55 protein-coding genes, 2 tRNA genes, 1 pseudogene and 1 riboswitch (2 of these 59 running past the window's edge) are annotated in these 54,652 nt (G+C 70.6%); of the genes and pseudogenes, 28 read left to right on the forward strand and 30 right to left on the reverse strand.

Features of this window, described 5'->3' with window-relative positions:
• Window positions 1-709 carry the 5' portion of a class I SAM-dependent methyltransferase gene (locus ACIGYR_RS19685; protein WP_399597827.1) on the reverse strand. Its footprint begins 50 nt before the window's first position, so only the first 709 of its 759 coding nucleotides appear in the window; it begins with the start codon at window positions 707-709; its stop codon lies beyond the left edge, outside the window.
• A gap of 98 nt (window positions 710-807) precedes the next feature.
• Between ACIGYR_RS19685 and ACIGYR_RS19690 the strand changes: the two genes are divergently transcribed.
• The gene (locus ACIGYR_RS19690; RefSeq protein WP_399597825.1) at window positions 808-1,437 is read left to right on the forward strand and encodes a CGNR zinc finger domain-containing protein; all 630 of its coding nucleotides are present in this window, start codon (window positions 808-810) and stop codon (window positions 1,435-1,437) included.
• On the opposite strand, the gene sodX is transcribed toward ACIGYR_RS19690, so the two are convergent.
• Entirely contained in the window at window positions 1,341-1,775 is a 435-nt protein-coding gene (gene sodX, locus ACIGYR_RS19695) for a nickel-type superoxide dismutase maturation protease (protein ID WP_391840678.1), read from the reverse strand. The genes ACIGYR_RS19690 and sodX overlap by 97 nt on opposite strands.
• 144 nt (window positions 1,776-1,919) lie before the next feature.
• On the opposite strand from sodX, the gene sodN reads away from it, so the two are divergent.
• Window positions 1,920-2,315 (forward strand): superoxide dismutase, Ni, encoded by a 396-nt coding sequence (gene sodN / locus ACIGYR_RS19700; RefSeq protein ID WP_201822975.1) that lies wholly within the window; start codon window positions 1,920-1,922, stop codon window positions 2,313-2,315.
• Between the two features lie 150 nt (window positions 2,316-2,465).
• Here the strand turns inward: sodN and ACIGYR_RS19705 are convergent.
• Window positions 2,466-2,656: pseudogene (locus ACIGYR_RS19705) on the reverse strand (inorganic phosphate transporter); the annotation flags it as partial.
• Window positions 2,657-2,759: 103 nt separating this feature from the next.
• Here ACIGYR_RS19705 and ACIGYR_RS19710 point away from each other — a divergent pair.
• From ACIGYR_RS19710 to ACIGYR_RS19720, 3 genes are all read left to right on the forward strand, one after another.
• Complete coding sequence (locus tag ACIGYR_RS19710) at window positions 2,760-3,161, forward strand: helix-turn-helix transcriptional regulator (RefSeq protein ID WP_391840677.1); 402 nt, start codon at window positions 2,760-2,762, stop codon at window positions 3,159-3,161.
• A 34-nt stretch (window positions 3,162-3,195) separates the two neighbouring features.
• Window positions 3,196-3,612 (forward strand): VOC family protein, encoded by a 417-nt coding sequence (locus ACIGYR_RS19715; RefSeq protein ID WP_399597821.1) that lies wholly within the window; start codon window positions 3,196-3,198, stop codon window positions 3,610-3,612.
• Between the two features lie 67 nt (window positions 3,613-3,679).
• A complete protein-coding gene (locus ACIGYR_RS19720; RefSeq protein ID WP_399597818.1) occupies window positions 3,680-4,438 on the forward strand; it encodes a VOC family protein in 759 nt (252 codons plus the stop codon).
• A 10-nt stretch (window positions 4,439-4,448) separates the two neighbouring features.
• On the opposite strand, the gene ACIGYR_RS19725 is transcribed toward ACIGYR_RS19720, so the two are convergent.
• From ACIGYR_RS19725 to ACIGYR_RS19745, 5 genes are all read right to left on the reverse strand, one after another.
• Window positions 4,449-4,781 (reverse strand): DUF952 domain-containing protein, encoded by a 333-nt coding sequence (locus ACIGYR_RS19725; protein ID WP_391840671.1) that lies wholly within the window; start codon window positions 4,779-4,781, stop codon window positions 4,449-4,451.
• A gap of 9 nt (window positions 4,782-4,790) precedes the next feature.
• Complete coding sequence (locus ACIGYR_RS19730; RefSeq protein WP_399597815.1) at window positions 4,791-5,081, reverse strand: hypothetical protein; 291 nt, start codon at window positions 5,079-5,081, stop codon at window positions 4,791-4,793.
• A gap of 26 nt (window positions 5,082-5,107) precedes the next feature.
• Entirely contained in the window at window positions 5,108-5,692 is a 585-nt protein-coding gene (locus ACIGYR_RS19735) for a dihydrofolate reductase family protein (protein WP_399597812.1), read from the reverse strand.
• Between the two features lie 254 nt (window positions 5,693-5,946).
• Window positions 5,947-7,089 (reverse strand): family 2 encapsulin nanocompartment cargo protein polyprenyl transferase, encoded by a 1,143-nt coding sequence (locus ACIGYR_RS19740; RefSeq protein ID WP_399597809.1) that lies wholly within the window; start codon window positions 7,087-7,089, stop codon window positions 5,947-5,949.
• Between the two features lie 112 nt (window positions 7,090-7,201).
• On the reverse strand, window positions 7,202-8,608 hold the full coding sequence (locus ACIGYR_RS19745; RefSeq protein WP_391840663.1) for a family 2B encapsulin nanocompartment shell protein: 1,407 nt from the start codon (window positions 8,606-8,608) through the stop codon (window positions 7,202-7,204).
• A 298-nt stretch (window positions 8,609-8,906) separates the two neighbouring features.
• Here ACIGYR_RS19745 and ACIGYR_RS19750 point away from each other — a divergent pair, with 298 nt between their 5' ends.
• A complete protein-coding gene (locus ACIGYR_RS19750; protein ID WP_399597806.1) occupies window positions 8,907-9,500 on the forward strand; it encodes an N-acetylmuramoyl-L-alanine amidase in 594 nt (197 codons plus the stop codon).
• Between the two features lie 113 nt (window positions 9,501-9,613).
• Window positions 9,614-10,546: a 1-aminocyclopropane-1-carboxylate deaminase/D-cysteine desulfhydrase gene (locus tag ACIGYR_RS19755; protein ID WP_399597802.1), complete on the forward strand. Its 933-nt coding sequence runs from the start codon at window positions 9,614-9,616 to the stop codon at window positions 10,544-10,546.
• On the opposite strand, the gene ACIGYR_RS19760 is transcribed toward ACIGYR_RS19755, so the two are convergent.
• Window positions 10,530-12,113, reverse strand: coding sequence for a Na+/H+ antiporter (locus ACIGYR_RS19760; RefSeq protein WP_399597800.1), 1,584 nt, complete (start codon window positions 12,111-12,113; stop codon window positions 10,530-10,532). The two genes, ACIGYR_RS19755 and ACIGYR_RS19760, sit on opposite strands and share 17 nt — an antisense overlap.
• A 60-nt stretch (window positions 12,114-12,173) precedes the next feature.
• On the opposite strand from ACIGYR_RS19760, the gene ACIGYR_RS19765 reads away from it, so the two are divergent.
• From ACIGYR_RS19765 to ACIGYR_RS19775, 3 genes are all read left to right on the forward strand, one after another.
• Window positions 12,174-12,434, forward strand: coding sequence for a UBP-type zinc finger domain-containing protein (locus ACIGYR_RS19765; RefSeq protein ID WP_391840655.1), 261 nt, complete (start codon window positions 12,174-12,176; stop codon window positions 12,432-12,434).
• A 298-nt stretch (window positions 12,435-12,732) separates the two neighbouring features.
• A complete protein-coding gene (locus ACIGYR_RS19770; RefSeq protein ID WP_391840653.1) occupies window positions 12,733-13,149 on the forward strand; it encodes an anti-sigma regulatory factor in 417 nt (138 codons plus the stop codon).
• 17 nt (window positions 13,150-13,166) lie between these two features.
• Entirely contained in the window at window positions 13,167-14,315 is a 1,149-nt protein-coding gene (locus ACIGYR_RS19775; protein WP_391840651.1) for an RNA polymerase sigma factor SigF, read from the forward strand.
• 115 nt (window positions 14,316-14,430) lie between these two features.
• On the opposite strand, the gene ACIGYR_RS19780 is transcribed toward ACIGYR_RS19775, so the two are convergent.
• On the reverse strand, window positions 14,431-14,883 hold the full coding sequence (locus ACIGYR_RS19780) for a hypothetical protein (protein ID WP_399597797.1): 453 nt from the start codon (window positions 14,881-14,883) through the stop codon (window positions 14,431-14,433).
• 133 nt (window positions 14,884-15,016) lie between these two features.
• On the opposite strand from ACIGYR_RS19780, the gene ACIGYR_RS19785 reads away from it, so the two are divergent.
• Both ACIGYR_RS19785 and ACIGYR_RS19790 read left to right on the forward strand, forming a co-directional pair.
• Window positions 15,017-15,985 (forward strand): diacylglycerol/lipid kinase family protein, encoded by a 969-nt coding sequence (locus ACIGYR_RS19785; protein WP_399597794.1) that lies wholly within the window; start codon window positions 15,017-15,019, stop codon window positions 15,983-15,985.
• Window positions 15,986-16,306: 321 nt separating this feature from the next.
• On the forward strand, window positions 16,307-16,564 hold the full coding sequence (locus ACIGYR_RS19790) for a WhiB family transcriptional regulator (protein ID WP_003992873.1): 258 nt from the start codon (window positions 16,307-16,309) through the stop codon (window positions 16,562-16,564).
• 216 nt (window positions 16,565-16,780) lie between these two features.
• On the opposite strand, the gene ACIGYR_RS19795 is transcribed toward ACIGYR_RS19790, so the two are convergent.
• Together ACIGYR_RS19795 and ACIGYR_RS19800 are read right to left on the reverse strand one after the other, a co-directional pair.
• The gene (locus tag ACIGYR_RS19795) at window positions 16,781-18,256 is read right to left on the reverse strand and encodes a sensor histidine kinase (protein WP_391840645.1); all 1,476 of its coding nucleotides are present in this window, start codon (window positions 18,254-18,256) and stop codon (window positions 16,781-16,783) included.
• A 322-nt stretch (window positions 18,257-18,578) separates the two neighbouring features.
• A complete protein-coding gene (locus ACIGYR_RS19800) occupies window positions 18,579-19,208 on the reverse strand; it encodes a TetR/AcrR family transcriptional regulator (protein WP_399597792.1) in 630 nt (209 codons plus the stop codon).
• 93 nt (window positions 19,209-19,301) lie between these two features.
• On the opposite strand from ACIGYR_RS19800, the gene ACIGYR_RS19805 reads away from it, so the two are divergent.
• From ACIGYR_RS19805 to ACIGYR_RS19835, 7 genes are all read left to right on the forward strand, one after another.
• Window positions 19,302-20,054: an SDR family oxidoreductase gene (locus ACIGYR_RS19805; protein ID WP_399597789.1), complete on the forward strand. Its 753-nt coding sequence runs from the start codon at window positions 19,302-19,304 to the stop codon at window positions 20,052-20,054.
• A gap of 164 nt (window positions 20,055-20,218) precedes the next feature.
• Window positions 20,219-21,004 (forward strand): glucosamine-6-phosphate deaminase, encoded by a 786-nt coding sequence (nagB, locus tag ACIGYR_RS19810; RefSeq protein WP_399597786.1) that lies wholly within the window; start codon window positions 20,219-20,221, stop codon window positions 21,002-21,004.
• A 267-nt stretch (window positions 21,005-21,271) separates the two neighbouring features.
• Complete coding sequence (locus tag ACIGYR_RS19815) at window positions 21,272-22,033, forward strand: GntR family transcriptional regulator (protein WP_391840637.1); 762 nt, start codon at window positions 21,272-21,274, stop codon at window positions 22,031-22,033.
• 123 nt (window positions 22,034-22,156) lie between these two features.
• Window positions 22,157-22,420, forward strand: coding sequence for a DUF3311 domain-containing protein (locus tag ACIGYR_RS19820; RefSeq protein ID WP_391840635.1), 264 nt, complete (start codon window positions 22,157-22,159; stop codon window positions 22,418-22,420).
• Entirely contained in the window at window positions 22,417-24,045 is a 1,629-nt protein-coding gene (mctP, locus tag ACIGYR_RS19825; RefSeq protein ID WP_399597783.1) for a monocarboxylate uptake permease MctP, read from the forward strand. The genes ACIGYR_RS19820 and mctP overlap by 4 nt, the downstream gene beginning before the upstream one ends.
• A 180-nt stretch (window positions 24,046-24,225) precedes the next feature.
• A riboswitch (cobalamin riboswitch) is annotated at window positions 24,226-24,303 on the forward strand.
• Between the two features lie 145 nt (window positions 24,304-24,448).
• Complete coding sequence (locus tag ACIGYR_RS19830; RefSeq protein WP_391840631.1) at window positions 24,449-26,806, forward strand: ribonucleoside-diphosphate reductase subunit alpha; 2,358 nt, start codon at window positions 24,449-24,451, stop codon at window positions 26,804-26,806.
• 56 nt (window positions 26,807-26,862) lie between these two features.
• Window positions 26,863-27,873 (forward strand): ribonucleotide-diphosphate reductase subunit beta, encoded by a 1,011-nt coding sequence (locus ACIGYR_RS19835; protein WP_391840629.1) that lies wholly within the window; start codon window positions 26,863-26,865, stop codon window positions 27,871-27,873.
• 132 nt (window positions 27,874-28,005) lie between these two features.
• Here ACIGYR_RS19835 and ACIGYR_RS19840 read toward each other — a convergent pair whose 3' ends face one another.
• Window positions 28,006-28,233 (reverse strand): hypothetical protein, encoded by a 228-nt coding sequence (locus ACIGYR_RS19840; RefSeq protein ID WP_399597780.1) that lies wholly within the window; start codon window positions 28,231-28,233, stop codon window positions 28,006-28,008.
• Between the two features lie 93 nt (window positions 28,234-28,326).
• Here ACIGYR_RS19840 and ACIGYR_RS19845 point away from each other — a divergent pair, with 93 nt between their 5' ends.
• Entirely contained in the window at window positions 28,327-29,289 is a 963-nt protein-coding gene (locus ACIGYR_RS19845; protein ID WP_399597778.1) for a GlxA family transcriptional regulator, read from the forward strand.
• Window positions 29,290-29,311: 22 nt separating this feature from the next.
• Here ACIGYR_RS19845 and ACIGYR_RS19850 read toward each other — a convergent pair whose 3' ends face one another.
• From ACIGYR_RS19850 to ACIGYR_RS19895, 10 genes are all read right to left on the reverse strand, one after another.
• Complete coding sequence (locus ACIGYR_RS19850; RefSeq protein ID WP_399597776.1) at window positions 29,312-30,682, reverse strand: cytochrome P450; 1,371 nt, start codon at window positions 30,680-30,682, stop codon at window positions 29,312-29,314.
• Window positions 30,679-31,764 carry an epi-isozizaene synthase gene (cyc1, locus tag ACIGYR_RS19855; RefSeq protein ID WP_399597773.1) on the reverse strand — a complete coding sequence of 362 codons (1,086 nt, stop codon included), beginning with the start codon at window positions 31,762-31,764 and terminating at the stop codon, window positions 30,679-30,681. Before cyc1 ends, ACIGYR_RS19850 begins: the two co-directional genes overlap by 4 nt.
• A gap of 289 nt (window positions 31,765-32,053) precedes the next feature.
• The gene (gene def / locus ACIGYR_RS19860; protein ID WP_399597771.1) at window positions 32,054-32,704 is read right to left on the reverse strand and encodes a peptide deformylase; all 651 of its coding nucleotides are present in this window, start codon (window positions 32,702-32,704) and stop codon (window positions 32,054-32,056) included.
• 126 nt (window positions 32,705-32,830) lie between these two features.
• Window positions 32,831-33,811 (reverse strand): tetratricopeptide repeat protein, encoded by a 981-nt coding sequence (locus tag ACIGYR_RS19865; protein ID WP_391840619.1) that lies wholly within the window; start codon window positions 33,809-33,811, stop codon window positions 32,831-32,833.
• 100 nt (window positions 33,812-33,911) lie between these two features.
• A complete protein-coding gene (locus ACIGYR_RS19870; RefSeq protein ID WP_399597768.1) occupies window positions 33,912-35,192 on the reverse strand; it encodes an HD-GYP domain-containing protein in 1,281 nt (426 codons plus the stop codon).
• Window positions 35,189-36,493, reverse strand: a complete 1,305-nt coding sequence (locus ACIGYR_RS19875; protein ID WP_399597767.1) for an HD-GYP domain-containing protein — start codon at window positions 36,491-36,493, stop codon at window positions 35,189-35,191. Before ACIGYR_RS19875 ends, ACIGYR_RS19870 begins: the two co-directional genes overlap by 4 nt.
• A gap of 121 nt (window positions 36,494-36,614) precedes the next feature.
• Window positions 36,615-36,926 carry a mycothiol system anti-sigma-R factor gene (gene rsrA / locus ACIGYR_RS19880; RefSeq protein WP_391840613.1) on the reverse strand — a complete coding sequence of 104 codons (312 nt, stop codon included), beginning with the start codon at window positions 36,924-36,926 and terminating at the stop codon, window positions 36,615-36,617.
• On the reverse strand, window positions 36,923-37,618 hold the full coding sequence (locus ACIGYR_RS19885; protein ID WP_391840611.1) for a sigma-70 family RNA polymerase sigma factor: 696 nt from the start codon (window positions 37,616-37,618) through the stop codon (window positions 36,923-36,925). The genes rsrA and ACIGYR_RS19885 overlap by 4 nt, the downstream gene beginning before the upstream one ends.
• A gap of 307 nt (window positions 37,619-37,925) precedes the next feature.
• The gene (locus ACIGYR_RS19890; protein WP_391840609.1) at window positions 37,926-38,555 is read right to left on the reverse strand and encodes an alpha/beta family hydrolase; all 630 of its coding nucleotides are present in this window, start codon (window positions 38,553-38,555) and stop codon (window positions 37,926-37,928) included.
• 1 nt (window position 38,556) lies between these two features.
• Window positions 38,557-39,372, reverse strand: a complete 816-nt coding sequence (locus ACIGYR_RS19895; protein WP_391840607.1) for an SOS response-associated peptidase — start codon at window positions 39,370-39,372, stop codon at window positions 38,557-38,559.
• 104 nt (window positions 39,373-39,476) lie between these two features.
• Here ACIGYR_RS19895 and ACIGYR_RS19900 point away from each other — a divergent pair, with 104 nt between their 5' ends.
• The 4 genes from ACIGYR_RS19900 to ACIGYR_RS19915 all read left to right on the forward strand — a co-directional run bounded on the left by ACIGYR_RS19900 (window position 39,477) and on the right by ACIGYR_RS19915 (window position 42,974).
• Window positions 39,477-40,199 carry a M50 family metallopeptidase gene (locus tag ACIGYR_RS19900; protein ID WP_399597762.1) on the forward strand — a complete coding sequence of 241 codons (723 nt, stop codon included), beginning with the start codon at window positions 39,477-39,479 and terminating at the stop codon, window positions 40,197-40,199.
• Window positions 40,200-40,227: 28 nt separating this feature from the next.
• Window positions 40,228-41,544 carry a 3-phosphoshikimate 1-carboxyvinyltransferase gene (gene aroA / locus ACIGYR_RS19905; protein WP_399597760.1) on the forward strand — a complete coding sequence of 439 codons (1,317 nt, stop codon included), beginning with the start codon at window positions 40,228-40,230 and terminating at the stop codon, window positions 41,542-41,544.
• Window positions 41,545-41,554: 10 nt separating this feature from the next.
• Window positions 41,555-42,565: a ribosome small subunit-dependent GTPase A gene (gene rsgA, locus ACIGYR_RS19910; protein ID WP_391840601.1), complete on the forward strand. Its 1,011-nt coding sequence runs from the start codon at window positions 41,555-41,557 to the stop codon at window positions 42,563-42,565.
• A gap of 85 nt (window positions 42,566-42,650) precedes the next feature.
• Window positions 42,651-42,974 carry a multidrug efflux SMR transporter gene (locus ACIGYR_RS19915; RefSeq protein ID WP_161298578.1) on the forward strand — a complete coding sequence of 108 codons (324 nt, stop codon included), beginning with the start codon at window positions 42,651-42,653 and terminating at the stop codon, window positions 42,972-42,974.
• Here ACIGYR_RS19915 and ACIGYR_RS19920 read toward each other — a convergent pair.
• Window positions 42,971-43,624, reverse strand: coding sequence for a TetR/AcrR family transcriptional regulator (locus ACIGYR_RS19920; protein WP_399597756.1), 654 nt, complete (start codon window positions 43,622-43,624; stop codon window positions 42,971-42,973). The two genes, ACIGYR_RS19915 and ACIGYR_RS19920, sit on opposite strands and share 4 nt — an antisense overlap.
• 134 nt (window positions 43,625-43,758) lie before the next feature.
• Here ACIGYR_RS19920 and hisN point away from each other — a divergent pair, with 134 nt between their 5' ends.
• Window positions 43,759-44,595, forward strand: a complete 837-nt coding sequence (gene hisN / locus ACIGYR_RS19925) for a histidinol-phosphatase (protein WP_399597754.1) — start codon at window positions 43,759-43,761, stop codon at window positions 44,593-44,595.
• Window positions 44,596-44,767: 172 nt separating this feature from the next.
• A complete protein-coding gene (locus ACIGYR_RS19930; protein WP_391840595.1) occupies window positions 44,768-45,163 on the forward strand; it encodes a cyclic nucleotide-binding/CBS domain-containing protein in 396 nt (131 codons plus the stop codon).
• A gap of 206 nt (window positions 45,164-45,369) precedes the next feature.
• Here ACIGYR_RS19930 and ACIGYR_RS19935 read toward each other — a convergent pair whose 3' ends face one another.
• A complete protein-coding gene (locus tag ACIGYR_RS19935) occupies window positions 45,370-46,824 on the reverse strand; it encodes a catalase (protein ID WP_399597750.1) in 1,455 nt (484 codons plus the stop codon).
• Between the two features lie 145 nt (window positions 46,825-46,969).
• On the opposite strand from ACIGYR_RS19935, the gene ACIGYR_RS19940 reads away from it, so the two are divergent.
• Window positions 46,970-47,386 carry a Fur family transcriptional regulator gene (locus ACIGYR_RS19940; protein WP_399597747.1) on the forward strand — a complete coding sequence of 139 codons (417 nt, stop codon included), beginning with the start codon at window positions 46,970-46,972 and terminating at the stop codon, window positions 47,384-47,386.
• Window positions 47,387-47,516: 130 nt separating this feature from the next.
• On the opposite strand, the gene ACIGYR_RS19945 is transcribed toward ACIGYR_RS19940, so the two are convergent.
• From ACIGYR_RS19945 to ACIGYR_RS19960, 4 genes are all read right to left on the reverse strand, one after another.
• A tRNA-Met gene (locus ACIGYR_RS19945) sits at window positions 47,517-47,590 on the reverse strand.
• A 496-nt stretch (window positions 47,591-48,086) separates the two neighbouring features.
• Window positions 48,087-49,898 (reverse strand): tetratricopeptide repeat protein, encoded by a 1,812-nt coding sequence (locus ACIGYR_RS19950; RefSeq protein ID WP_399597745.1) that lies wholly within the window; start codon window positions 49,896-49,898, stop codon window positions 48,087-48,089.
• A 204-nt stretch (window positions 49,899-50,102) separates the two neighbouring features.
• Window positions 50,103-50,176: transfer RNA gene (locus ACIGYR_RS19955), tRNA-Met, on the reverse strand.
• Window positions 50,177-50,249: 73 nt separating this feature from the next.
• Window positions 50,250-53,132, reverse strand: a complete 2,883-nt coding sequence (locus tag ACIGYR_RS19960; RefSeq protein ID WP_399598637.1) for a UPF0182 family protein — start codon at window positions 53,130-53,132, stop codon at window positions 50,250-50,252.
• A gap of 164 nt (window positions 53,133-53,296) precedes the next feature.
• On the opposite strand from ACIGYR_RS19960, the gene ACIGYR_RS19965 reads away from it, so the two are divergent.
• On the forward strand, window positions 53,297-53,839 hold the full coding sequence (locus tag ACIGYR_RS19965) for a PPA1309 family protein (protein WP_399597743.1): 543 nt from the start codon (window positions 53,297-53,299) through the stop codon (window positions 53,837-53,839).
• Window positions 53,840-53,912: 73 nt separating this feature from the next.
• On the opposite strand, the gene ACIGYR_RS19970 is transcribed toward ACIGYR_RS19965, so the two are convergent.
• A protein-coding gene (locus ACIGYR_RS19970; RefSeq protein WP_399597740.1) for a PDZ domain-containing protein crosses the window boundary here: on the reverse strand, window positions 53,913-54,652 show its 3' portion. It continues 358 nt past the right edge of the window; the window shows 740 of its 1,098 coding nt (coding positions 359-1,098); the start codon falls outside the window, past its right edge — the gene reads right to left on this strand; it ends in the stop codon at window positions 53,913-53,915.

The following is a 54,652-nucleotide window of genomic DNA, read 5'->3' on the forward strand; positions in this document are numbered from 1 at the left end:
GCGCCTCGCCGAAGCCCCGCGCGCGCAGCACGCGCGCGTGCCAGGCCGCGGACGGCGTCTCGCCGTCCGCGTGGGCGCCGTAGATCTCGAAGCGGCGGGCGGTGGGCGCGGCGAGGACGGGGTCCTTGGCCGCCAGCGCCCACCACTCGGTCCAGTCCAGGGCACCGTCGCGCGTGGCCTGATCCATGCGGGTGTGCCGCAGGCTCCTCTCGGCCGCGTTGATCCGGGGCGTGGCGTCGTCGATCATGTGGTCGGCATTCATGAAGACGCCGCCGTACCGCACGAGTTCGGCGACCTGGCCGTAGAGAGCATCGAGGGCGTCCGTGCGCAGCCAGTGGAGGGCCGTGGCGGTGAGGACCGCGTCGTACGTGTCGTACGGCAGCCGCGCGGCCCAGTCCGGGTCCTTGAGGTCGGCCTCGACGAGGGTGACGCGGTCGTCGCCGTCGAAGGTGCCCCGGGCGATGGTGAGCAGGGCGGGGTCGAGGTCGACACCGGTGCTGGTGGCGTCCGGCAGGCGGGCGAGCAGCCGGGCGGTGATGCTGCCGGTGCCGCAGGCGAGGTCGAGGACGCGCGGCGCCGGCCCGGCGATGGCCTCGACCATGTCGAGCATGATCCGGAACCGCTCCTCGCGGTCCGGCATGTACCACTCCTGCTGCCGGTCCCAGCTCTCCTGCCACGCCTGCCAGTCGGTTCCCGCCGTGGTGGTCATGTAATCCCCTCTCCAGCCTGCGCGTAATACCCTGGAAGCGCAGGCAGCTGTTACTTCTCCGCGCTCACGAAGATAGAACGCCTCCGTAAGGACTACAAGTGGAACTGGCCTATTACTCGGATTACGCCGTCCGACTCGTCAACAGCGAGGAGCCGTCCCGGGGCAAGGACGCCCTGACCACGGTCGAGGCCGTCCGCGACCTCTTCGGCGTCAACGCGTCGGCCGCCCGCCGCGCCACCGACGCCGATGTCACCCGCTTCCGCTCGGTCCGGGCGCGGCTGCGCGGAGTCTTCGAGGCCGCCGACAAGGGCGACGAGACCCTGGCCGTGGACCTGCTGAACTCACTCCTGCTGGAGTTCCCGGTCAGCCCGCAGATCTCCGGGCACGACTTCCGCGACGACGACGGCCGTCCCCTGTGGCACATGCACCTGGCCGACCACCCGTCCAACGCCACCGCCGGCTACGCGGCCATCGCGGCGATGGGCCTCGCCTTCCACCTCACCGAGTACGGCGTCGACCGCCTCGGCCTGTGCCAGGCGCCCCCGTGCCGCAACGCCTACCTGGACACCTCCACCAACCGCTCCCGGCGCTACTGCTCGGACCGCTGCGCCACCCGCGCCAACGTCGCCGCCTACCGGGCCCGCAAGCGCTTGGAGGCCGACCGGTCCGGCAGCAGCGGCCTGGCCGCCGAGAGCGCCCAGCGCAGCAGCGCGACCGGCGAACGCTGACCGGCCCGCACCGGCCGGAGCCGGAACCACGCCTTGCCGAGGATCAGCTCCTCGGGCACCACCCCGTAGTCCGTGCTGTCCCCGCCCGCGTACGGGTTGTCCCCGAGCACCCACCAGCCGCCGTCGCGCCGCTCCACGGCCCGCTTGACCACCAGCAGGTCCTGCTGGAAGGGATGGCGCAGGACCACCACGTCACCGGGCCTGATCACACCCCGGTACCGCACCAGCAGCTGATCCCCGTGGAGCAGCGTTGGCGTCATGGACGCGCCTGTGACCTCCGCCAGTCCGAAGGGCGCCACGACCCTCCCCCGCTCGGTCTCCTGTGACAGTTCCGGCATCCCGGCACCTCCCCGGTCCGTTCCTCCACCAGTCTCAGTCTCACCCTGGACTTTTGTCCTAAGCCCTAGGGGGCAGCCGAGAAATCGACTTCCGCAGGGAGTAATGTCGCACCTGAGAAGACGATCACGAGGAAGGAATGCTCCATGCTTTCCCGCCTGTTTGCCCCCAAGGTCAAGGTCAGCGCCCACTGCGACCTGCCCTGCGGCGTGTACGACCCGGCCCAGGCCCGCATCGAGGCGGAGTCAGTGAAGGCCGTCCAGGAGAAGATGGCCGGAAACGACGACCCGCACTTCCAGGCGCGCGCCACCGTCATCAAGGAGCAGCGCGCGGAGCTCGCCAAGCACCACGTCTCCGTCCTGTGGAGCGACTACTTCAAGCCCCCGCACTTCGAGAAGTACCCGGAGCTGCACCAGCTGGTCAACGACACCCTGAAGGCCCTCTCGGCCGCCAAGGCGTCCACCGACCCGGCGACGGGCCAGAAGGCTCTGGACTACATCGAGCAGATCGCCAAGATCTTCTGGGAGACCAAGCAGGCCTGACCACCCGGTCGTCCGCCTGGCTCTGCCCGCACCCGGTCCGCAGGCCGCCACCCACGGCGGCCATCGCGGGCCGGGTGCGGTCGTTCTCCGCCGGCCGCGCGCACGGAGATCGTCCACCGCGTGTACGGGGAGATCGTCCACCGCGCGCACGGCCACCTCGGTGGACAGGAACGCGCCGACGATGTTGAGGACCCCGCTGATCAGGACCGCGGTCCTGGGTTTGAGCGCGCCGGTCGCGATGGAGGTGGCCATCGCGTTCGCGGTGTCGTGGAACCCGTTCGTGAAGTCGAACGCCAGTGCCGTGACGATGACGACCGCACGAGGAACGTGATGTGGTCCATCTCCCCAGGCAAGCAAGGGCAGACCAATACCCGGGTAATGGGAGGCGAACGCTCCGTCGAACTCGGGGAACCCCGCTGTGCGGTGCTGTGCGAAGCTGAGCAGATGACCGCCCTGGAGGACCTGCGACGGCTGCGGCGCGTACGGGACCGCATGGACCGCGAGTACGCCGAGCCGCTCGACATGACCGCCCTGGCCCGTGACGCCCTGATGTCCCCGGGCCACTTCCAGCGCAGCTTCCGCAAGGCGTTCGGCGAGACGCCGTACAGCTATCTGATGACCCGCCGGATCGAGCGGGCCAAGGCGCTGCTGCGCCGGGGCGATCTCACCGTGACCGAGGTGTGCCTCGCCGTGGGCTGTACCTCGCTCGGTTCCTTCAGCTCCCGGTTCACCGAGCTGGTCGGCGAGACACCGAGCGCCTACCGCGCCCGCGACCACGAGGAGAGCGCGGTGATCCCGTCCTGTGTGGCCCGCAGGCTGACCCGGCCGCGCCGTCGTCCGTACTGAGGCGGGGCGCGCCCGTCGGTTCTAGGGTGTGTTCATGGACGTGAAACTCGCGCAGTGTTTCATCGCGGTGGACGATCACGACAAGGCCATCGCCTTCTACCGCGATGTACTCGGTCTGGAGATCCGCAATGACGTGGGCTTCGAGGGGATGCGCTGGGTGACCCTCGGCTCGCCGCTGCAGCCGGACGTGGCGATCGTCCTGGAGCCGCCGGACGCGAGCCCGGACGCCTCCCCGGCGGACAAGCAGGCCCTCAACGAACTGCTGGCCAAGGGCCTGCTGCGCGGGGTCATCTTCACCACCCCCGACTGCGACGCGCTGTACGAGCGGGTGCGCGAGTCCGGCGCCGACGTCCTCCAGGAGCCGACGGACCAGCCCTACGGGGTGCGCGACTGCGCCTTCCGGGACCCGGCGGGCAACCAGTTGCGCTTCATCGAACGCTCCGCGGGCTGAACTCCCCCGCGCCCGCCGCCCTTCGGGTTCCGGCCGGGTCCGTCCGCAGGCTGCCTACACTCCCCGCATGATGATCCGCTGGACGTACGTCTTCGCCGACCGGCCCGCCGGCCGCCTCGCCGATGCATGCGGCTTCTGGACGGCCGTGACCGGCACCCGGCTGTCCGGATTCCGTGGTGACGACGACGAGTTCGTCACGCTGCTGCCCGCGGGGACGGACCCGAGCGTGAAGCTGCAGGGCGTCGCCGAGGGGGACGGCGGCGCCCACATCGACCTGTGCACCGAGGACGTACGGGAGCTGACCGCGCTCGCCCGCCGGCTCGGCGCCGCCCTGGTGGCGGACCACGGCGACTGGGCCGTACTGCGTTCACCCGCGGGCCAGTTGTTCTGCACGGTGCCCTGGCACGGGGAGGCGGTACGGCCACCGGTGGTCTCCGGCAGCCGCCTGGACCAGGTGTGCCTGGACATCCCGCCGTCCCGGTACGACACCGAGTGCGCCTTCTGGGCCGGGCTGACCGGGTGGGGACAACGGGCCGGATCGCGGCCGGAGTTCACCGTGCTGCTGCCACCGGCGGGCCTCCCGGCCCGGCTGCTGCTGCAGCGGCTCGGCGAGGAGCGCCCGGCCTCCGCTCACCTGGACCTGGCCTGCGCCGACATCACCGCCGTCCGAGCGCGGCACGAGGAGCTGGGTGCCGTCCTGGTGGGCGAGGGCGCCCACTGGACGGTGATGCGCGACCCGGCCGGCGGCACGTACTGCCTGACCCGCCGCGATCCGGCGACGGGCGGACTGCCGGACGGCGGCGGCCGGGACGGCGACGCCCGGTAGGCGCCCCGCCTCACCCCCAGGGCTCGACGTCCACCACGGCCTCGACCGGTACGGGGCCGTACACGTGCGGGAACTCCTCCCCACCCGGTTCAGCGGCCTCGTACCGCACCGGCACCCCGACCCGGGCCGGGTCCACCACCAGGACGACCAACTCGTCCGGGCCGTCGTGGCCGCCGTAGAGGAAGTCGGCGATGCGAGGGAGCTGCTCACGGGTGGAGAAGTGGATGAAGCCCTCCTCCTGGAGGGTGCGGCCCCGGGTGGACCACTCGTAGGCGCCGCGCTCGCGCGCCGCCTCCCACAGGGAACGCTCGGTGATGTGCAGGATGTACGGCAGTTTCGGCATGCGCCCACGCTACGGCGTTCCCCCGGGCCGCCCGGACGCCCGTTCGGCGCTGTTCTGCGTACCGGGCGCCGACGGGTCCTCCGCGCCGCCGCCCTCCGGCCGGGCCCGCACATCGACGGACCGATCGGGGACCGCGGCCGGCCGGGCGGAGGCTGCCGGCCGGGCGGCGTCCGCGCAGTCAGGGTTGCGGCACGGGCCCGGGCCCCAGAGAGGCACCCAGGCGCCCAGGGTCTTGTGCCGCTTGACGACCGTTTCGACCGGCTGTCCGCAGACGGGACAGACGGGTTCCTCGCTGCCCATGCCCCCAGGGTAGAGCGGCGACGGCCTCAGCGCTTCCTGCCGTACGTCCGCACCAGGACGCCGTTGCCGAAGGTACGCAGGGAGTCCAGAGTGAACTCCTCCAGGTCCAGACCGGTGCCGAACATCGGCATGCCCTTGCCGTAGACGAAGGGGTAGGTCTTGATGACGAGTTCGTCGATCTCGTCGAACAGCGCTCCGGCGAGCCGGGAACCACCGCACAGATAGATGTCCAGTCCGCCGTCCTCCGCCTTCAGCGCCCGGACCCGGCCGGTCAGGTCGTCGGCGATGATCTCGACGTTCGGGTCGGGCGAGGCACCGAGGCCACGGGAGGCGACGTACTCGCGCAGGTGGCCGTAGGGGCTGGTGATGCCCTCCCGCAGGGCCAGCTCATAGCTGGCACGGCCCTGGACGACCGTGTCGAAGCGCTTGTTCTCCAGGTGGTCGATGCCCAGCGCCTTGCGGCCGGCGGTGGACAGGGTCTCCGCCAGTTCCGTCGCGAGGAAGTGCGCGTACTCCTCGTCCAGGAAGCGGAACATCGCGGAGGCGTCGCCATGCTCGTCGCCGATGAATCCGTCGAGCGAACAGGCGACAACGTACGAAAGCTTGCGCAAACCGGTCTCTTTTCGCTGGAGGTGGGGAACGACCGGAGCGGTCCGCCCCGATACCGCTCCGGTTGTAGTGGTTCATTTGTAGTACTCCATCCGTCGTGGTGCAAGGGGTATTCGTGAATGGCCCGGACACAGCCGCGGCCCCGCACTCCGTGGTGTGCGGGGACCGCATGGCCGGAGTCCCCGTACCTCGCGGTGTCAGGAGCCGCACGGGCCAGGGGACTCCGGGTTCTTCACGACCACCGGACCGGCGGCCCTCAGCTGGTCCGGCGGGTGACGAACTCGGCGAGCGCCAGCAGACCGCCGGCCGCCTCGGGATCGGGGACCGCGCGGGCCAGCTCCTGCACGGCCAGGGCCATCCGGTCGGCCGCCTCGGCCTGTGCCCAGTCCCGGCCGCCGGCCCGCTCCACCGCCAGTGCCGTACGCGCGATCTCCCCCGCCTCCGCCTCCTCCTCGAGGTACGGCTTGCCGTACAGCGCGGCCAGTTCGGCCGCCGCCGGGGTGCCCGAGGTGAGCGCCGCCACCACCGGCAGGGACTTCTTGCGTGCGGCGAGATCCGCCCCGGCCGGCTTACCGGTGTGCCGCGGGTCTCCCCATATGCCGATGACGTCGTCGATCAGCTGGAAGGCGAGCCCCGCCTGGCGGCCGAAGCCGTCCAGCGCGGCCACCTCCGCCTCGCTCGCGCCCGCGTACAGCCCGCCGACCGCGCAGGCACAGCCCAGCAGTGCGCCGGTCTTGGCCTCGGCCATGGCGAGCACCTCGTCCAGGGTGACCGACTCCGGCGCGCGCCGCTCCAGGTCGGTGTCCAGGTGCTGTCCCTCGCACAGCTCGACGACACAGGCCGCGAGCCGGGACGCGGCCGGGACGGAGGCCGGGTGCGGGTCCTCGGCGAGCAGCCGGAGGGCCAGCGCCTGGATGGCGTCCCCGGCGAGGATCGCGTCGGCGTCCCCGAACACGGTCCAGGCGGTCGGCCGGTGCCTGCGGGTGGTGTCCCGGTCCATCACGTCGTCATGCAACAACGTGAAGTTGTGGACCAGTTCGACCGCCACCGCCGCCCGGACCGCCACCGCCCGCGCCGCCGGGCCGCCGAGCGCGGTGGCGGCCGCCAGCACGAGCGCCGGCCTGATCGCCTTGCCCGCGTTGCCCGTCGCCGGCGTGCCGTCGGCGTGCTGCCAGCCGAAGTGGTAGAGCCCTACCCGGCGCATGGAACCGGGCAGCGACTCCACGGCCGCACGCAGTTCCGGGTCGACCAGGGCCCGGGTGCGCTCCAGTTGGGCAGCCGCCTCCTGCCCGTCGGGCGGACCGGCGGCGTCCCCGGTCTGCTCCCGAGGCCGGCCGGCCGCGCCGGGACGCGGAACACCGGCAGCACGCTCGTCCGTCTCCGTCATGAACTCGGCCATGCCTCCCCCTCGCCTGGTCCGCGCGGGCCGGCGGCACCGGCCCGGCCGGACACACACCACGAGGGCCTACCCGTCCCGGCGGACGGGGACGCGACCGCGACGTGCGGAAACGTCACCTCCACCGGCCGATCTCGACGTTCTCCAGTACGCCGAGCGCGTCGGGCACGAGGACGGCGGCCGAGTAGTACGCCGTCACCAGGTACTTGATGATGGCCTGTTCGTTGATGCCCATGAACCGGACGGACAGGCTCGGCTCGATCTCGTCCGGGATCCCGGACTGCCGCAGGCCGATGACTCCCTGCTCCGACTCGCCGGTACGCATGGCGATGACGGAGGTCGTACGGGCCTCGCTGATCGGGATCTTGTTGCACGGGTAGATCGGCACCCCCCGCCAGGTGGGGATGCGGTTGCCGGCGATGTCGACGGTCTCCGGGACCAGTCCCCGCTTGTTCAGCTCGCGCCCGATCGCTGCGATCGCGCGCGGGTGGGCCAGGAGCAGCTTGGTGCCCCGGCGGCGGCTGAGCAGTTCGTCCAGGTCGTCCGGGCTGGGCACACCGTCGTGCGGCTGGATCCGCTGGTCGTACTCGCAGTTGCTGAGCAGCCCGAACTCCGGGTTGTTGACGAGCTCGTGCTCCTGGCGCTCCTTCAGCGCCTCGACCGTCAGCCGCAGCTGCTGCTCGGTCTGGTTCATCGGCTGGTTGTAGAGGTCGGCCACGCGCGAGTGGATACGCAGGACGGTCTGGGCGATGCTCAGTTCATACTCGCGGGGCCGCGCCTCGTAGTCCACGAAGGTGTGCGGGATGTCGGGCTCGCCGGAGTGGCCGGCCGCCAGCTCGACCTCCTTCTCGCCGTACTTGTTGGTCCGCTGGTCGGGGACCGCGCGCAGCTGCTCCAGGTGCTGGCGCAGCGAGTCGGAGCGCTCCGCGACCTGCTCGAAGTCCTGTCGGCTGAGGGTCAGCACAGTGCTCGCGGTGTCCGCGCGGACGGTGTACTCCCAGATGGCCTCCGGGTCGAGCAGCGCCTGGTCGCCGAAGTAGGCGCCGTCGGCCAGGACCCCGAGGACGGCGTCGTCGCCGTAGGGACCCGTGCCGATCTTCTCCACCCGGCCGTGGGCGAGGAGATAGACCTCGTTGGTCTGGTTGCCGAAGTCGGCGATCACCTCGCCGGGCGCGAAGTCGCGCTGACGGCAGCGCCGGGCCAGCTCCGTCAGCACCTCCTCGTCCTCGTACGACCGCAGGGCCGGCAACTCGCCCAGTTCGGCGGGGATGACCTCCACCTGGTCCCCGGTCTTCACGAAGGTGATGCGACCGTCGCCCACGGCGTAGGTCAACCGCCTGTTCACCCGGTACGTACCACCCTGGACATCCACCCAGGGAAGCGTGCGCAGCAGCCAGCGGGAGCTGATCTCCTGCATCTGCGGAACGGACTTGGTGGTGGTGGCCAGGTTCCGCGCTGCCGCCGTCCCGAGGGACTGCTGCGGCTTGCCCTGATCCGTGCGGACCTCTTCGCCTACCGACATAGAGAAATGCCCTCCCATGTATGCCCGGTGCCGAACCGCACCGGGCACCGATCTCGATCCGAGCCTTCCAGCACGGAACGTGTCCGCGCCATTACCCGAAAGAGCGGGAATGGATCATCTGATTACTGGGCACAACGAGGGATCTCACCTCGGCCCTCCCGGCATGCGCCGTCTGTCCTGATCGGCTCGCACACCATACGAACGATGTGTCCCCGGACGTCCGGTTTCGGTAGAAGCAGGCAGGACAGACGGCCGCCGCGACCGGCGGCCGGACGGGCACGGCACGAAGGAGTCGGGCATGGCCCCACCCATGTCGGCGAACGGATTCCTGGACGCACTTCGGGCGGAGGGCGTCACGGTCGTCGAGGTCGGCGACTGGCAGGACCACAACCGCAATCACAAGGGGCCCTGGGGTCCCGTCCACGGCGTGATGATCCACCACACGGTGACCCAGGGCGGCGCGCACACGGTGGAGCTGTGCCGCGACGGTTATCCGGAGCTGCCGGGTCCGCTGTGCCACGGCGTGATCACCAAGGACGGCACGGTCCACCTGGTCGGTTACGGGCGCGCCAACCACGCCGGGCTCGGTGACGACGAGGTGCTGCGAGCGGTGATCGCCGAGAAGGGGCTGCCGCCGGACAACGAGGCGAACACCGACGGCAACCGGCACTTCTACGGCTTCGAGTGCGAGAACCTCGGCGACGGGGCGGACCCGTGGCCGGATGAGCAGCTGGGCGCGATCGAGCGGGTCGCCGCGGCGCTGTGCCGCCACCACGGCTGGACGGAACGGTCGGTCATCGGCCACCGGGAGTGGCAGCCGGGCAAGGTGGACCCCCGGGGGTTCGCGATGCCCTGGCTGCGGGAGCGGGTCGCCGAGCGCCTGAAGGGGTAGCGCCGCCGGGCGGCGCCGGCCACGGCCGACGCCGTCCGGGTGCGCGCCGCGCGGCGGGCGCGGGCGCGTCGCGGCTGACCGCGCGGTTCCCCGCGCGGGGCGACAATGAGGTCGTGACCAGCCCCGACCCGCTCGCCCCCGGCCTGCCCTCCCCGCACCAGGAGATACGCGACGACCGTTTCGATCGCCAGGGGCTGCGGCTGCTGCTCAAGCGCGACGACCTGATCCACCCCGATCTCATCGGCAACAAGTGGCGCAAGCTGGTGCCGAACATCGCGGCGGCACGGGGCCGCGCCCTGGTCACCTTCGGCGGGGCCTACTCCAACCACCTGCGGGCCACCGCCGCCGCGGGCCGCCTGCTGGGCCTGCCCACCACGGGCGTGGTCCGCGGCCAGGAGCTGGCCGACCGCCCGCTCAACCCGTCCCTGGCCCGGTGCGCGGCCGACGGGATGCGGCTGCACTTCGTCGACAGATCGACATACCGCCGCAAGACCGAGCGGGACATCCTGGCCGGGATCCTGCGCGCGGCCGGCGCCGAGGGGGCGTACGTCGTCCCCGAGGGCGGCAGCAACGCCGAGGCGGTGCGCGGCTGCCGCGCCCTGGGCGTGGAACTGCGCGGCCAGGCCGACGTCGTGGCGGTCGCCTGCGGCACCGGCGGCACGCTCGCCGGTCTCGCCGCCGGACTGGCGGCCGGCCAGCGCGCGCTCGGCGTACCGGTCCTGAGGGGCGGCTTCCTGGAAGCCGACGTACAGGACCTGCAGGAACGCGCCTTCGGCGCCCGTAGCGGATCCTGGTCCCTGGACGACCGCTTCCATTGCGGCGGCTACGCCCGTACGACGCCTGAACTGGAGGCGTTCGCACGTGACTTCGAGCAGCGGCACGGACTGCCCGTGGAACGTCTCTATGTCGCCAAGTTGCTGTACGGACTCCGCGTCCTCGCGGAAGAGGGCGCCTTCCCGCGCGGGACCACGATCGCGGCCGTCGTCACCGGACGCCCGTTCCCGGAACCCCCGACTGCCGCCCGGGACGCTAACCGGCCTCTCTGAAGGCCGCCGCCTCCTCCAGGTCCAGGCGTCTCAGCAGGGCGCGCAGCATCTCGTCGTCGATGTACCGGTGGTCGCGCAGCCTGACGAAGACCTCGCGTTCGGCGCTGATCATCTCGCGGGAGAGCCGGCGGTAGGTGTCGTCCACGGACTCGCCGGTGCTCGGGTTGACCTGCCCGAGGCGCTCCCAGACGGCGTTGCGGCGGCGTTCCAGGGTCGTGCGCAGCCGGTCGGCGAGCGGCGGCGGCAGGGCGTTGCGCTCGTCCGAGAGGAGTTCGTCGAGCCGGGACTCCGCGGCCCGGGACGCCTGTGCCTGAGCGTTGGCCTCGGCGAGCGTCTCCGCCTGCCGGTCGCGGCCGGGGAACTTCAGCAGCCGGATCAGCGGCGGCAGCGTCACACCCTGTACGACGAGCGTGCCGATGACGGTGGTGAAGGTCAGGAAGAGGATCAGGTTGCGAGGCCCGTCGGCCATGGTCGACGGGATGGCGAAGGCGATGGCCAGGGACACGACACCGCGCATGCCGGCCCACGACGTGACCATCGCGCCCCGCCAGGTGGGGTTCAGTTCCCGCTCCCTGATCCGCGCCGACAGCAGCCGGGGCAGGAAGGTGGCCGGGTAGACCCAGACGAACCGGGCCACGACCACGACCACGAAGACGGCGGCGGCGTACCAGGTGGCGGAGGTGCCCTCGTACTCGCCGAGCCGCTTGAGGACGATCGGCAGCTGGAGGCCGATCAGGGCGAACACCGCGGACTCCAGCACGAAGGCGACCATCTTCCACACCGCCTCCTCCTGGAGTCTGGTGGCGAAGTCGACCTCCCACGCGCGATGGCCGAGGTAAAGGGCGACGACCACGACGGCGAGGACACCGGAGGCGTGCGCCTGTTCGGCGACCCCGTAGGCGACGAACGGGATCAGCAGCGAGAGCGTGTTCTGCAGGAGGGGCTCGGTCAGGTGCGTGCGCAGCCAGTGCAGGGGCGCCATGAGGACCAGGCCGATCCCGACGCCGCCGATCGCGGCGAGCGCGAACTCGCCGATCCCGCCCGCCCAGGTGGCGCCCTCGCCGACGACGGCACCGAGCGCCACCTTGTAGGCGGTGATCGCCGTGGCGTCGTTCAGCAGGGACTCGCCCTGGAGGATGGTGGTGATCCGGGAGGGCAGTCCGACCCGGCGCGCCACCGCCGTGGCGGCCACCGCGTCCGGCGGTGCCACCACCGCGCCCAGCACCAGCGCGGCGGGCAGCGACAGCCCGGGGACGATCAGATAGGCGGCCCAGCCGACGACGAAGGTCGCGAAGAGCACGTAGCCCACCGAGAGCAGCGCCACCGGCCGCAGCTGCGCCCGCAGATCGAGGTAGGAGCTGTCGCTCGCCGAGGTGTACAGCAGCGGGGGCAGCAGCAGCGGCAGGACGACGTGCGGATCGAGGGTGTACGACGGCACTCCGGGGATGTAGGACACCGCCAGGCCGACCGCGACGAGCAGCAGGGGCGCCGGCGCGGGAGTGCGCCTGGCCGCCGCGGCCACCGCCGCACTGCCCGCCACCAGCAACAGCAGGGGCATCAGGTCCATGGTCTCGCCCACCCTCTTTTTTCGCGCGGCCACCCGCACACCCGTCGTAATCTGGCAATCATGAAACAGTGCACGCACTCCGACGCGCTGCCGCACCCCGAACCGGAGCCGCTCCACGAGACGTGTCCGGAGTGCCTGCGGGACGGCACGCACCCCGTGCAGCTGCGGCTGTGCCTCACCTGCGGCCATGTCGGCTGCTGCGACTCCTCGCCGGGGCGGCACGCGACGGAGCACCACGCGAACTCCGGCCACCCGGTGATGCGGACCTTCGAGCCCGGCGAGGACTGGCGGTGGTGCTTCGTCGACCACGTGCTCGTCTGAGCGAGAGAGTCCCGCCCGACCGCCTCCTCGTGTGACACTGCATGTGGCGGCTGCCGCACGACGGTTCGAGCGTCTGACGTCTGGGTACGTCAACCCGGCGCGCGCTCATCCCATTTGGGCCCGCAAACCCTCTAGACACGGAGCGTATCCACAGCTTTACTGTGAGTGACGCCAGGGGGTTGGGGTGCCGGGGACAGAAACGTTCGGGGCGCGATAGCGTCACCGCTTGAACCACGTACGCGTTACCCCGGGGGGCGACCCTCGGCCCTGTAAAGCTTGTACCACCATGGAGGTGAGGGTGTCCCAGATCGCAGGCGAGCCCGCGGCGAACCAGGACTTTGTGGAAGTCCGGCTTCCGGCTGCGGGTGCCTACCTGTCGGTGCTGCGGACGGCCACGGCCGGTCTGGCGGCCCGCTTGGACTTCACCCTGGACGAGATCGAGGACTTGCGCATCGCCGTGGACGAGGCATGCGCGATCCTGCTCCAGCAGGCCGTGCCCGGCTCGGTGCTCAGCTGTGTCTTCCGGCTCGTCGACGACTCGCTGGAAGTCACCGTGTCCGCGCCGACGACGGACGGCCACGCTCCCGCGCGGGACACCTTTGCCTGGACCGTGCTGTCGGCCCTCGCGGGCAAGGTCTCGTCCGCCGTGGACGAGGACAAGACGGTGTCGATCAGTCTCTACAAACAGCGTGGCGTCGGCCCCGGGCCGGCGTGAGGAACGGGGACGGGCCGGTGCGGGACGAAGAGCGCGGCACACGGGAGCTGCCGACCGGAGACGGGGCTGCCTCCTGGGCATGGGAATCCCCCCGCTCGAGCGGTGACGGGAGCGGGGGAAGCGCCGAGACCTCCGGGGCAGGCCCTCGGGACGGTTCCCAACGCATGGCGGACGGCATCGACGGCATCCCCGAACAGGCCAGGCCGCACCCGGAGGGCGACTCGGAGCGGGTCGACGGTGACGATGCCGGACAGGGCACGCCACCGGAGACACCCGACAGCGCCGGATCCGCCGTGAGCGCCGGGGCCAGGGCTCGGGGAAGGGCTACGGGCGGGACGATGAGCGAGCACGAGCGATACGCCGGGGACGACGCGCTGGACGCGGAGGCCGTGCGGGCCGCCCAGCACGGCGCCCAGGACCGCAGCGGGGCGCGGGCGATGTTCGTCGAACTGCGCAAGCTGAACGCGGGCAGTGCGGAGTACGCGGAGCTGCGCAATCAGCTCGTCCGGATGCACCTGCCGCTCGTGGAGCACCTGGCGCGCCGGTTCCGCAACCGCGGCGAGCCGCTGGACGACCTCACCCAGGTCGCCACGATCGGCCTGATCAAGTCCGTCGACCGGTTCGACCCCGAGCGTGGCGTGGAGTTCTCCACGTACGCCACCCCGACCGTCGTCGGCGAGATCAAGCGGCACTTCCGCGACAAGGGCTGGGCGGTCCGCGTGCCGCGCCGGCTGCAGGAGCTGCGGCTCGCGCTGACCACCGCGACGGCCGAGCTGTCCCAGCTGCACGGCCGCTCCCCCACGGTGCACGAGCTGGCGGAGAAGCTCTCGATCTCCGAGGAGGAGGTCCTGGAGGGGCTGGAGTCCGCGAACGCGTACTCCACGCTGTCCCTGGACGTCCCCGACACGGACGACGAGTCGCCCGCGGTCGCCGACACCCTGGGCGCCGAGGACGAGGCGTTGGAGGGTGTGGAGTACCGCGAGTCCCTCAAGCCCCTGCTGGAGGATCTGCCGCCGCGTGAGAAGCGGATCCTGCTGCTGCGCTTCTTCGGCAACATGACCCAGTCGCAGATCGCGCAGGAGGTCGGCATCTCCCAGATGCACGTCTCGCGACTGCTGGCCCGCACCCTGGCCCAGCTGCGGGAGAAGCTCCTCGTCGAGGAGTGAGCACCGCCTGCCGGGACCTGCCCGCCCAGGGCTCCCCGGTGGGACTGCCCGCCCAGGGTTTTCGGCGGGACCTGCTCGTGGGGCGCCGCTCGATGGGCGCCGCTCCCGATGCGCCCTACTCGGCCCGGCCCGGACCCTTGATCCCGAGGGCCCGGGTCGTCTCGCCGTTCACGAGGAGCACCAGCGCCGCCACGGCGACCACCGCGAGGGCGATGCCTGCCGGGATGGCCATGCTGTCGGCCTGGAGCAGGCTGTAGGCCACCGGAAGGGCCATCAGCTGAGTGATCACCGCGGGACCCCGGCTCCAGCCGCGCCGCAACAGCAGCCCGCGCGCGGCGAGCAGCGGCAGCAACGCGAGGACGGCCAGGGTGATCCCGAGGGTCACGGCCTGCTGCCGGTCGTCGGGGTCACCGGTGAGCCCGAGGACGAGCACCCACAGGCCGCTGGCCACCAGGGCGGCACCCTCCAGTGCGGCCAGCACCGCCGCATACGTCAGCCGGCGCGGGCGCGGCTCCGCGATCACGTCGGCCGTGGCGGTGTCCGGGGCGGGTTTCTGCTGACTGCTCACCCCAGCAGGGTAGCCGTCGGGGCCTTGACGGCGGCTGCCGGCGGTGCCACGTGTCCAGACTCACGCACTCGTCTCTTACCCGATCCCTAACTCGGTCTGGGCCGAGTACCACCCAGTAGGTACGCTGCCTTGCATGCGTGCACTTCTCGTGGTCAATCCGGCGGCAACCACCACAAGCGCACGCAGACGCGATGTTCTGATCCACGCGCTGGCCAGCGAGGTGAAGCTGGAGGCGGTCACCACCGAGTACCGCGGCCACGCCCGCGACCTCGGCCGGCAGGCGGCGGAGAGCGACGACATCGACCTGGTGGTGGCGCTCGGCGGAGACGGCACGGTCAACGAGGTCGTCAACGGCCTGCTGCACTCCGGCCCGGCCCCGGACCACCTCCCCGGTCTGGCCGTCGTCCCCGGCGGTTCCACGAACGTCTTCGCCCGGGCCCTGGGCCTGCCCAACGATCCCGTCGAGGCCACCGGCGCACTGCTGGACGCGCTGCGCGACCGCACCGAACGGGTCGTCGGCCTCGGTCTGACCTCGGGCCCGCCGGGCAGCGAGGACGAGGCGGTGCCGGCCCGCTGGTTCACGTTCAACGCCGGGCTCGGCTTCGACGCGGGCGTGGTGGGCCGGGTCGAGCAGCAGCGCGAGCGCGGCAAGAAGTCGACGCACGCGCTCTACGTCCGCCAGGTGCTCCGGCAGTTCCTCGGCGAGCCGAACCGGCGGCACGGCACGATCACGCTCGAACGGCCCGGCGAGGATCCGATCGAGGATCTCGTCGTCGCCATAGCCTCGAACACGTCCCCTTGGACGTATCTCGGCAATCGCGCCATGTACACATCACCCAAGGCATCGTTCGACACCGGCGTCGATGTGCTGGGTCTCAGCCGTCTGTCGACGGCTGCGGTTGCCCGGTATGCCACCCAGTTGCTCACTTCGTCCCCCGAGCGCGGACCGCACGGCAAGCACGCGGTCTCGCTGCACGATCTGGACCAGTTCACCTTGCATTCGAAGGTGCCTCTGCCCCTCCAGATGGACGGTGACCACCTGGGGCTGCGTACTAGCGTGACGTTCACAGGCGTACGCCGTGCACTGCGTGTGATTGTGTGAGCGGAACGGGCAAAACTCCTTTCACTCGAACGTTTAGGCCAGGATCCACCCCATAGAAGTACGGCTGTGACCTAGTCGACACCGAGGAATCAAAAAAAACTTTCCGGAAGGGGTTGTATCCGCCGCTGAGGTTTGCGAGTCTCTACGTGGCGATCGGGACGGCCCGCAACACCGGCCTCCACTGATCACCAGAACCCCTCTTCAAACACAGGACCCCGCCGGGTGAAGATTCGGCGTTCGGCCCTTCACTTGTTGAGGGATTCGTGAAAGCGTTCACATTCACAAGCAATTTGCACGTAATACCAAGGAGAGGTAGCAGCCATGGACTGGCGTCACAACGCCGTTTGCCGCGAGGAAGACCCCGAGCTCTTCTTCCCCATCGGCAACACCGGTCCTGCGCTGCTGCAGATCGAGGAAGCCAAGGCCGTCTGCCGTCGCTGCCCGGTGATCGAGCAGTGTCTGCAGTGGGCGCTCGAGTCCGGTCAGGACTCCGGCGTCTGGGGTGGTCTCAGCGAGGACGAGCGCCGCGCCATGAAGCGCCGCGCCGCCCGCAACCGGGCCCGTCAGGCCTCCGCCTGACATACCCACCCCTGCTGACAGCCTGAGCTTGGCGGCGCGCACAGCACGTACGCATCTCCCGCCCCCGAGCCGCAGCGCGCAGTTCCCCCGATGTGCTTAGCGATACAAAAGCAGAGCAGCAACGAGCATCAGCCTCGGACCAATGGCGGTCCGGGGCTTTTTGCTGCCACCCCTCCCCCGGCGTGTTCAACCACCCGGGTCCGTAGGGTCCTTGGCCTACTTCTGCGCCCGCACCGGAATGTCGAGGATCACCCGGGTCCCCCGCTCCGGCGCCGGCACCATGTCGAACGAGCCGCCCAACTCGCCCTCCACCAGTGTCCGTACGATCTGCAGACCGAGGTTGCCCGAGCGGTGCGGGTCGAATCCCTCGGGCAGGCCGACGCCATCGTCCTGGACGGTGACCAGCAGACGCGCCTCCTTGGTGGTGCCGCCACGCAACGCGGAGACCTCGACCGTGCCGGTGTCGCCCTCGCGGAAGCCGTGCTCCAGGGCGTTCTGCAGGACCTCGGTGAGGACCATGGACAGCGGGGTGGCGACCTCGGCGTCGAGGATGCCGAACCGTCCGCTGCGCCGGCCGGTCACCTTGCCCGGCGAGATCTCGGCGACCATGGCCAGCACCCGGTCGGCGATGTCGTCGAACTCCACCCGCTCGTCCAGGTTCTGAGACAGCGTCTCATGCACGATGGCGATCGAGCCGACCCTGCGGACAGCCTCCTCCAGGGCCTCCCGGCCGCGCTCGGAGTCGATGCGCCGGGCCTGTAGCCGGAGCAGGGCGGCGACCGTCTGGAGGTTGTTCTTCACCCGGTGGTGGATCTCCCGGATGGTGGCGTCCTTGGTGATCAACTCGCGTTCGCGGCGGCGCAGTTCGGTGACGTCCCGGAGCAGCACCAGGGAACCGATGCGCGTCCCCTTGGGCTTGAGCGGGATGGCCCGGAACTGGATGACACCGTCATGGGCCTCGATCTCGAACTCGCGCGGCGCCCAGCCGCTGGCCACCTTGGCCAGGGCCTCGTCCACCGGTCCCCGGGTGGGGGCGAGTTCGGCAGTGGTCTGCCCGAGGTGGTGGCCGACCAGGTCGGCGGCGAGGCCGAGCCGGTGGAACGCGGACAGCGCGTTCGGGGAGGCGTACTGGACGATGCCGTCCGCGTCCAGCCGGATCAGGCCGTCGCCGACGCGCGGGGAGGCGTCCATGTCGACCTGCTGGTCGGGGAAGGGGAAGGAGCCGGCCGCGATCATCTGCGCGAGGTCCGAGGCGCTCTGGAGATAGGTGAGTTCCAGGCGGCTCGGGGTGCGCACGGTGAGCAGGTTGGTGTTCCGGGCGATCACACCGAGGACGCGTCCCTCACGCCGTACGGGGATGGACTCGACCCGTACGGGGACCTCTTCTCGCCACTCCGGATCACCCTCGCGCACGATCCTGCCCTCGTCCAGCGCCACGTCCAGCATGGGCCGCCGGCCGCGCGGGACCAGGTGGCCGACCATGTCGTCCTGGTAGGAGGTCGGGCCGGTGTTGGGGCGCATCTGGGCGATCGAGACGTACCGCGTGCCGTCCCGGGTGGGAACCCACAGCACCAGGTCGGCGAAGGAGAGGTCGGAGAGCAGCTGCCACTCCGAGACCAGCAGGTGCAGCCACTCGAGGTCGGAGTCGCCGAGGGCGGTGTGCTGGCGTACGAGTTCGTTCATGGAGGGCACATGTGCGAGCGTACCCGCGGCCCGTGAGCGGCCGGAAAACACCCGCGGGCCGCGGCGCCTGGAAGGGACCCTCAACCCTCCCGGCACCGCAGCCCGGAGCATCATCGGCCGTGGGGTGTGCGGTCCCGGTCGGCCGAAGGTCGAGGAGCCGGGGCAGTCAGGGCAGAGAGCACCGGTTCCTCGATCCGCCTTCCTGTGCGGGGAAGACGGAGGCTTGTCATTCTCGATTGTGGACTAGACCACGATGGCGTGTCCATGGTGGGGAAGTGTCCTCGCCGTGCGGGCATCGGCACGCGATGCCACGCAGCCTAGCCCGCCCAGGTCAGTCGTGGGGCCAGATGGCCATGGCAATTTCCGCGAGCGCTTCCAGTTCCTCCCGGCGTGCGCCGTCGCGGGCCTGCTGGGACATGCCCTGGATCATGGCACCCGCGTGCCGGGCGAGGGTGGCGGCGTCGGTGCCGGCCGGCAGCACCCCGGCCGCGATGTCCGCCCGGATCCGGGACTCCAGGCCGGCGATGTTGGCGTTGCGGCGCTCGCGCAGCAGCGCCTCGACGTCGGCGCTCGTGCAGTTGGTGGCGGCGTGCACGATCATGCAGCCGTACGGATGGGCCGGGTCCGTGTACTGGGCGGCGGCCTCGCGGAGCAGGCGCGCGATGCCCTCGCGGGCCGTGGGCTCCTCGGCGAGCGCACGGTCACCGAAGGCGCCGTGGGTGTCGGAGTAGACCTGGACGACCTCGTCGAACAGGGTCCGCTTGTCGCCGAAGGCCGCGTACAGACTGGGTGCGCCGATGCCCATGATCCGGGTGAGGTCGGAGACCGAGGTGGCCTCGTACCCGTGCTCCCAGAAGGCCATCAGCGCCTTTTCCAGTGCGGTGGCCCGGTCGAAGGAACGCGGCCGGCCCCGCGTCCGGCCCGTGCCGCCCTGCGCCTGCGTTTCCTGACCCGTCGCCATGGAGACTATTTTATAGCGTCCCCTAGAAAATTGTCGGCGGGGTCGTGTACGGTTTTTATGTAGCGACCGCTAGACAAATATGGAGGGGTGGACATGGGTGCGCTCACAGGGAAGACAGCGCTGGTCACGGGTGCGAGCCGGGGCATCGGGCGGGGGATCGCCGAGCGGCTGGGGCGTGACGGCGCCCGGGTGGCGGTGCACTACGGCAGCAATGAGACGGCCGCCAAGGAGACGGTCTCGACGATCGAGGAGGCCGGCGGATCGGCGTTCTCGATCGGGGTGGAACTGGGAGCACCCGGGGACGCCCGGCGACTGTGGGAGGAGTTCGACCGGCACGCGGACGGGCTGGACATCCTCGTGCACAACGCGGGCATCGGCGCCGCGCAACCGTTCGCGGAGATCGGCGAGGAGGAGTTCGACAGGCTCTTCGCGGTGAACGTGAAGGCACCGTTCTTCCTGACCCAGCTCGGCGCGGAGCGACTGCGGGACGGCGGGCGGGTGGTGAACATATCGTCCGGGCTGGCGCGGTCCGCCCTGATGCCCCACACCATTGCCTACGGGATGACCAAGGCGGCGCTGGACGTCTTCACCCGGGACCTGTCCAAGCTGCTCGGCCCCCGCGGGATCACCGTGAACTCGGTGGCGCCCGGCATCGTCGACACCGACGTCAACGCCTCCTGGCTGCGCGCGAGCGACGAGGCGCGCAGGGAAGCCGCCGCGTACTCGGCACTCGGGCGGGTGGGGACGTCGGCGGACATCGCCGATGTGGTGGCCTTCCTGGTCTCGGATGACGGCCGCTGGGTGACCGGTCACTGGCTGGACGCGACGGGGGGCTCGCTCGTCTGAGAACGGGACTCGTCCGACAGGGAAACGGGGGCCGGCCGGGCGGGTACAGACCCGGTACGGGCCCGGAAAAGCCCCCTCTCGCCCACGCCCGCGAACGCCGATTCTGTTAGATTGGTCTAAACCACATAGACGCACAGAGCCCTCTTCAGAACGGCAGGCCCAGCGTGGAAGTTGTCATCGTTCCGGACGCCGCCGCGGGTGGCGAGCTGATCGCCGAGGCCATGGCCCAGCTGCTGCGACGCAAGCCCGACGCCCTGCTCGGCGTGGCCACCGGCTCCACCCCGCTGCCCATCTACCAGGCACTGGCCGCCAAGGTGCGCTCCGGCGCCGTGGACGTCTCACAGGCACGGATAGCGCAGCTCGACGAGTATGTGGGACTACCCGCCGACCACCCCGAGTCCTATCGGTCGGTGCTGCGCCGCGAGGTGCTGGAGCCGCTGGGCACGGACATGGACGCGTTCATGGGGCCGGACGGCACGGCCGAGGACGTCCAGACGGCCTGCGAGGCGTACGACCGCGCGCTCGCCGCGGCCGGCGGGGTGGACCTGCAACTGCTCGGCATCGGGACCGACGGGCACATCGGGTTCAACGAGCCCTGCTCGTCGCTCGCCTCGCGCACCCGGATCAAGACGCTGACCGAACGGACCCGGATCGACAACGCCCGCTTCTTCGACGGCGACATCGAGCAGGTCCCCCACCACGTCATCACCCAGGGCATCGGGACGATCCTGGAGGCCCGGCACCTGGTGCTGCTGGCGACCGGCGAGGGCAAGGCGGACGCGGTCGCCGCGACCGTCGAGGGCCCGGTCGCGGCCGTCTGCCCGGCCTCCGCGCTCCAGCTCCACCCGCATGCCACGGTGGTCGTGGACGAGGCCGCCGCGTCCAAGCTGAAGCTGGCCGACTACTTCCGGCACACCTACGCCAACAAGCCGGAGTGGCAGGGGATCTGACCCGGGACACCGACGGGTGAGGGGAAGCGCGGGCCGAGGCGGCGGCGTGCGCGGAGGCCGTGCGGGGGCGGGGAGGGCGCAGGTCGGGGCGGTGCCGGCCGCGCGCTCCCCTCTGCGATGGACTAGACCAACAGCAGGTGCAACGGTATATAGAGGGGATCACGGAGCGTGCGGGTGGAGTCCTGACAGAACAACCCGTGCCACGATGTGAGCCGTGGCCGATGGGATGTCGGTCGCTTTCGGCATTCGGAGCCGGGAAGGCAGAGCATGACCACCGACGTCAGCAGTGCGGAGAACGAGGCCGGCACCACCCGTACCGCGCGCGTGCCCAAGTACTACCGCTTGAAAAAGCACCTGCTCGACATGACGGAGACGCAGGCCCCGGGCACACCGGTGCCGCCCGAGCGCACGCTGGCCGCCGAGTTCGACACGTCCCGCACCACGGTGCGCCAGGCCCTTCAGGAACTGGTCGTGGAGGGCCGCCTCGAACGTATCCAGGGCAAGGGCACCTTCGTCGCCAAGCCCAAGGTCTCCCAGGCGCTGCAGCTCACCTCCTACACCGAGGACATGCGGGCGCAGGGGCTGGAACCGACCTCGCAGCTACTGGACATCGGGTACATCACCGCCGACGACCGGCTCGCCGAGCTGCTCGACATCACCGCCGGCGGGCGCGTACTGCGCATCGAGCGGCTGCGCATGGCCAACGGCGAGCCGATGGCGATCGAGACCACCCACCTGTCGGCCAAGCGCTTCCCGGCCCTCAGGCGCTCGCTGGTGAAGTACACCTCGCTGTACACCGCGCTCGCCGAGGTCTACGACGTCCACCTCGCCGAGGCCGAGGAGACCATCGAGACCTCCCTGGCCACCCCGCGCGAGGCCGGTCTGCTCGGCACCGACGTGGGCCTGCCGATGCTGATGCTCTCCCGCCACTCGCTGGACCGCGAGGGCAAGCCGGTGGAGTGGGTGCGGTCGGTGTACCGCGGGGACCGGTACAAGTTCGTGGCCCGGCTGAAGCGCCCGTTGGACTGACGGCAGGGCCCGTTCGCCGAATCGGTATACCGATATGCGGACGAGGTCTTCCGCTGTCACGACACCGTCACCTAGATTGCCTGCGCATTACACAGGTGATCAGCGAGGGGACGGAGCCATGGCATGTCCGAAACGCCTGAAGTGAGGCCACCGGTGGTGACACCGAGCCGGGTGATCATCGCCCTGTGCCTCGTCGCGCCCTTCGTGGCGATGCTGTGGGTCGGCTCGTACGCCAAGACGGACCCCACGTTCATCGGGATCCCGTTCTTCTACTGGTACCAGATGCTCTGGGTGCTGATCTCCACGGCGCTCACGATGCTCGCCTACCAGCTGTGGAAGCGTGACCAGCGCGCCCGCCAGGACGCGAACGGGGGTGCGGTGAAATGAAGGACGGCGTCAACGGCGTCGCGCTCGGCGTCTTCATCTTCTTCTTCCTGGCCGTCACGGTCGTCGGCTTCCTGGCCGCGCGGTGGCGCAGGGCCGAGAACGAGCACTCCCTGGACGAATGGGGCCTGGGCGGCCGGTCCTTCGGTACCTGGATCACCTGGTTCCTGCTCGGCGGTGACCTGTACACGGCGTACACGTTCGTCGCCGTACCGGCGGCGATCTACGCGGCGGGCGCGTCCGGCTTCTTCGCGGTTCCGTACACGATCCTGGTCTACCCGCTGATCTTCACGTTCCTGCCCCGCCTGTGGTCGGTCTCGCACAAGCACGGCTACGTGACCACCTCCGACTTCGTGCGCGGCAGATTCGGTTCCAAGGGCCTGTCCCTGGCGGTGGCGCTCACCGGCATCCTGGCCACGATGCCGTACATCGCGCTCCAGCTCGTCGGCATCCAGGCGGTGCTGGACGTGATGGGCGTCGGCGGCGGCGAGAACACCAACTGGTTCGTGAAGGACCTGCCGCTGCTCATCGCCTTCGGTGTGCTGGCGGCCTACACCTACTCCTCCGGTCTGCGCGCCCCCGCGCTGATCGCGTTCGTCAAGGACGCCCTGATCTACATCGTCATCGCGGTGGCGATCATCTACATCCCGATCAAGCTGGGCGGCTTCGACGACATCTTCGCCAAGGCAGGCGACGCGTTCAGCCAGGTCAACCCGGCCACCCACAAGCCGCGCGGCGCGCTCGCTCCGCCGGAGGCGGGCCAGTGGACGTACGCCACGCTGGCGCTCGGCTCCGCGCTGGCGCTGTTCATGTACCCGCACTCGATCACCGCGACCCTCTCGTCCAAGAGCCGTGAGGTGATCCGCCGCAACACCACGATCCTGCCGTTGTACTCGCTCATGCTGGGTCTGCTGGCGCTGCTGGGCTTCATGGCGATCGCGGCCGGGGTGAAGGTCACCAACGGGCAGCTGGCGATCCCGCAGCTGTTCGAGGACATGTTCCCGGACTGGTTCGCGGGCGTGGCCTTCGCGGCGATCGGTATCGGGGCCCTCGTCCCGGCGGCGATCATGTCCATCGCGGCGGCGAACCTCTTCACCCGCAACATCTACAAGGACTTCATCAAGCCCGCCGCCACGCCGAAGGAGGAGGCCCAGGTCTCCAAGATCGTGTCGCTGCTGGTGAAGGTGGGCGCGCTGGTCTTCGTCCTCACCATGGACAAGACCGTCGCCATCAACTTCCAGCTGCTGGGCGGTATCTGGATCCTGCAGACCTTCCCGGCCCTGGTCGGTGGCCTGTTCACCCGCTGGTTCCACCGCTGGGCGCTGCTGGCCGGCTGGGCGGTCGGCATGGTGTACGGGACGGTCGCCGCGTACGGGGTGGCCTCGCCGACGCAGAAGCACTTCGGCGGCAGCGCCAAGGAGATCCCCGGCATCGGCGAGATCGGCTACATCGGCCTCACGGCGTTCGTCCTGAACGTCGCCGTCACCGTGGTCCTGACCTTCGTCCTGAAGGCCGTGAAGGCGCCCGAGGGCATCGACGAGACCACGCCGGGGGACTACACGGCCGACGCGGGCGACCCGGGGGTCCAGGTGGAACTGCCGCCGGCGACCGCCGGAAGCGTCCACTGAGCCACCCTCGGAACACAGCGCAGCACCCACAGCGGGCCGCCGGGAAGCACGTACCCGGCGGCCCGCCGTGCTGCCACGAGTTGACACTCCGGTACCGCCGCAACACGCGACAGACACTAGATGTGGGGGTGCCACGACAGCCCGGCACTAGATGTATGCTCGTCCTCGCTGTCGCCGCAGGGGAATCCGGTGCGAATCCGGAACTGTCCCGCAACGGTGTACTCGCGCGCATCCGCACGCCTGTTCAGTCCGAGGACCTGTCGGCAGCCCACCCGGTCGTCCGGTCCGGGTGCGTTCTGACGTCCGGGCCTCGTGGAGTGGGCCGGTGGACGCGACGCCGTGCGCGCTCGTGACTGCCCCCTGCCCTCCGCCAGGCCCCGTGCCGAGCGAGGGAGAGCCCCACGTGACCATCGCGCCAGCCGATCCGGCTTCAGTCAGCGAGCCGGAGACCGACGGTCCCGGTGCCGCACTGCTGCGGACCCTGACCGAGCTGACCGTCGATCTGCCCGACGCCGACCCGGGGCGGGTCGCCGCCGCCGCGCTGCGCGGCCGGTCCGCGCGGGCCGACGAGGCGGAGCTGCACGAGCTGGCCACGGAGGCCGCCGCCGGTCTGATCTCCGAGGACCCCGCCTACTCCAGGCTCGCCGCCCGGCTGCTGACCCTCACGATCCGGGACGAGGCCGCCTCGCAGGGCGTGACGTCCTTCACCGGGTCCGTCGCGGTCGGGCACCGCGAGGGCCTCATCGCCGACCGCACCGCGGAGTTCGTCCGGCTGCACGCCGAGCGGCTCGACACGCTGGTGGACAGCGCGGCCGACGACCGCTTCGGCTACTTCGGTCTGCGCACCCTGCACAGCCGTTACCTGCTGCGCCACCCGATCACCCGCAAGGTCATCGAGACGCCCCAGCACTTCATGCTGCGGGTCGCGTGCGGTCTGGCCGAGGACGACACGGTCCGCTCGGTGGACGAGGTCGCGGCCCTCTACGGCCTGATGAGCCGCCTGGACTACCTGCCGTCCTCCCCCACGCTGTTCAACTCCGGCACGCGGCATCCGCAGATGTCGTCCTGCTACCTGCTCGACTCCCCGCTGGACGAGCTGGACTCCATCTACGGCCGCTACCACCAGGTCGCCCGGCTGTCGAAGCACGCCGGCGGCATCGGTCTGTCGTACTCCCGTATCCGTTCCCGCGGTTCGCTGATCCGGGGGACGAACGGGCACTCCAACGGCATCGTGCCGTTCCTGAAGACCCTGGACGCCTCCGTCGCCGCGGTGAACCAGGGCGGCAGGCGCAAGGGCGCCGCCGCGGTCTACCTGGAGACCTGGCACTCCGACATCGAGGAGTTCCTGGAGCTGCGGGACAACACCGGCGAGGACGCCCGCCGCACCCACAACCTGAACCTGGCGCACTGGATCCCGGACGAGTTCATGCGCCGGGTCGACGCCGACCAGCAGTGGTCGCTGTTCTCCCCCTCCGACGTGCCCGAACTGGTCGACCTGTGGGGCGAGGAGTTCGACACCGCCTACCGCAAGGCCGAGGCCGCGGGCCTGGCCCGGAAGACGATGCCGGCACGGGAGCTGTACGGCCGGATGATGCGCACCCTGGCGCAGACCGGCAACGGCTGGATGACCTTCAAGGATGCCGCCAACCGCACCGCCAACCAGACGGCCGAACCCGGCAACGTCGTCCACTCCTCCAACCTCTGCACCGAGATCCTGGAGGTCACCGACGACGGCGAGACGGCCGTCTGCAACCTGGGGTCGGTCAACCTCGGCGCCTTCGTCGGCGACGGCGACATCGACTGGGCGCGGCTGGACGAGACGGTCCGTACGGCCGTCACGTTCCTGGACCGCGTGGTGGACATCAACTTCTACCCGACCGAGCAGGCGGGCCGTTCCAACGCCAAGTGGCGGCCGGTCGGGCTGGGCGCGATGGGACTGCAGGACGTCTTCTTCAAGCTGCGTCTGCCGTTCGACTCCGCCGAGGCCAGGGCCCTGTCCACGCGGATCGCCGAGCGGATCATGCTCGCCGCCTACGAGGCTTCCGCCGACCTCGCCGAGCGCAACGGCCCGCTGCCCGCCTGGGAACAGACCCGCGCCGCCCGCGGAGTCCTGCACCCCGACCACTACGACACCGACCTCACCTGGCCCGAACGCTGGGACGCGCTCCGCAAGCGCATCGCGGTGACGGGCATGCGCAACTCGCTGCTTCTGGCGATTGCGCCGACGGCCACCATCGCCTCGATCGCGGGGGTGTACGAGTGCATCGAGCCGCAGGTGTCGAACCTGTTCAAGCGCGAGACCCTGTCCGGTGAGTTCCTCCAGGTCAACTCCTACCTGGTCCAGGAACTGAAGAACCTCGGCGTGTGGGACGCCCGTACCCGCGAGGCCCTGCGCGAGGCCAACGGCTCCGTCCAGGACTTCGTCTGGATCCCCGAGGACGTGCGCAACCTCTACCGCACGGCCTGGGAGATCCCGCAGCGCGGCCTGATCGACATGGCCGCCGCCCGCACCCCCTTCCTGGACCAGGCCCAGTCGCTGAACCTGTTCCTGGAGACACCGACCATCGGCAAGCTCTCGTCGATGTACGCCTACGCCTGGAAGTCCGGTCTGAAGACCACCTATTACCTGCGCTCGCGCCCCGCGACGCGCATCGCCCGCGCCGCCCGGGCCCAGGCCACCATCCCCGTGCAGCAGGCGGCCGACCCCGACGCGGTCGCCTGCTCCCTGGAGAACCCCGAGTCCTGCGAAGCCTGCCAGTAATTCCCGCCCGCCACCCGACCACCACCCCTGGAGGACGGCGCTTCGCGCCGACAGATATGAACCGCCCCCAGAACCTGCTCGACCCCGGCTTCGAGTTGACTCTCCGCCCGATGCGCTACCCCGACTTCTACGAGCGCTACCGGGACGCCATCAAGAACACCTGGACCGTCGAGGAGGTCGATCTCCACTCCGACGTCACCGACCTCGCCAAGCTCTCCCCGGAGGAGCAGCACCTCATCGGCCGCCTGGTCGCCTTCTTCGCCACCGGCGACTCGATCGTGGCCAACAACCTGGTGCTGACCCTCTACAAGCACATCAACTCCCCCGAAGCGCGCCTGTACCTGTCGCGCCAGCTGTTCGAGGAGGCCGTGCACGTCCAGTTCTATCTGACCCTGCTGGACACCTACCTGCCCGACCCCGAGGACCGCGCCGCCGCCTTCGCCGCCGTGGACAACATCCCCTCCATCCGGGAGAAGGCCGGGTTCTGCTTCAAGTGGATGGACTCGGTGGAGTCGATCGACCGGCTGGAGAGCAAGGCCGACCGCCGGCGCTTCCTGCTCAACCTCATCTGCTTCGCCGCCTGCATCGAGGGCCTGTTCTTCTACGGCGCCTTCGCCTACGTCTACTGGTTCCGCAGCCGCGGCCTGCTGCACGGTCTGGCCACCGGCACCAACTGGGTCTTCCGTGACGAGACCATGCACATGTCCTTCGCCTTCGACGTCGTCGACACCGTGCGCAAGGAGGAGCCGGAGCTCTTCGACGGCGAACTCCAGCGGGAGGTCACCGACATGCTCGCGGAGGCCGTCGAGGCGGAGTTGCAGTTCGCGCGCGACCTGTGCGGTGACGGACTGCCCGGCATGAACACCGAGTCGATGCGCCAGTACCTGGAATGCGTCGCCGACCAGCGTCTGACGCGTCTCGGCTTCGCCCCGGTGTACGGCTCCGAGAACCCCTTCTCCTTCATGGAGCTCCAGGGCGTCCAGGAGCTGACGAATTTCTTCGAGCGCCGCCCGTCGGCCTACCAGGTCGCGGTGGAGGGCACCGTCGACCTGGACGAGGACTTCTAGGCGGCCCTCACTTCAGCTTCACCGCGTCCCCGGCCGACACGACCTGCGCGGTCGCCGTCGTGCCGGGGACGTACCCGCGCCGGCTGCCCGCGCGGTACACAGAGGGTGGACAGTGCTCGCGCAGCGGTTCGCTCAGATGGGGCGGGCCGCTCCGTGGCGTCGGCGGGCGTCGCTGGTCCGCGGTGCAGTCGGCCGCGCGGCCGCCGGTGCCGCGGGCTTCACGCCCCGCTCCGCGTCCCTGAGCTGGCGGTCGACGCGCCGGTCGCGCACGGCGCCGAGCACGGACGGCAGGATCAGGAGGACCAGGATCCCGAGGGTGGCGAGCATTCCGATGAGTCCTTCGATCTGGTTTCCGTTCATGGACACCACTGTCGCGCCGGATACTCCTTACCGTGAGCGGCAGGACTGCCGTAGACCCTCGAATTACTGCCACTGTCGAGGCACACTGGCAGCATGCTGAAGAACGTGGCCGTGGTTCTGCTGGACGGGGTGCATCCCTTCGAGCTGGGTGTCGTGTGCGAGGTGTTCGGCATCGACCGCAGCGACGACGGGTTGCCGGTGTACGACTTCGCCGTGGCGTCGGCGGAGGGTCCCGAGCTGGGCACGCACTGCGGTTTCACCGTGTCCGCGCCGTACGGCCTGGAGCGGCTGGAGGAGGCCGATCTGATCGCCGTACCGGCCGGTGAGACCTACGCGGAGCGCGAGTATCCGCAGGAGCTGCTGGCAGCGCTGCGGCGGGCCGTCGACCGGGGCACGCGGGTGCTCAGCGTCTGCTCCGGCGTGTTCGTGCTGGCCGCGGCGGGCCTGCTGGACGGCCGGCGATGCGCGGTGCACTGGCACCACGCCGAGCAGCTGGCCCGGCGCTACCCCCGGCTGACGGTCGAGCAGGACGTGCTGTACGTGGACGAGGATCCCGTGATCACCTCCGCCGGCACCGCCGCCGGGATCGACGCATGTCTGCACCTGGTGCGCAAGGAGCAGGGCCCGGAGGTGGCCAACAAGATCGCCCGCCGGATGGTGGTGCCGCCGCACCGGGACGGCGGGCAGGCGCAGTTCATCGAGCGGCCCCTGCCGAAGGCGCCCTGCGACACGGTCGGTGAGGTGCTGGCCTGGATGGAGGCCCACCTCGACCAGGAAGTCACCGTCGAGCAGCTCGCCGCCCGCGCCCATATGGCGCCGCGCACCTTCGCCCGGCGCTTCCAGCAGGAGACGGGGACCACTCCCTATCGGTGGATCCTCCGCCAACGGGTGCTGCTGGCCCAGGAATTGCTGGAGGGCACGGCCGAGACCATGGACGCCATCGCCTGGCGCACCGGCTTCGGTACGGCCGCCGCGCTGCGCCATCACTTCGTCCGGTCACTGGGGACGACCCCGAACGCCTACCGGCGCGCGTTCCGGGGCCCGCAGGCCGCCTGAGCGCGCGCCGGTACCAGGTGACCTACCAGGGCATCGCCCGCAGCAGGAGGTCGTGCGGGCGCAGGGTGATGCCCACGCGGGTGGCGTCGTTCGAGCCGCTGACCTGCTCGAAGCGGTACTTCGCCGAGATCGCCGCGGTGATCAGGCTCAGCTGGGTCATGGAGAAGTGGTCGCTGGGGCACTTGCGGTTGCCCACGCTGAAGGGGCTCATAGCGTGTTTCGGCACCTCCTTGGACCGCTCGGGCAGCCAGCGGTCGGGGTCGAAGGTGAGGTGGCGGGCGTAGGAGCGGCTGTCGCGCTGGATCGCGTACGGGCTGTAGACGATGTCCGCCCCGGCCGGAATGCGATAGCCGCCGAGTACGGTGTCGGTCACCGCGCGCCGCGTCAGAATCCATACGGCGGGCCGGAGCCGCATGGCCTCGACGACGACATTGTTGGTGTGCGTGAGTGCGCGAACGTGCTCGAATCCGACCGGCCGGCCACCGGTCACGGATTCGACCTCGGTCCGTACCTTCTCGGCGTGTTCCGGGTGTTCGGCGAGGACCTGGAGCAGCCACATGATCGTGGACGCGACTGTTTCGCTGCCGGGGGTGAGTATCGCGACGACCTGATCGTGGATCTCCTGTTCCCCGATGGGGTCCCCATTGTCGTCCTTCGCCTCCAGCAATGCCGTCAGCAAATCGTCCGGCTTTTGACCAGATGCCCTCCGCTCGGCGACGATCTCGTCCACCAGCAGATGCAAATCGGCCAAGGCCCGGTTGAATTCGCGGTTGGCCGGAAACGGAAGCCGGTAGAGCGGCCCGAGCGGGATCACCATCCGGCGGTACATACCACGGAAGACGGTGGCGAGATCGACGCTGAGCCGTTCCGCGCGCTCGTCCATGTAGTCACCGCGCAGCAGGCAGCGGGCGGCGATGCGGACGGCGACCCGGAAGGACTCGGAGGTGCAGTCGATGGTCTCGCCGGGCTTCCAGCGATCGGTCAGCGCGTGCGCCTCCTCCTCCATCACCGGGCCGTAGGCGGGTATCGCGTCGAGCCGGAACGCGGGCTGTATGGTGCGCCGCTGCCGGCGGTGCCGGGGGCCGTTCGCGGTGGCCACGCCCTCCTTGCCGAGGAGCCCTTCGAGGGACTCCCACAGCGGGCCGTCGATCTTGAAGTCGGGGCTCAGGGCCAGGGCTCCGGTGAGCGCGGGCGTGGTGACGGCGTACACCGTCTTGGGGCCGAGCTTCAGACGCACGATCTCGCCGTGCTCGCGCAGCCCGGACATGAAGGCGAGCGGGTCGCGGACCAGTTTCAGTCCGTGCCCGAGGACCGGTAGGGCACCACCGGCCAGGGGCGGTTCGCGCAGTTCGAGCGTCTCGGGGGTCTTGGGCTTCACCGACTCGACGGTCATTTCTCACCTGCCGCTTCGTTCGTGACGTACGGGGGCGTGGACCGGTCGTCCCACTTGTCGACCATGTACCGGCCGGACTCGTGGTGGAACCAGTAGACGGAGCTGAACCAGTTGCGCATATTGCCGACGCAGGACCGGACGGCGGCGCTCAGTTCCTTGCCGCGGACCGTTTCGTCGTCGATTTCATCGGCGAATTCCAGGGCTTTCTGTTCGGCCACGAGGAATTCCGTGACGCACTCCTCGACGCGCCGCTTGACTTCGTCCACCGCTTCTTCCAGGGTCAGCCTCTCATGGGTGATGAGACTGATTCCCAGATTGTGTACCTCGTCGCCGGCTATTTCTTTCGGCAGGGAGCAGAGGTCGTTGTACCAGGCGGCGAATTCCTGACTGAGGAGTGCCGCCCGGCGGTACGCCGGATTCTTCCTCACGGACTCCGGGAGTTCACATCCGGCGCTGGGTTCCAGCAAGTCCGTCCATATCCAGTGCGCGAAGGTGTGGCGACGCAGGGCGAGATACTCCTCGACGCCGGGCACATATCCCTCGGTGCGGTTGCGGAATTCCCGGTCGTATGCCTCGATCACCGCGTGGAAGTGCCGGGCGAACCGCTGGTTCCAGGTGCGCGGCAGGAAGCCGTACAGCCGGAGCACGCTGTCCGCGAAGCCCGCCACCAACGGGTCGGGGTGGTGCAGATGGTGCCTGGGTGCGTCGAGAGCCGCGTGCAGCCGGTACCGCAGCCGCCGCCAGTCGCCCACCCGGCCGTGCACGATGTCCCGGTCGTGGCGGTCGTCCCAGACGAAGAACCAGGCGCTGTAGTCGGCTATGGCCTGCAGGACCTCGTCCGTGGCCCCGGTGTAGAAGCCCGCCATGAGGTCGGTGTAGCACAGTCCGTCGGCATATTCCGCCACCTTGGCCGCCGGCATGAGCCGTTTTTCCAGGAGCCAGAGCCGTGTCTTCTCCTGGAGTCGTGGCCAATACGGATGCAGTTGCCGTGGAAAGGCGGATTCGATCACCGGGAGTGCCAGTGAGGGTGGTACTACGGCCGCCGTCGGCGTCGCTGTGGTGCTGTGTGGGAAAGCTTGCACGAACAAACCCCTCTCCGCCGCCAGGAGCGCACGCCCCTCCCCCTGTGCCGGGCGTGCGCCGTTGCGTATCCCCGCACTTACATTCAGCACCACAACTGACCGCCGTGGGAACGGATTTGCTTCACTCACTACCCCAAGGTGCTGAGATCCCCCCCTTGTGTGACTGATTAAGGATCATTAGGGGCACAGAAGGGATCGGTTGTACGACGCACGCGCGAGCGAAGAGCGACAACACGAAGGCGCCCGGCCTGGAAGGATCCGGCCGGGCGCCTCAAGTGGTCCGCGCGGGTCAGTCGTTGGCGACCACGGGGTAGCGCGGCTCGTTCTCGGCCATCTGCCGCAGCGCGTCCTTGCGGTCCCGCTTCGACAGCCGGTCGATGTAGAGGTAGCCGTAGAGGTGGTCGGTCTCGTGCTGCAAACAGCGCGCGAAGTAGCCGGTGCCCCGGACCTTGACCGGATTGCCCTTCTCGTCCTGACCGGTCACCTCGGCGTAGTCGGGGCGGGCGAGCGACGCGTACGCCGTGGGCACGGAGAGGCAGCCCTCGTTGCTGTCGTCGAGCCGGCGCTTCTCGGCGGGCAGGTCGACCAGCTTCGGGTTGCACACCACGCCGACGTGCCGGACGCCCTCGTCGTCCTGGCAGTCGTAGACGAAGACCTTCAGGTCGACACCGATCTGGTTGGCGGCCAGGCCCACGCCCTCGGCGGTGCGCTGGCTGGCGAACATGTCGGCGACCAGCTGGTGCAGCTCGTCGCCGAACTCGGTGACGTCCCTGCACTCCTTGTGCAGCACCGGATTGCCGACGACCGTGATCGGCCGCGAGGTGCCGCGCTCACGCCAGGCCCTCTCGCGCTCCTCGCAGTCCTCCGTGTCGACGACATAGCCCTCGCCGTCGACGGGGAGCACGCCCGCGTGCTGCTGATCGGTGTCCTGCTGCGCCATGACCGACGTACGCCTTCCTCAAGAACAGGGGGAGATGTTGCTCATACAGGGTACGTGGGGCGCGGCCCGAAGAGGGGCGGGGAACTGCGCGACCGGCCTTGACGGGCCCACGGCCGGACGAACTCCTCAGCAGACCTCTTCGAGATCCCGCCAGTCCCGGGAATCGGGACTGTCGGCCACCCACCCGTCCAGCAACCCCCGCACCAGCGAGGCCGGTGCGGCCAGCCCGCACTCCCGCTCCGGGACCCAGAGCTGTCCGTCGGTCCGGTGCCCCAGCGGCCCGGGGTGACCCGGCTCACTGTGGTCGTGCGGGTCGAGAGTCACCCCGTCGCCCTCGTCCGACGGCATCCGCGACTCCGAGCACATACGGCACAGCAACCGCACCGACGACGACCAGTCCTCGGCGGCGAACCCGGCGTCGGCCGCCAGCTGCTCCAACGCGTCCCGGTCGGCCTCGGTGGCCGCCTCCAGCAGGACCACCCAGGTGGGGACGGGGGACGGCGCCCACAGCTCGATCTCGTCGAAGACCGGGTAGGAGTGCCCGGTGGACGTGGTGCGCTCGCCGTGCGGGACGCCGTCGTGCAGCACGACCTCGCCCCAGCGACGCCCGGACGAGGGAAGCGGGATGGAGAGGACCTCCAGCCGGGCCGGGTCCAGCCGGCGGCCCCACACGACCTCGGCCTCGCCCTCCGGGGAGAGCCGTACGGCCGCGCTGCCCAGCTCCATGCCGAGGGGCTCGGCGGTGGCCGCGGCATCCCCGGGCACCTTCAGCCCGTACGCCTGCCAGGCGCGGCGGGCCAGCGGCCAGTCCTGCAGGGCGGTCGCGGCGATGCCCACGTTCCACCAGTCGGGCGCCCCGGTCTCCCGGTCGAGCAGGGCGACCGCACGCAGTCCGGCCGCGCGGGCCTGCTCCCAGTCGTGCCGGAACTTGTGCAGCAGGGCGAGGTTGAACCAGGACTCCGAGAGCCACGGCTCCAGATCGGCAGCGCGTGTCAGCAGCTCCCCCGCGTCCTCGTACCGGCCGTCGCCGATGAGCGTGAACGCACGGTCGGTGGCCTGCCGCCAGGAGGCGGAGGGCCGGTGCCGTCCCTTGCCGAAGATCCTCACGATTCCCGCCTGCCAGTTCCATTTCCGCACCGTGGGCTGGCTTGTGCCCCCGAACACCCTCTCCCTCGCATCCAACCACGTACGACGGGAAAGGCGCTCATTACCCATGGGTTACCCAGCCGGGCGCGGGGTCAGACAGTCCCGTTCGCCTCACGGGCGCCCGCTCCCGCGCTCCCTGGGGCTGGGCCAGCACCCGGGCGAGCGACTCCACGACTTCGGGAGCGTAGTCCCCGGCGGTGCCCAGTCGCAGCTCCTCCAGCGCACGGAGGGGGCCCTCGGGGCCGGCGTCCCGGGTTTTCTCCTCGTAGGCGTTCACGGCCCGGACGATCCGGGCGGCGACCGGCTGCTCCGGGTAGGGGTCGGCCTGCCGCTCCACGACGACGGCGACGGCCGCGTCCACGCCGGTCTGCCGGACGACGGCCCCGCCGAGCAACGCGATGCGCCGCTGCTCCGCGGCGGGCAGGGCGGCGGTGGCGCCGGCCGGGACCGGGTCCACCAGGCTGAGCTGCCCGATGTCGTGCATCAGGGCCGCGTACTCCAGGACGGTCAGTTCGGGGCCGGTCAGGCCGAGGTCCCGGCCCACGGCGAGACTGAGCGCGGCGACCCGACGGGCGTGCCCGGTGGGGGTGCAGCCGGCGATCTCGGTGGCCCGGGCGAGGGAGGCGATGGTCTGCCGGTAGGTGGCCCGGACGGCGGCGTACCGGCGCACGGACAGCTGGACGAGCAGCATGGGCAGGCAGAAGACGGGTAGCGCCCACAGGCCGACGACGGCGACCGCGAGCGCTATCACCGCGCCGGTCGCGACGACGGCGGAGCCGATGCCGAGCAGTCCGCGCAACTCCTCGCGCAGCAGTGGGCCGAACGGCCAGCCGGTGCGGCAGTGGGCCTTCGCGGCGGCCAGCACGGCACCGCACAAGGAGGTGAGGGCGAGCAGGGTGAGCAGCAGCAGGGCGTAGGCGGGGCCGTCCCAGGAGCTGAAGACGCCCTCGTTGTACAGGGGTTGGAAACAGACGGCGGCGAAGCCGACGGTCAGGAGGCGGCGGGCCAGGTGGTCGACGGTGCCGCCGCGGCCGGACCAGATGTGCGGGACCGCGCCGAGCAGGGCGGCGGCGAGGACGACGGTGACGACCTGGGCGGCGCCGTGCTGGGTGGGCCGCCCGGCGTCGGCACCCAGCAGGGCGTACGACAGGGAGCCGGCGGCGCCCAGGGGCGCGGCCTGGCGTGTCTGGGCGTCGCCCCACCGGGTCAGCTCGCCGACGGCTATGAGCACTCCGAAGGCGAGCGCGTCGCCCCGGTCGGCCAGGCCGGTCCACAGGGTGACGGCGAGGGAGCCGGCCGCGACGAGCGCGGCGGTGCCGTGGATGAGCCTCAGGACGGTCATCGGGGCGCCCCGGTGCGGGAGGCACGCTCCGCGGACGGGGTGTCGTACGCCGGTTCGTCGGCGGTGACCGCCGGATGCCAGCCGGAGCGGTGCAGGGCGTGGACGAGCGCGGTGACCATGCGGGGGTCGAAGTGCGCCCCGGCGCAGCGCTCCAGTTCGGCGAGGGCCGCCTCGACCGGGCGGGCCCTGCTGTAGGAGCGGGTGGAGGTCATGGCGTCGAAGGCGTCCGCGACGGCGACGATCCGGGCGCACTCGGGGATCTGGGCACCGGCCAGGCCGTACGGATAGCCGCTGCCGTCCAGCCGCTCGTGGTGGTGGAGGATGGCCGCGCGGGCTTCGCCGAGGAAGGAGATCCCGCGGACCATCTCGTGGCCGTACTCGGGGTGCAGCTCGATGATCCGCCGCTCCTGCGGGGTGAGCGGCCCGTCCTTGCGCAGCAGCCGGGTGGGCACGCCCAGTTTGCCGACGTCGTGCAGGATCCCGGCGAAGCGCAGCACCTCGACGCGGTCGTCGTCCATGCCGAGTTCGCGGGCGATCAGCACGGATGCCTGTCCGACACGTTCGCTGTGGCCGCGGGTGTAGCCGTCCTTGATGTCGACGGCCTGGACGAGGGCGCGGATGGTGGCCTGGTGGGCCGCGCGTTCGCGGTGGTACTGGGCGAACACCCACCAGGAGACGCACATCGGCAGCAGTACGAGCAGCGCGGACACGGGCCCGTACGGGCTGCGCCAGAGCACCGCCATCATCAGCCCGGCGAGTCCGTGCACCGCGACGGCGGCGAGGGAGCGGGCGAGCAGCCCGCGCCAGGCCCGCCGCAGCGGCACCGGACCGGCCGCCGCGCGCAGGCCGCCGTCGAGCGTGGTGAGCACCAGGCAGAAGGCGAGGACGGCCGCGCCGGCGGGCAGCAGGGCGTACGGGAAATCGGAGTCGACGACGGCGTCCCGGCCGTCGAGTGCCCCGTGCACCCGGGCGGCGCCCCACACGGCGAGCGCGGGCTGCGCGGCCCGCCACACGCGCCGCGGCAGGGCGGGCCGGTGCTCGACCGGGGAGAGCAGGGCGGCGGGCACCGGGACGAGCGCGGCGGCCGACGGGGGGAGCAGGAACGCGCCGGCGAGCAGGACGGGGTAGAAGGGGCCGCCGAAGCGGCGGTGCACCACGTGCTCGCAGGCCGCGTAGAGCGCGGCGAGCAGGGCCGTCGCCGCCCAGGGGGTGGGGGTCGCCGGGAGACGCAGCAGGCAGAGTGTGGCCAGCAGGGCGACGCCGGCCACATAGCCGCGTGCCCTGACCGGTACCGCGTCCATCGAGCCCCTTCCCGACCTCCCCGACCGTGTCTCTCCAGGCTCGGAGCCTAGGGCGGTTATCGGGGGGTGCGGGGCTTATGACCTGAGGATTAGCACGTTCGGGTGATATACCCCCGGCGTGTCAGGACTCCTGCGGCGCGATGGGGGCCTTCGTCACATCGTGCTCGGGCACGGTCTGGCCGGAGCGGATCAGCTCGATCCGCCCCATGACCTTGGCCCGCAGGTCGGCGGGTACGTCGTCATGCCCGCAGCACCGCTTCACCAGCTTCTTCACGGCCTGCTCCAGGCCGTACTTCTCCAGGCACGGCGAGCATTCCTCGAAGTGGTGCTGGAACTTGTCGCGGTCCATGTCCGGCATCTCGCTGTCGAGGAACTCGTACAGGTGGTCGAGGACCTCACTGCAGTCCGTCTCGTGCGACTCTCCGCAGCTCATGAGCCCGAGCCTTTCACTTCGTCCGACTCTCCGGCGCCCGCCGGGACCAGCCCCCGATCCCGGGCGTAGTCCTCCAGCATGCCGCGCAGCTGACGGCGGCCGCGGTGCAGCCGGGACATCACCGTACCGATGGGTGTCCCCATGATGTCCGCGATCTCCTTGTACGCAAAGCCCTCGACGTCCGCGAGATATACGGCGATGCGGAACTCCTCGGGGATCGCCTGCAGCGCTGCCTTGACGTCCGAGTCGGGCAGGTGGTCGAGCGCCTGCGACTCGGCGGAACGCAGACCCGTCGACATGTGCGACTCGGCGCGCGCGAGCTGCCAGTCCTCGATCTCCTCGGCCGCGCTGCGCTGGGGTTCGCGCTGCTTCTTGCGGTACGAGTTGATGAACGTGTTGGTGAGGATCCGGTACAGCCACGCCTTGAGGTTCGTGCCCTCGCGGAACTGGTGGAAGGACGCGTACGCCTTCGCGTACGTCTCCTGCACCAGGTCCTCGGCGTCGGCCGGGTTGCGCGTCATGCGCAGTGCGGCCGAGTACATCTGGTCGAGGAATTCGAGCGCGTCCCGTTCGAAGCGCGCACTGCGCTCCGCGGTCGTCTCACCGGACGTTTCCGCTCTGACGCCCTGGCCCTCGGGCAGCTCCGCCTGGCCGTTGTCGGTCCCTGCGTCGGTCCCAGTGACCGGACCCACCTCCTCAAGATCCTGGGCGGGACCGAAACCGATCCCACTCGTTTCGGAGGATAGAACACGACCCGTACCCGCCGCCGCTCGAATAGGCGCGGTCCTGGCCGCGTGCAGCACCGACCAGTCCAGGTCAAGGCGGCTGCTACGGCTCGAATCGAACTCTGCCGGGCGCAGCCCGTCCACGGGGTGGTGGGAGGCGGGAGGGCAGATGGTCGAACCCATGCGGCGGACTTCCTCTCCTACGACGTCGGTGCCGAGGTCCTCAGCACTTCTGTACGTGACAACAGAGCCCCGCCGCCGGACATTCCCGTGGTCACGCGAGTGACGCGATCCACTCCCGCACCCCGCCGGTGATGATTTCCAGCGCCCGCTCCTGGGTGAGCTCCGCACGCTTGGGCACGGCGAAGCCGTGATCGCCGTACGGCACCTCGAGCAGGTCGTAGCCGCCCCCGGGAAACTCCCGGGGCCGCCCGAAGGGGTCGTTGCCGCCCTGCACGACCAGCGTGGGCACGCCGGCGCCCAGCAGTTCCTCCGCCCGGGACTTCTCCGGCTTGCCCGGCGGGTGCAGCGGGAAGCTCAGGGCGAGCACGGCGTGGGCGCCCAGCTCGGCCGCCGTACGGCAGGCGACCCGGGCGCCCGCGCTGCGGCCCGCGGAGATCACCGGCAGGCCGGCTTTCGTGAGCGCGGGCCACACCCCGCGCCATCCGGTGTCCAGGGTCTTCGGCGCGGGCGCGATCTTCTTGCCGGCGACGCGCCAGGGCTGCTCGACGAGGGCGACGGTGACGCCCTGCCCCGGGAGCGTCCCGGCCAGTGCCTGGAGGTCGCGCGCCTCGATGCCGCCGCCCGCCCCGTGGCCGACGGCCAGCACCAGCCGTGCCCGCCGCGCCTTGTGCCAGGTGATCCTGGCGTCCCCCGCATCCGTACCAACGGTCTCGGTAGTCACGTCAGAAGAGTGTGCTCTCTTCCGGTGCCGCCAGCTCCGTCAGCAGCTCCGGGCCGTTGTTGCGGACGTTGCTGACGGCGGTGGGGACCGGGTAGGCGCGCATCAGGCCGGCCGGGGGCGGGGCGAGCAGGTCGCGCAGCTCGTCGGGATCGGTGCGGGAGGGGTCGAGCCAGGCGTCCCAGCGGTCGGGGGTGAGCATCAGCGGCATCCGGGGGTGGATGTCGGCGAGGGAGTGCGGGCCCTCGGCGGGGGCGACCGCCAGCGGGGTCCGCTCCGCCTCGGTGGTGATCACCGAGCAGGTGACCCACCAGGCTCCCGGGTGGTCGTCGGGCAGGGTGCGGTCGCGCCAGAACTCGTACAGGCCGGCCATCGCGAACACCGAGCCGTCGGCGGGCAGCACGAAGTAGGGCTGCTTGCGCGGCCGCTTCTTCTTGCCCTCGACCTCCAGCTCGCGTTCCTGCTCGCCGGTGACCCACTCGTAGTAGCCGTCGGCCGGCAGGACACAGCGACGGGCGGCGAAGGCGCGGCGGTAGGCCGGCTTCTCGTGCACGGTCTCGGCGCGCGCGTTGATCATGCGCGCGCCGCCCTCGGGCGTCTTGGCCCAGGACGGCACCAGGCCCCACTTCAGCTTCCGCAGCTGACGAACCGGACGCGGCGAGTCCGCGTCTTTCAGGGGGCGGTCCAGGACGGCGTAGACCTCCTTGGTCGGAGCCACGTTGTAGTCCGGCTCCAAGGTCTCCTCCGGCTCCCACTTCTCGACCTCAAAGATTCCTGCGAGATCCTCGGGCCTACGACTCGATGCATACCGTCCGCACATACGTGCCACACTGCCAGGCCCACCCGTCACCCGACCACCACCCCTCGGCGGCGGCGCCCGGCGCCGACCCCATTCGACTCCAGGACAGGGAGCCACCCGGACACATGGACAGCTTCGCCGCCACCGCGCTGCCCGACCTCTGGGACCGGCTCACCGGCACCCAGTCCGACCCGGACCTGTGGGTGGTGCTGGCCACTGCGGCCGCGGCGCTCGCCGTGGTCGTCCCGCACCCGCTGTGGCGGATAGCCCGCAACGCCGTCACCATCGCGCACGAGGGCGGCCACGGCCTCATCGCCCTGCTCACGGGGCGGCAGCTCACCGGCATCCGGCTGCACTCCGACACCAGCGGGCTCACGGTCAGCCGGGGCAAGCCGTACGGCCTGGGGATGATCCTCACGGCCGCCGCGGGGTACACGGCGCCCTCGCTGCTGGGCCTCGGCGGGGCCGCGCTGCTGGCCGCCGGCCGCATCACGCTCCTGCTGTGGGCGGCCACCGCCCTGCTGGTGGTGATGCTGGTGATGATCCGCAACGCCTACGGCGTCCTGACCGTGGTCCTCGCGGGCGGGGCGTTCCTGCTGGTGTCCTGGCTGGCGGGGCCGCAGGTGCAGGCGGCGTTCGCTTACGCGGTGGTGTGGTTCCTGCTGTTCGGCGGGGTCCGGCCGCCGTTCGAACTCCAGCTGAAGCGGTCGCGGGGCGGGGCCGGGGACTCGGACGCGGACCAGCTGTCGCGGCTGACGCACGTACCGGCGGGCCTGTGGCTGTTCCTGTTCCACGCGGTGTCCCTGTGCTCGCTGATCGGCGGGGGCCGCTGGCTGCTGGAAGGTTGACCCCGGGCCCTCCTTATAAAGTGGCCCCATGGCCCCGAACAGCTCCTCCACCGCCCTCTGGCCCGCCCCGCACGCGAGCGGGGCCGTCGACGCCACGGTCCACGTGCCGGGGTCCAAGTCGGTCACCAACCGTGCCCTGGTCCTCGCCGCCCTGGCCTCCGAGCCGGGCTGGCTGCGCCGCCCGCTGCGGTCCCGGGACACCCTGCTGATGGCCGGCGCCCTCCGGGCCATGGGCGTGCAGATCGAGGAAGGTGTCGGCCCCGACGGCACCGGCGAGGCGTGGCGGGTGCTGCCCACGGGCCTGCACGGCCCGGCCACGGTCGATGTCGGCAACGCGGGCACCGTGATGCGGTTCCTGCCGCCGGTGGCCGCGCTGGCCGACGGTCCGATCCGGTTCGACGGGGACCCGCGGTCCTACGAGCGTCCGCTCCACGGCGTGATCGACGCGCTGCGTGTACTCGGCACCCGGATCGACGACGACGGCCGCGGCGCGCTGCCGCTGACCGTGCACGGCGGCGGGGCGCTGGACGGCGGTCCGGTCTCGGTCGACGCCTCCTCGTCCTCCCAGTTCGTCTCGGCGCTGCTGCTGTCCGGACCCCGCTTCAACCAGGGCGTCGAGGTCCGGCACACCGGCACGACACTGCCCTCCCTGCCGCACATCCGGATGACGGTGGACATGCTGCGGGCGGTCGGCGCCCAGGTGGACACCCCGGAGTCGGGCGGTGAGCCGAATGTGTGGCGGGTGACGCCGGGCGCGCTGCTCGGCCGGGACCTGACGATCGAGCCGGATCTGTCCAACGCGCAGCCGTTCCTGGCGGCGGCTCTGGTCACCGGCGGCAAGGTGCTGATCCCGGACTGGCCGGCCCGCACCACCCAGCCGGGTGACCGGCTGCGGGAGATCTTCACCGAGATGGGCGGCTCCTGCGAACTCACCGATCGCGGACTGGAGTTCACCGGTTCGGGTGCGGTCCACGGCATCGATGTGGACCTGGGCGACGTGGGCGAGCTGACCCCGGGCGTCGCGGCGGTGGCCGCACTCGCCGACTCGCCGTCCACTCTGCGGGGCGTGGCCCATCTGCGGCTGCACGAGACGGACCGGCTGGCCGCGCTCACCAAGGAGATCAACGAGCTGGGCGGTGACGTCACGGAGACGGCCGACGGCCTGCACATCCGCCCGCGCCCGCTGCACGGCGGGACCTTCCACACCTATGAGGACCACCGCATGGCGACCGCCGGTGCGATCATCGGCCTGGCGGTCGAGGGCGTGCGCATCGAGAACGTGGCGACGACGGCGAAGACCCTGCCGGACTTCCCCGAGCTGTGGACCGGGATGCTCGGGCAGTAGGGACTACGTCATGCGCCGCTACGGCAAGCACACCGACGAGGACGACATCCGCAGCCGTCCCAACCGCAAGGGCAACCGGCCGCGGACGAACATCCGGCCCAAGCACGAGGACGCCGCCGAGGGCATGGTCCTCACGGTCGACCGGGGGCGGCTGACCTGCCTGGTCGACGACCGGATCGTCATGGCGATGAAGGCACGCGAGCTGGGCCGCAAGGCGGCCGTCGTCGGCGACCGGGTGGCCCTGGTCGGGGACCTGTCCGGCAAGAAGGACAGCCTCGCGCGGATCGTGCGCATCGCGGAGCGGACGTCGCTGCTGCGGCGTACGGCCGACGACGACGATCCCTACGAGCGCGTGGTCGTCGCCAACGCCGACCAGCTGGCGATCGTCACCGCGCTCGCGGACCCCGAGCCCCGCCCTCGGCTCATCGACCGCTGCCTGGTCGCGGCCTTCGACGGCGGCCTGGAGCCGCTGCTGGTGATGACCAAGTCGGACCTGGCCCCGCCGGACAAGCTGCTGGAGCTGTACGGCGCCCTCGACATCCCGTACGTCGTCACCAGCCGCGAGGAGCTGGAGACCGGCGGTGCGGCGGCCCGGGTGCGCGCACAACTCGACGGCAGGGTCACGGCGTTCGTGGGGCACTCGGGCGTCGGCAAGACGACCCTGGTCAACGCGCTCGTACCGGAGGAGCTCCGGCGTACGACGGGACGCGTCAACGCGGTGACCGGCCGGGGCCGGCACACCACGACGTCCGCGCTGGCGCTGCCGTTGAGCGGGGACGGCGGCTGGGTCGTCGACACCCCGGGCGTCCGTTCCTTCGGGCTCGCGCACATCGACCCGTCCCGGGTGATCCACGCCTTCCCGGACCTGGCACCCGGCACGGAGGGCTGCCCGCGTGCGTGCAGCCACGACGAGCCGGACTGCGCGCTGGACGCGTGGGTGGAGGAGGGGCATGCCGACCCGGCACGGCTGTATTCCCTGCGCCGGCTGCTGGCCACCCGGGAGCGCACGGAAGGCGACTGAGGCCCGCGTTGTTTGCCCGGGCGTGAGTGCGGCAAGTGCATAATCGCACCGAGCCGGAGATCCGGGACCAACGGGAGGACCGCACATGGCGTGGCTGCTGGTCATAGTGGCCGGGATTCTGGAGACCGGTTTCGCCGTGTGCCTGAAACTCTCGCACGGGTTCACGCGCTTGTGGCCGACGATCGCCTTCGCGTCGTTCGCCCTGGGCAGCTTCGGTCTGCTGACCCTCTCCCTGAAGAAGCTGGACGTCGGACCCGCCTACGCGGTGTGGACCGGGATCGGTGCGGCGGGCACCGCGATCTACGGCATGATCTTCCTCGGCGACCTCGTGTCCACCCTGAAGATCGTCTCCATCAGCCTGGTCATCGTCGGGGTGATCGGTCTTCAGCTGTCGGGCTCGACACACTAGGCAGGCGGGGTACGGTCCGGCGCCCTGTCCGCTCCGGCAGCGGCCGTCACCAGGTGCCGCGGGAGCACCGCCCGCACCAGTTCCGCCGTCCCGCCCTCCGCCGGCGGGGCCGCCACACAGGACAGGGCGAGGCGTACGACCAGTTCGCAGGAGCGCAGCAGCTCGGTGGTGTCGGCCGGGGCGGCGCCGGGACCGGCCAGCGCCGTCACCGCGCGGTCCCGGACCATCCGTACGAAGTCGCGGGGCGCCGGCAGCGGCCCGTCCGCCCGGCGCTGCGCCGGCACCGTGGTGGTGGAGGGTACGGCGGCGAGCGGCGGAGCCGGCAGCCGCTCGGTCCAGCAGCCGGTGAGCATGGCCCGGACCAACGCGTTCTCCCGGGCCGCTGCGGCGGTCCACTCGACGGTGGCGGTGAGCCGGTCGCCCGCCTCTCCGGAGCCCGTCAGGGCCCGTTCGACACCGGCGAGGTATCCGTCGGCCTCCCTGCGCACCAGCGCCCGGCCCAGCCCGTCCTTGCTGCCGAACTCGTTGTACAGGGTCTGCCGGGACACCCCGGCCGACGCGGCCACGTCGACCATCCGCACGGCGGACCACGGCCGGCGCGCGAGCGCGGTGCAGGCGGCGTCCAACAATGATTCCCGGGCAGCAGGCATCCTCGCCTCCCTGGGCCACAGCGACACTGCGCCCAGGTTTGACGCGCTCGTATGCACTGTCAAGGGTGCGCGGCAGTCGTTCCTGCCCGGCCCCTGGTGGCCCCCGCCTCCGCCCGCCCGATACCGTTCCTCACATGCCGGACTACCTCGACGACCTCCGTCTCGCCCACGTTCTCGCGGACGCGGCCGACGCCACGACCATGGCCCGCTTCAAGGCGCTCGACCTGAAGGTGGAGACGAAGCCGGACATGACTCCGGTGAGCGAGGCGGACAAGGCGGCGGAAGACCTCATCCGCGGCCAGCTCCAGCGCGCCCGCCCGCGGGACGCGATCCTCGGCGAGGAGTACGGCGTCGAGGGCACCGGCCCCCGCCGCTGGGTGATCGATCCCATCGACGGCACCAAGAACTACGTACGCGGTGTCCCCGTCTGGGCCACCCTCATCTCGCTGATGGAGCAGACGGAGGAGGGCGCCTCCCGCTCCGGCGACGGCGAGAGCGGGGGCGGCTACCGGCCCGTCGTCGGCGTCGTCTCCGCCCCCGCCCTGGGCCGCCGCTGGTGGGCCGCGGAGGGCCACGGCGCCTTCACCGGCCGCAACCTCACCTCCGCCACCCGGATGCACGTCTCCCGGGTCGGCACGCTCGCGGACGCCTCCTTCGCGTACTCCTCGCTCTCCGGCTGGGAGGAGCAGGGTCGCCTCGACGGTTTCCTGAACCTGGGCCGCCAGGTGTGGCGCACGCGCGCGTACGGCGACTTCTGGCCGTACATGATGGTCGCGGAGGGCTCCGTGGACATCTGCGCCGAGCCGGAGCTGTCCCTGTGGGACATGGCCGCCACCGCGATCGTCGTCACCGAGGCGGGCGGCACCTTCACCGGCCTCGACGGCCGCCCGGGCCCACACAGCGGCAACGCGGCGGCGTCGAATGGTCTGCTGCACGACGAGTTGCTGGGGTATCTCAACCAGCGCGGCTGAGGAACGGGAGTACTCCCGGTACGCCCTCAACTGGCGTCGCGCGCCCCCTTGTTGACCCGCCCTTTACCTGGCACTCTGAGCCCACCCCCCTTGTGAACTTGTGCGGTGCCGAACAGGCGCCTCCGGCGCCGGGCCCGCACAACGGCAGGGACTCTCAGGAGGTGGCCCATCCATGCTCGTCCGAGATGCCATGAGCACGGTGATCCTCACCCTCGGCCCCACCCACACCCTCCGCCAGTCAGCCGCCCTGATGTCCGCCCGCCGCGTCGGCGCCGCCGTGGTCTTCGACCCGGACGCCGGCGGCATCGGCATCCTCACCGAACGCGACATCCTCAACTCCGTCGGCCTGGGCCAGAACCCGGACACGGAACGCACCCACGCCCACACCACCACCGACGTCGTCTTCGCCGCCCCGACCTGGACCCTGGAGGAGGCGGCGCGCGCCATGGCGCACGGCGGCTTCCGGCACCTGATCGTGCTCGACCGGGGCGAGGTGGCCGGGATCGTCTCGGTCCGCGACATCATCCGCCACTGGGCCCCGGCCCGCGAGCCCGTCCCCGTACTCTGACCACCGAGGCGGGCCCGGCCCAGATCATGGTGGGCCCGTACCCGACACACGCGAAGCGGGCCCGACCCGGAGCACCGTGGGCCCGTACCCGACACACGCGAAGCGGGCCGGACCCGGAGCGTGGTGGGTCCGTACCCCGGCACACACGAACGGGCCGGACCCAGAGCACCGTGGGTCCGGCCCGCCCAGCCGCGGAGGCGGCCGGCTCAGCCGCGCAGCGCCTGCACCGCCGCCTCCAGCCGCTTGCCGAAGTCGGCGTCGGCGTTGCGGAAGTTGCCGATCGCGCGCTCGGCGATGTCCTCGCGAGAGACCTGCGAGATGGCACCGGCCAGGTTGCCGACCAGCCGCTCCTTCTCGTCCTCCGACATCAGCCGGTACAGGTTGCCCGCCTGCACGAAGTCGTCGTCCTCGGCGTGCACCGGCGTCGGATGGCTGCCGGTGCCGCCCGTGAAGCCGTCGAACGGCTGCCACAGCGGACGGCCGGTCTGCTGGGGCCCGCCGAAGCTGTTGGGCTCGTAGTTCCTCGCACCGCCGTGCCGGCCGTCGTAGAGGAGGCCGTCCCGGGAGTTGGTGCGCGCCTCGGTGGCGTGCGGGCGGTTCACCGGCAGGTGGTCGGCGTTGATGCCGACGCGGTAGCGGTGCGCGTCGCCGTAGGCGAAGAGCCGGCCCTGGAGCATCTTGTCGGGCGAGGGGCCGATGCCGGGCACGAAGTGCGCCGGGGAGAAGATCGACTGCTCGACCTCGGCGAAGACGTTCCGCGGGTTGCGGTTCAGCTCCAGCTTGCCGATCTCGACGACCGGGTAGTCCGCGTGCGGCCACACCTTGGTCAGGTCGAACGGGTTGAAGCGGTACGTCGCCGCGTCCGCCGCCGGCATGATCTGCACACCCACGGTCCAGCTCGGGAACTCGCCACGCTCGATCGCCTCGCGCAGGTCACGCTGGTGCGAGTCGGGGTCCTTGCCCGCGAGGGCCTCGGCCTCCCCGGCGGTGAGGGTCTTGATCCCCTGGTCGGTCTTGAAGTGGTACTTGACCCAGAAGACCTCGCCGGCCGCGTTGTTCCACTGGTAGGTGTGCGAGCCGAAGCCGTCCATGTGACGGTACGACGCCGGGATGCCACGGTCGCCGAAGAGCCAGGTCACCTGGTGGGTCGACTCCGGTGACAGCGACCAGAAGTCCCACACGTTGTCGGCTTCCTGGCTGCCGGTGTACGGGTCGCGCTTCTGGGTGTGGATGAAGTCCGGGAACTTGATCGCGTCCCGGATGAAGAAGACCGGGGTGTTGTTGCCGACGAGGTCGTAGTTGCCCTCCTCGGTGTAGAACTTCAGCGCGAAACCGCGCGGGTCCCGGACGGCGTCCGCCGCACCGAGGTTGCCGGCCACCGTCGAGAAGCGCAGGAAGACCTCCGTCTGCTTGCCGATCTCGGAGAGGAACGCGGCACGCGTGTACGGCGTGACGTCCGCGGTCACCGTGAAGGTGCCGTACGCGCCGGCGCCACGGGCGTGCACCACCCGCTCCGGGATGCGCTCCCGGTTGAAGTGGGCCAGCTTCTCCAGCAGGAGCTGGTCCTGGACGAGGACCGGCCCGCCGACGCCCGCCGTCTCGCTGTTCTGGTTGTCGGCGACCGGAGCACCGGCCTCCGTGGTGAGCGGTCCCTGCGTCACGCGCGCCTCCTGCGTCATCACTGACTAGTCCTGTCCTGTGGCCAAAGTCAGTCTCGATCCTACAATGGACATTGTCTAAGTCAAACAGCGATCCAAAGTCACACCTATTCCCGACCTGGTCCCTCTTCCTGTTAGGCTGGTGGCCATGAGCGACCTTCTGGAACGGCTGCGTGGACGCGGATGGCGGATGACCGCGCAGCGGCGCGTGGTGGCCGAGGTCCTGAACGGCGAGCACGTCCATCTGACGGCCGACGAGGTGCACTCACGGGCCGTCGCGAAGCTTCCCGAGATCTCCCGGGCGACCGTCTACAACACGCTGGGCGAGCTGGTCTCCCTCGGCGAGGTGCTGGAAGTCACGACGGACAAGCGCGCCAAGCGGTACGACCCGAACGCGCACCGGCCACACCATCACCTGGTCTGCGCCCGCTGCGGCGCGATCCGTGACGTCCACCCGATGGGCAACCCCCTCGCCGACCTCCCCGACTCCGAGCGCTTCGGCTTCACGGTGTCGGACGTCGAGATGACGTACCGGGGGCTGTGCCCGGACTGCGCGAGCGCGTAGGACATCCGCGCCCCCTGAGCCCCGGCGCCCGCCGGGGCTCTTCGCGTATGCGTGCGAGAACTTCGCGCCTGTGCAGGCGAAAACACCGAGGGCCGGAATCCATTTCTGGATTCCGGCCCTCGGCCTTCAGTAGCGGGGACAGGATTTGAACCTGCGACCTCTGGGTTATGAGCCCAGCGAGCTACCGAGCTGCTCCACCCCGCGTCGGTGAACACGACATTACGCGAGCCCGGTGCCCGGATGCAAATCAGTTGGCGGCGAGGTGGCGGGCGTCACTCCACAGCCGACCGAAGAGGACGGGCAAGTCAGACTGTTCGCCCGAGCCAGGACCTGTCGTCGACGCCAGACGACCCGACACCACCCCCCGGCCGCACCCGACAGGACAGTTCGCCGGCGCCACCATCGGTCGCGAGACACGGCAGACCGCACAGAGCCCTGTCCGTCACACAAGACACGGCAGCCGCCTCACGCCAGCACCGTCACACCCCACACGACAGCCGCACCACACCCGCACCGTCACACCCCCACACGGCAGCCGCACCACACCGCTCCGTCACACCCCACACGGCAGCCGCACCACACGCGCACCGTCACACCTCACACGGCAGCCGCGTAACGCCACCACCAGTCACAGCGAATGCCGCAGCCCCGATGCCACCAGGGCACGCCGAAAGGACAGCTCGCGCAGCGGCGGCAGCGGTCACGCCGACAGCTCCTCCCGGAGGGCGTCACGCAGGCGTCCCGCCCGCTCGGAGACCTCCGCCGGCCCCAGTGCCACGGCCCGGTCGGCCCACTTCTGCCCTTCCGCCAGCTCACCGCGACGCGCGTAGACAAGGGCCAGCCGAAGCGCCGCCCGGCCGTGGCCGGCATCGGCGGCCCGGGTCCACCACACCGCCGCCTCCGGCTCGCTGCCCTCACGGGCGAGCAGCAGCCCCAGGTTGAAGGCGCCGTTGCGCGACCCGGCCTCGGCCGCCGTCCGGTACCACCGCGCCGCCTCCACCACGTCACCCCGGGCCGCCGCGAGCATGCCGACCCGCACCTGCGCCCGCCGGTGGCCCTGCGAGGCGGCCCGCTCGTACCACTCCTCGCACTCGGTCTTCTCCTGGACGATCTCCCCCAGCTCGTGCGCGGGCTCCGGCGGCCGGCGCGCGTCGAGCAGGGCGGCCAGCCGGTATGCGCCCTCCGCGCTGCCGCCGCCCGCGGCGCAGCGCAGATGCCGTTCGGCCTCCGGCTCATCGCCCTCGCGCAGCCGGGCGATCCCGACCTGTAGCGCGGCCTCGGCGTGCCCGGCGGCGGCGGCCCGCTCGTACCAGCGCAGCGCCATCTCGTCCGCGCCGCGGCCGGCATAGAGGATGCCGAGGTTGAACGCGGCGTCCACGCTGCCGGCCTCGGCGGCCTTGGAGAACCACGGCTCGGCGCCGGTCGTGTCGCCGCCCTGGAGCAACAGGATGGCCAGCGCGTTCGCGGCCTCCCGGTGCCCGGCGTAGGCGGCTCGCCGATACCACTGCTCGGCCTGCGCGGTCCGGCCCTGCTCGGCGCAGAGCAGCCCGAGGTTGTAGGCGCCGTTGTCGTCTCCGGCGTCCAGCGCGGCCCGGTACCAGCGTTCGGCGGTCTGGGTCTCGCCACGCTCGGCATGCAGCGCGCCCAGCGCGTTGGCCGCGTTGCCGTCGCCCTCCTGGGCGGCCCGCAGCCACCACACGGCCGCGCTCTCGGTGTCGCCGGCGTCGCGCAGCAGGAAGCCGAGCGCACAGGCGGCCCGCGGCTCGCCGTCCTTGGCGGAGGTCAGGTACCAGCGCCCGGCCTCCTTCAGCTCACCGCGCTTCTCCAGGATCGCCCCCAGGTGCAGCGCGGCTCGCTGGTGACCGCGCGCGGCGGCCTGCCGGTACCACTGCTCGGCCTCGGTGACAGCGTTGTCAGGGGCGGTCTCGTCCTCGTGTCCGGTCGTGCGGTCGAGCGCGCGCGCCAGCCGGTAGGCGGCCTCGCGGTGCCCGCGTTCGGCCGCGGCCCGCATCCAGTGCTCGGCAGCGACGTCCCCGCGGTGCTCCAGCAGGTCGGCGAGCGCGTAGGCGCCGAGGACATGGCCCTGCTCGGCGGACTGGCGCAGCCAGTACTCGGCGGCCGGTTCGTCGCCGCGTTCGCGGTGGTAGCGGCCGAGCGCGTGCGCGGCGGCGGCGGAACCGGCCACGGCGGCGATCCGCCACCAGCCGGCCGCCTCCTCGGCGTAACCGCGCTGGTGCAGCAGGACACCCAGATTGTTGGCGGCGGCCCGGTCACCGGCCGCGGTGGCGGCCCGCAGCTGGGGTTCGGCTCCGTCGAGGTCGCCACGGCGCAGCAGGATGGCTCCGAGGACACTGGCCGCCTCCACGTCGCCGCTCTGCGCGGCGAACGCGAGACGCGTCTCCTCGGCGGCTTCCCCCATGTCCACCATTTCGTCGCGGGTCGGCTCCGTGCCGGAAGGCTGCACAAATCGCCCTGTCTCGAACAGAGTTGCCTTGTCCCCCATAACGTCCATCGTCGCACCACCTGCAACCTGGGTACACCCGGTATACCGCAGCCCGTGAGGTCACTTCAGCGTTTTGTCGACATGCCCACAGGGAGACAAGTCAAACACAAAGTGCCCAACTCCCCACGGCGGCGCGGCCGTCCCTCCCCTCAGCACATGAGTTCGCACACCACGAAGGCCCGGATCCTGTCGGATCCGGGCCTTCGACTGCAGTAGCGGGGACAGGATTTGAACCTGCGACCTCTGGGTTATGAGCCCAGCGAGCTACCGAGCTGCTCCACCCCGCGCCGTTGCAGGTCAACCGTACCACGGCGCGGAGGGCGCTTGATCAACGCCTTGATCAACTCTCGTTCTCGTCGATCACGTCTTGTTCTTGTCGTTGCTCCTGTCAGCCGTGGACTGCGCCTCCTCGGCCCGCTTCAGTGCGTCCTTGAGGTCCTTCTGCGCCTTGGCGTACGCGTCCCAGTCCGGTCCGTCCTGCAGTGCCCGCTGCCCGGCGTCGAAAGCCTTCTGGGCGTCCTGGAGTGCCTGGTCGACCGTGGGGTTGCCGGAGGCGGGCGGCTTGGTGGTGCCGGTGTCCGGTGGCCTGGTGGTCGGACCCTTCGTGCCGAAGACCTTGTCGAGCGCTTCGTCCAGGGTGTCCTCGAAGGCGGTCTTGCCGCCGTAGGTGACCAGCACCTTGCGCAGCAACGGGTACTTGAGTTCACCACCGCGTACGTAGACGGGCTCCGCATAGAGCAGGCCGTCGTCCAGCGGGACGGTCAGCAGATTGCCGTACTCGACCTTTGAATGGCCTCTGCTCAGCAGGCTGATCGTCTCGGCGATGTCCTGCTCGGAGTTGAACTGACTCTGGACCTGCTTGGGGCCGTCGACGGTCGTACTCGTCGGCAGTTTCAGGACTCTGATCTTGCCGTAGCCGCTCGCGCGCGGATCGGAGTCGACGGCCATGAAGGCGCTGAGGTTGTCCCGCCCGTTCGGTGTGAACGTCGTCGTCAGCGAGAACGCCTGAGCGCTCTGGTCGGGCATCTTCATGCTCAGGTAGTACGGCGGTACCGCGCTGCCGGATTCGTTCGTCGGGTCGTCGGGCACCTCCCACACCTCGCTGCCGCTGAGGAACGTCTGCGCGTCCGTCACGTGGTAGCGGGTGAGCAGCTCGCGCTGCACCTTGAACAGGTCCTGCGGGTACCGCAGATGGGCCATCAGGTCCGCGGAGATGTCCGAGCGGGGCTGCACCGTGTCGGGGAACGCCTTCATCCAGGTCTTCAGGACCGGGTCCTTGGTGTCCCACTGGTAGAGCTTGACGTCGCCGGTGTACGCGTCGACGGTCGCCTTCACCGAGTTGCGGATGTAGTTGACCTGGTTCTGCTGGGCCACCACCGCGCGCGAGGTGTTGGTGGCGGTCAGCGAGTCGGCCGTCGTGTCGCCGAGGGTCGTACGGGAGGCGTAGGGGTAGCCGTTCGTCGTGGTGTACGCGTCGACGATCCACTGGATGCGGTGGTTGACGACCGCCGGGTAGGCGTCGCCGTCGATGGTCAGCCAGGGCGCGACCGCCTCCACGCGCTCCTTGGGCGTCCGGTTGTACAGGATCCGTGAGCCCTTGCCGATCGCGCCGGAGTACAGGATCTGCGGCTCGTTGAACGCCACCGCGTACGCGGCCCGGTTGACCGGGTTGTCGAGGTTGACCCCGCTCTCGCCGGTGTAGCTGGTGGTCTTCTCGCCCTCGTTGTCGGAGTAGTCGACCTCCTTCTGGGGGCCGCCGACGATGGAGTACGTGGAGGTCTTCTCGCCGTAGTAGATCTGCTGCTGGTACGAGCCCAGGTCGCCCCGGGACGGCAGGTTCTTCTCGGTGAAGACCGGGCGGCCCTCGCTGTCGGCCTCGGTGCCCTTGGCCGCGACCACGCCGTAGCCGTGCGTGTAACGGAAGTGGTCGTTGATCCAGTTGTTCTTCGGGGTGCCGGCGAGGTTCAGCTCGCGCAGACCGATGACGGTGTCCTGTTCCTCGCCGTCCTTGGTGTACCGGTCGACGTCGAGGTTGGTCGGGAACCCGTAGTAGTTCCGGATCTGCTGACGCTGCTGGAAGGTCGGGGAGACGATGTTGGGGTCCATGATGCGGATGCTGGCCGTCTCGTCGACCTGGTCGCGCAGCTTGGTCTTGTCCGAGGTGCTGGACGTACCCGGGTACTCCGTGACCTTGGTGTCGTCGATGCCGTACGCCTCGCGGGTCGCCTTCAGGTTCTTCTGGACGTACGGCGCCTCCTTGGCCTGCTCGTTCGGCTGGACCTGGAACTTCTGCACGATGGCCGGGTACAGGCCGCCGATCAGGATCGCCGACAGGACCATCAGACCGAAGCCGATGACGGGCAGCTGCCAGGTGCGCCGCCACAGGGTGGCGAAGAACAGCAGCGCGCAGATGACGGCGATGCAGAACAGGATCGTCTTGGCCGGCAGATAGGCGTTGGCGTCGACGTAGCGCAGGCCGGTCCAGTTGTCGGTCGCCTTGAAGTCGCTGGACTTGACCGCGAGGCCGTACCGGTCCAGCCAGTAGGCGACCGCCTTGAGGGCGACGAAGATGCCGAGCAGTACCGACAGATGCCCGGTCGCGGCGGCGGTGGCCCGCGCGCCGGGACTGGTGACCCGCAGCCCGCCGTACAGATAGTGCGTGAGCGCCGCGGCGATCAGGCAGAGGATGGCGGCGGCGAAGCCGAAGCCCAGCAGGAAGCGGTACCAGGGCAGGTCGAAGGCGTAGAAGGAGACGTCGAGGTGGAACTGGGGGTCCTTCTGGTGGAAGGGCACGCCGTTCACCCACATCAGCCAGGTCCGCCACTGGCTCGACGCCGAGGCGCCCGCGATCAGTCCGACCAGCGAGGTGACGGCGAGCAGCAGCCACTTCTTGTACGGCGCGATGCCCATGCGGTAGCGGTCCAGGCTCTGCTGCTCCATGGACATGGCGCTGAGCGGGGGCCGCAGCCGGTGCGCGAGCCAGATGTTGAGGCCGACCGCGAGGGCCATCAGCAGGCCGAAGACGAAGAACAACCCGATCTTGGTCGACAGGGTGGTGGTGAACACGGACGAGTAGTGCACCGACCGGTACCAGAGCCAGTCCGTCCAGAAGCCCGCGAACATGGTGAACGCCATGCCGAGGACGGCAAGGACGCCCAGGGTCACGAGCAGGGCCCGGATCCTCCGGGACGGGCGGCCCGCTCTGATCCGTGGCCCCGTCGGGCCTCCGCCGCGGTCCGGCATCTGGAAAGCCAAGGTGCGCACCTCGAAGTTCGCTGTCGATCCGTCAGGCCCTCGGGTTCGCGGGCCCGCCGTGGCCCCCCGTGATCGTGGGCCCACACCTATGCAACTTACTCACCGCTTACGCGGTTCCCGATTCCGGCCGGGAACAAGGCAGGATTGTGGCCATGTCCAACACTCCCATGGCAGCGAGCCCGCTCACCCGGGCCGTACTCGAGATCGACGAGTACGTCTCCGGCCTCGGCTGGGACCAGCCCGCTCGCCTCTTCGCCCTCGTAGACACCGCACAGCTGCGGGCTCAGGAACCTTCGCTCGCGGCTCAGCTGGGCCTCCAGGACGAGTCCGAGACCGTAGGTCTCACCCCGATCGAGCAGGACGAGATCCCGTCCGGCGACCCGCTGGACGAGTTCCTCGGCACCATCGCCTGGCCCGACGCGGTCACCGGCTGCGCGCTCACGGTGGAGCGTCTGATGCTGCCGCCGTCCGCCGAGGCCCAGGTCCCCTCCGGTCTGAACGAGGCCGGGCTGGCCCAGTGGGTGGCCCAGCATCCTGAGCGCCAGGAGGTCCGTATGACGGTGGCCGTGCTGCGCGACGGCAGCCGCGACGCGGCGCTGCGGCTGCGCGAGAAGGACTCCCCGACGGAGGTCCTGACCGGCCCCGACCTGGTGCCGGGCCTGGCGGACGCCCTGGCGGCGACGTTCGCGGACTGATCCCGTCCGCCGCGGTACGGCGATGGGGGCGCCCCTGCTGTTCAGGGAGCGCCCCCAGCCGTTTCCCGGCCGCTCAGCCCTTGGCGGTGCACTTCGGCAGGGCGGCGGTGTCCCCGCCGCGGATGTCCTTGAGCGCGTCGAGCGCGTCGCCGATGGTCTTGACCTTGACCAGGGTGAGCCCGCTCGGGGTGTCCTTGGCGGCCGCCGCACAGTTGTCGGCGGGGGTCAGGAAGTACCGGGCGCCCTTGTCGCGCGCGCCGACGGTCTTCATCTCGATGCCGCCGATCGGACCGACCGTGCCGTTGTCGTCGATGGTGCCGGTGCCGGCGACGAACGTGCCGCCGGTGAGGTTGCCCGGCGTGAGCTTGTCGTAGATGCCGAGGGCGAACATCAGGCCGGCGCTCGGTCCTCCGACGTCGGCGAGCTTGATGTCGATGGTGAACGGGAAGGTGTGGTCGGTCCCGGCGGAGATGCCGACGATGGCCCGCTCGGCGCCGCTGTCGTCGGAGGTCGCGGTCCTGATCGTGATCTTCTGCGTCCTGGTCGCCGTCTTGTGGGCCTTCTCGTCGGCGGCCTGGTCCTTGGCGGGAACGACCGTGAAGACGACGTTCTGACCGGGCTTGTGCTTGGTCACCAGCTTGGCGACGTCGGCCGGCTGCTTCACCGCCGTGCCGTCGACTGCCTTGATCACGTCGCCGGCGTGCAGCCTGCCCTCGGCCGGGGAGTCCTTGACGACGGTGGAGACGATCACCCAGGACTTCACCGGGACGCCCAGCTCCTTCAGGGCGGCGACCTTGGCGCTCTCCTGGGACT

Source organism: Streptomyces sp. NPDC053076 (genome assembly GCF_044546845.1).
Classification (GTDB): domain Bacteria; phylum Actinomycetota; class Actinomycetes; order Streptomycetales; family Streptomycetaceae; genus Streptomyces.

Excerpts from the sequence above, each read along its gene's own strand:
- sodX (WP_391840678.1), bottom strand. The coding sequence starts at position 1,775 with ATGCCGGAACTGTCACAGGAGACCGAGCGGGGGAGGGTCGTGGCGCCC.
- sodN (WP_201822975.1), top strand. The coding sequence starts at position 1,920 with ATGCTTTCCCGCCTGTTTGCCCCCAAGGTCAAGGTCAGCGCCCACTGC.
- ACIGYR_RS19710 (WP_391840677.1), top strand. The coding sequence starts at position 2,760 with ATGACCGCCCTGGAGGACCTGCGACGGCTGCGGCGCGTACGGGACCGC.
- ACIGYR_RS19715 (WP_399597821.1), top strand. The coding sequence starts at position 3,196 with ATGGACGTGAAACTCGCGCAGTGTTTCATCGCGGTGGACGATCACGAC.
- ACIGYR_RS19720 (WP_399597818.1), top strand. The coding sequence starts at position 3,680 with ATGATGATCCGCTGGACGTACGTCTTCGCCGACCGGCCCGCCGGCCGC.
- ACIGYR_RS19725 (WP_391840671.1), bottom strand. The coding sequence starts at position 4,781 with ATGCCGAAACTGCCGTACATCCTGCACATCACCGAGCGTTCCCTGTGG.
- ACIGYR_RS19730 (WP_399597815.1), bottom strand. The coding sequence starts at position 5,081 with ATGGGCAGCGAGGAACCCGTCTGTCCCGTCTGCGGACAGCCGGTCGAA.
- ACIGYR_RS19740 (WP_399597809.1), bottom strand. The coding sequence starts at position 7,089 with ATGGCCGAGTTCATGACGGAGACGGACGAGCGTGCTGCCGGTGTTCCG.
- ACIGYR_RS19745 (WP_391840663.1), bottom strand. The coding sequence starts at position 8,608 with ATGTCGGTAGGCGAAGAGGTCCGCACGGATCAGGGCAAGCCGCAGCAG.
- ACIGYR_RS19750 (WP_399597806.1), top strand. The coding sequence starts at position 8,907 with ATGGCCCCACCCATGTCGGCGAACGGATTCCTGGACGCACTTCGGGCG.
- ACIGYR_RS19760 (WP_399597800.1), bottom strand. The coding sequence starts at position 12,113 with ATGGACCTGATGCCCCTGCTGTTGCTGGTGGCGGGCAGTGCGGCGGTG.
- ACIGYR_RS19765 (WP_391840655.1), top strand. The coding sequence starts at position 12,174 with ATGAAACAGTGCACGCACTCCGACGCGCTGCCGCACCCCGAACCGGAG.
- ACIGYR_RS19785 (WP_399597794.1), top strand. The coding sequence starts at position 15,017 with ATGCGTGCACTTCTCGTGGTCAATCCGGCGGCAACCACCACAAGCGCA.
- ACIGYR_RS19790 (WP_003992873.1), top strand. The coding sequence starts at position 16,307 with ATGGACTGGCGTCACAACGCCGTTTGCCGCGAGGAAGACCCCGAGCTC.
- ACIGYR_RS19800 (WP_399597792.1), bottom strand. The coding sequence starts at position 19,208 with ATGGCGACGGGTCAGGAAACGCAGGCGCAGGGCGGCACGGGCCGGACG.
- ACIGYR_RS19805 (WP_399597789.1), top strand. The coding sequence starts at position 19,302 with ATGGGTGCGCTCACAGGGAAGACAGCGCTGGTCACGGGTGCGAGCCGG.
- ACIGYR_RS19815 (WP_391840637.1), top strand. The coding sequence starts at position 21,272 with ATGACCACCGACGTCAGCAGTGCGGAGAACGAGGCCGGCACCACCCGT.
- ACIGYR_RS19820 (WP_391840635.1), top strand. The coding sequence starts at position 22,157 with ATGTCCGAAACGCCTGAAGTGAGGCCACCGGTGGTGACACCGAGCCGG.
- mctP (WP_399597783.1), top strand. The coding sequence starts at position 22,417 with ATGAAGGACGGCGTCAACGGCGTCGCGCTCGGCGTCTTCATCTTCTTC.
- ACIGYR_RS19835 (WP_391840629.1), top strand. The coding sequence starts at position 26,863 with ATGAACCGCCCCCAGAACCTGCTCGACCCCGGCTTCGAGTTGACTCTC.
- ACIGYR_RS19840 (WP_399597780.1), bottom strand. The coding sequence starts at position 28,233 with ATGAACGGAAACCAGATCGAAGGACTCATCGGAATGCTCGCCACCCTC.
- ACIGYR_RS19845 (WP_399597778.1), top strand. The coding sequence starts at position 28,327 with ATGCTGAAGAACGTGGCCGTGGTTCTGCTGGACGGGGTGCATCCCTTC.
- ACIGYR_RS19850 (WP_399597776.1), bottom strand. The coding sequence starts at position 30,682 with ATGACCGTCGAGTCGGTGAAGCCCAAGACCCCCGAGACGCTCGAACTG.
- def (WP_399597771.1), bottom strand. The coding sequence starts at position 32,704 with ATGGCGCAGCAGGACACCGATCAGCAGCACGCGGGCGTGCTCCCCGTC.
- ACIGYR_RS19870 (WP_399597768.1), bottom strand. The coding sequence starts at position 35,192 with ATGACCGTCCTGAGGCTCATCCACGGCACCGCCGCGCTCGTCGCGGCC.
- ACIGYR_RS19875 (WP_399597767.1), bottom strand. The coding sequence starts at position 36,493 with ATGGACGCGGTACCGGTCAGGGCACGCGGCTATGTGGCCGGCGTCGCC.
- rsrA (WP_391840613.1), bottom strand. The coding sequence starts at position 36,926 with ATGAGCTGCGGAGAGTCGCACGAGACGGACTGCAGTGAGGTCCTCGAC.
- ACIGYR_RS19895 (WP_391840607.1), bottom strand. The coding sequence starts at position 39,372 with ATGTGCGGACGGTATGCATCGAGTCGTAGGCCCGAGGATCTCGCAGGA.
- ACIGYR_RS19900 (WP_399597762.1), top strand. The coding sequence starts at position 39,477 with ATGGACAGCTTCGCCGCCACCGCGCTGCCCGACCTCTGGGACCGGCTC.
- aroA (WP_399597760.1), top strand. The coding sequence starts at position 40,228 with ATGGCCCCGAACAGCTCCTCCACCGCCCTCTGGCCCGCCCCGCACGCG.
- rsgA (WP_391840601.1), top strand. The coding sequence starts at position 41,555 with ATGCGCCGCTACGGCAAGCACACCGACGAGGACGACATCCGCAGCCGT.
- ACIGYR_RS19915 (WP_161298578.1), top strand. The coding sequence starts at position 42,651 with ATGGCGTGGCTGCTGGTCATAGTGGCCGGGATTCTGGAGACCGGTTTC.
- ACIGYR_RS19920 (WP_399597756.1), bottom strand. The coding sequence starts at position 43,624 with ATGCCTGCTGCCCGGGAATCATTGTTGGACGCCGCCTGCACCGCGCTC.
- hisN (WP_399597754.1), top strand. The coding sequence starts at position 43,759 with ATGCCGGACTACCTCGACGACCTCCGTCTCGCCCACGTTCTCGCGGAC.
- ACIGYR_RS19930 (WP_391840595.1), top strand. The coding sequence starts at position 44,768 with ATGCTCGTCCGAGATGCCATGAGCACGGTGATCCTCACCCTCGGCCCC.
- ACIGYR_RS19940 (WP_399597747.1), top strand. The coding sequence starts at position 46,970 with ATGAGCGACCTTCTGGAACGGCTGCGTGGACGCGGATGGCGGATGACC.
- ACIGYR_RS19950 (WP_399597745.1), bottom strand. The coding sequence starts at position 49,898 with ATGGACGTTATGGGGGACAAGGCAACTCTGTTCGAGACAGGGCGATTT.
- ACIGYR_RS19960 (WP_399598637.1), bottom strand. The coding sequence starts at position 53,132 with ATGCCGGACCGCGGCGGAGGCCCGACGGGGCCACGGATCAGAGCGGGC.
- ACIGYR_RS19965 (WP_399597743.1), top strand. The coding sequence starts at position 53,297 with ATGTCCAACACTCCCATGGCAGCGAGCCCGCTCACCCGGGCCGTACTC.